This window comes from uncultured Algibacter sp. (assembly GCF_947487575.1).
Lineage (GTDB): Bacteria > Bacteroidota > Bacteroidia > Flavobacteriales > Flavobacteriaceae > Algibacter_B.
In genome coordinates, this window is the sequence record NZ_CANKXG010000011.1 from 57,672 (window position 1) to 115,342 (window position 57,671).

The 57,671-nt window shown below is 34.0% G+C and carries 53 protein-coding genes and 2 riboswitches (2 of these 55 cut by a window edge); of the genes, 44 read left to right on the top strand and 9 right to left on the bottom strand.

Annotation, left to right across the window (positions count from 1 at the left end):
* The 14 genes from Q0870_RS12920 to Q0870_RS12985 form a co-directional block, all read left to right on the top strand.
* Positions 1-968: the 3' portion of an argininosuccinate synthase domain-containing protein gene (locus Q0870_RS12920; RefSeq protein ID WP_298555970.1), read on the top strand. 208 nt of this gene lie to the left of the window's left edge; only the last 968 of its 1,176 coding nucleotides appear in the window; its start codon lies beyond the left edge, outside the window; the stop codon is at positions 966-968.
* Between the two features lie 3 nt (positions 969-971).
* Complete coding sequence (argC, locus tag Q0870_RS12925; protein WP_298555972.1) at positions 972-1,949, top strand: N-acetyl-gamma-glutamyl-phosphate reductase; 978 nt, start codon at positions 972-974, stop codon at positions 1,947-1,949.
* A gap of 297 nt (positions 1,950-2,246) precedes the next feature.
* Positions 2,247-3,041, top strand: a complete 795-nt coding sequence (gene proC, locus Q0870_RS12930) for a pyrroline-5-carboxylate reductase (RefSeq protein WP_298555975.1) — start codon at positions 2,247-2,249, stop codon at positions 3,039-3,041.
* Position 3,042: 1 nt separating this feature from the next.
* Positions 3,043-4,191, top strand: a complete 1,149-nt coding sequence (locus tag Q0870_RS12935; RefSeq protein ID WP_298555977.1) for an aminotransferase class III-fold pyridoxal phosphate-dependent enzyme — start codon at positions 3,043-3,045, stop codon at positions 4,189-4,191.
* Between the two features lies 1 nt (position 4,192).
* Positions 4,193-5,386 carry a glutamate-5-semialdehyde dehydrogenase gene (locus Q0870_RS12940; protein WP_298555979.1) on the top strand — a complete coding sequence of 398 codons (1,194 nt, stop codon included), beginning with the start codon at positions 4,193-4,195 and terminating at the stop codon, positions 5,384-5,386.
* Position 5,387: 1 nt separating this feature from the next.
* Positions 5,388-6,152 (top strand): glutamate 5-kinase, encoded by a 765-nt coding sequence (gene proB, locus Q0870_RS12945; protein WP_298555981.1) that lies wholly within the window; start codon positions 5,388-5,390, stop codon positions 6,150-6,152.
* Positions 6,153-6,596, top strand: a complete 444-nt coding sequence (locus Q0870_RS12950) for a GNAT family N-acetyltransferase (protein ID WP_298555982.1) — start codon at positions 6,153-6,155, stop codon at positions 6,594-6,596.
* Between the two features lie 7 nt (positions 6,597-6,603).
* A complete protein-coding gene (locus tag Q0870_RS12955; protein ID WP_298555984.1) occupies positions 6,604-7,545 on the top strand; it encodes an N-acetylornithine carbamoyltransferase in 942 nt (313 codons plus the stop codon).
* An 89-nt stretch (positions 7,546-7,634) separates the two neighbouring features.
* On the top strand, positions 7,635-8,414 hold the full coding sequence (gene argB, locus Q0870_RS12960) for an acetylglutamate kinase (protein WP_298555986.1): 780 nt from the start codon (positions 7,635-7,637) through the stop codon (positions 8,412-8,414).
* A gap of 1 nt (position 8,415) precedes the next feature.
* On the top strand, positions 8,416-9,483 hold the full coding sequence (locus Q0870_RS12965) for a M20 family metallo-hydrolase (RefSeq protein WP_298555988.1): 1,068 nt from the start codon (positions 8,416-8,418) through the stop codon (positions 9,481-9,483).
* Between the two features lie 36 nt (positions 9,484-9,519).
* The gene (argH, locus tag Q0870_RS12970) at positions 9,520-10,794 is read left to right on the top strand and encodes an argininosuccinate lyase (RefSeq protein ID WP_298555990.1); all 1,275 of its coding nucleotides are present in this window, start codon (positions 9,520-9,522) and stop codon (positions 10,792-10,794) included.
* A gap of 47 nt (positions 10,795-10,841) precedes the next feature.
* Positions 10,842-11,942, top strand: coding sequence for an NAD(P) transhydrogenase subunit alpha (locus Q0870_RS12975; RefSeq protein WP_298555991.1), 1,101 nt, complete (start codon positions 10,842-10,844; stop codon positions 11,940-11,942).
* Between the two features lie 9 nt (positions 11,943-11,951).
* Positions 11,952-12,260: an NAD(P) transhydrogenase subunit alpha gene (locus tag Q0870_RS12980; protein ID WP_298555993.1), complete on the top strand. Its 309-nt coding sequence runs from the start codon at positions 11,952-11,954 to the stop codon at positions 12,258-12,260.
* A complete protein-coding gene (locus tag Q0870_RS12985) occupies positions 12,260-13,648 on the top strand; it encodes an NAD(P)(+) transhydrogenase (Re/Si-specific) subunit beta (protein WP_298555995.1) in 1,389 nt (462 codons plus the stop codon). The genes Q0870_RS12980 and Q0870_RS12985 overlap by 1 nt, the downstream gene beginning before the upstream one ends.
* Positions 13,649-13,919: 271 nt before the next feature.
* On the opposite strand, the gene leuB is transcribed toward Q0870_RS12985, so the two are convergent.
* Entirely contained in the window at positions 13,920-15,038 is a 1,119-nt protein-coding gene (leuB, locus tag Q0870_RS12990) for a 3-isopropylmalate dehydrogenase (protein ID WP_298555997.1), read from the bottom strand.
* 46 nt (positions 15,039-15,084) lie between these two features.
* On the bottom strand, positions 15,085-16,260 hold the full coding sequence (locus Q0870_RS12995) for a 2-isopropylmalate synthase (protein WP_298555998.1): 1,176 nt from the start codon (positions 16,258-16,260) through the stop codon (positions 15,085-15,087).
* Positions 16,261-16,408: 148 nt separating this feature from the next.
* Between Q0870_RS12995 and Q0870_RS13000 the strand changes: the two genes are divergently transcribed.
* The gene (locus tag Q0870_RS13000) at positions 16,409-17,953 is read left to right on the top strand and encodes a hypothetical protein (protein ID WP_298555999.1); all 1,545 of its coding nucleotides are present in this window, start codon (positions 16,409-16,411) and stop codon (positions 17,951-17,953) included.
* 294 nt (positions 17,954-18,247) lie between these two features.
* Here the strand turns inward: Q0870_RS13000 and Q0870_RS13005 are convergent, their stop codons facing one another.
* Both Q0870_RS13005 and Q0870_RS13010 read right to left on the bottom strand, forming a co-directional pair.
* Positions 18,248-19,111 carry a hypothetical protein gene (locus Q0870_RS13005; RefSeq protein ID WP_298556000.1) on the bottom strand — a complete coding sequence of 288 codons (864 nt, stop codon included), beginning with the start codon at positions 19,109-19,111 and terminating at the stop codon, positions 18,248-18,250.
* Between the two features lie 419 nt (positions 19,112-19,530).
* Positions 19,531-20,052 carry a hypothetical protein gene (locus Q0870_RS13010; RefSeq protein ID WP_298556002.1) on the bottom strand — a complete coding sequence of 174 codons (522 nt, stop codon included), beginning with the start codon at positions 20,050-20,052 and terminating at the stop codon, positions 19,531-19,533.
* A 431-nt stretch (positions 20,053-20,483) separates the two neighbouring features.
* Positions 20,484-20,608, top strand: a riboswitch (SAM riboswitch).
* A gap of 158 nt (positions 20,609-20,766) precedes the next feature.
* Here Q0870_RS13010 and Q0870_RS13015 point away from each other — a divergent pair.
* From Q0870_RS13015 to Q0870_RS13035, 5 genes are all read left to right on the top strand, one after another.
* Positions 20,767-22,041 carry an O-acetylhomoserine aminocarboxypropyltransferase/cysteine synthase family protein gene (locus Q0870_RS13015; protein WP_298341932.1) on the top strand — a complete coding sequence of 425 codons (1,275 nt, stop codon included), beginning with the start codon at positions 20,767-20,769 and terminating at the stop codon, positions 22,039-22,041.
* Between the two features lie 177 nt (positions 22,042-22,218).
* Positions 22,219-22,392, top strand: a complete 174-nt coding sequence (locus Q0870_RS13020; RefSeq protein WP_298556003.1) for a hypothetical protein — start codon at positions 22,219-22,221, stop codon at positions 22,390-22,392.
* Positions 22,393-22,440: 48 nt separating this feature from the next.
* Positions 22,441-25,839, top strand: a complete 3,399-nt coding sequence (gene thrA, locus Q0870_RS13025) for a bifunctional aspartate kinase/homoserine dehydrogenase I (RefSeq protein ID WP_298556004.1) — start codon at positions 22,441-22,443, stop codon at positions 25,837-25,839.
* Positions 25,840-25,864: 25 nt separating this feature from the next.
* On the top strand, positions 25,865-26,506 hold the full coding sequence (locus tag Q0870_RS13030) for a hypothetical protein (RefSeq protein ID WP_298556006.1): 642 nt from the start codon (positions 25,865-25,867) through the stop codon (positions 26,504-26,506).
* Positions 26,507-26,645: 139 nt separating this feature from the next.
* The gene (locus Q0870_RS13035) at positions 26,646-27,818 is read left to right on the top strand and encodes an aminotransferase class I/II-fold pyridoxal phosphate-dependent enzyme (RefSeq protein WP_298556092.1); all 1,173 of its coding nucleotides are present in this window, start codon (positions 26,646-26,648) and stop codon (positions 27,816-27,818) included.
* A 3-nt stretch (positions 27,819-27,821) separates the two neighbouring features.
* Here the strand turns inward: Q0870_RS13035 and Q0870_RS13040 are convergent, their stop codons facing one another.
* Entirely contained in the window at positions 27,822-28,712 is an 891-nt protein-coding gene (locus Q0870_RS13040) for a hypothetical protein (RefSeq protein WP_298556008.1), read from the bottom strand.
* Positions 28,713-29,050: 338 nt separating this feature from the next.
* Here Q0870_RS13040 and Q0870_RS13045 point away from each other — a divergent pair, with 338 nt between their 5' ends.
* From Q0870_RS13045 to Q0870_RS13135, 19 genes are all read left to right on the top strand, one after another.
* Entirely contained in the window at positions 29,051-29,464 is a 414-nt protein-coding gene (locus Q0870_RS13045) for an Rrf2 family transcriptional regulator (RefSeq protein WP_298556010.1), read from the top strand.
* 166 nt (positions 29,465-29,630) lie between these two features.
* Positions 29,631-29,888, top strand: coding sequence for a DUF2061 domain-containing protein (locus tag Q0870_RS13050; protein WP_298556012.1), 258 nt, complete (start codon positions 29,631-29,633; stop codon positions 29,886-29,888).
* Between the two features lie 12 nt (positions 29,889-29,900).
* On the top strand, positions 29,901-30,521 hold the full coding sequence (locus Q0870_RS13055) for a phosphoadenosine phosphosulfate reductase family protein (protein WP_298556014.1): 621 nt from the start codon (positions 29,901-29,903) through the stop codon (positions 30,519-30,521).
* 46 nt (positions 30,522-30,567) lie between these two features.
* Entirely contained in the window at positions 30,568-31,473 is a 906-nt protein-coding gene (gene cysD / locus Q0870_RS13060; protein WP_298556016.1) for a sulfate adenylyltransferase subunit CysD, read from the top strand.
* Between the two features lie 153 nt (positions 31,474-31,626).
* On the top strand, positions 31,627-32,874 hold the full coding sequence (locus Q0870_RS13065; protein ID WP_298556018.1) for a GTP-binding protein: 1,248 nt from the start codon (positions 31,627-31,629) through the stop codon (positions 32,872-32,874).
* Positions 32,875-32,925: 51 nt separating this feature from the next.
* On the top strand, positions 32,926-35,031 hold the full coding sequence (locus tag Q0870_RS13070) for a HEPN domain-containing protein (RefSeq protein WP_298556020.1): 2,106 nt from the start codon (positions 32,926-32,928) through the stop codon (positions 35,029-35,031).
* Positions 35,032-35,040: 9 nt separating this feature from the next.
* Positions 35,041-35,802: a uroporphyrinogen-III C-methyltransferase gene (gene cobA / locus Q0870_RS13075; RefSeq protein WP_298556022.1), complete on the top strand. Its 762-nt coding sequence runs from the start codon at positions 35,041-35,043 to the stop codon at positions 35,800-35,802.
* 3 nt (positions 35,803-35,805) lie between these two features.
* Positions 35,806-36,390 (top strand): bifunctional precorrin-2 dehydrogenase/sirohydrochlorin ferrochelatase, encoded by a 585-nt coding sequence (locus Q0870_RS13080; RefSeq protein ID WP_298556024.1) that lies wholly within the window; start codon positions 35,806-35,808, stop codon positions 36,388-36,390.
* A gap of 1 nt (position 36,391) precedes the next feature.
* Positions 36,392-37,447 (top strand): NAD(P)/FAD-dependent oxidoreductase, encoded by a 1,056-nt coding sequence (locus Q0870_RS13085; RefSeq protein WP_298556026.1) that lies wholly within the window; start codon positions 36,392-36,394, stop codon positions 37,445-37,447.
* Positions 37,448-37,580: 133 nt separating this feature from the next.
* Positions 37,581-38,324, top strand: a complete 744-nt coding sequence (epsC, locus tag Q0870_RS13090) for a serine O-acetyltransferase EpsC (protein WP_298556028.1) — start codon at positions 37,581-37,583, stop codon at positions 38,322-38,324.
* Positions 38,308-39,198, top strand: a complete 891-nt coding sequence (gene cysM / locus Q0870_RS13095; RefSeq protein ID WP_298556030.1) for a cysteine synthase CysM — start codon at positions 38,308-38,310, stop codon at positions 39,196-39,198. Before epsC ends, cysM begins: the two co-directional genes overlap by 17 nt.
* A gap of 139 nt (positions 39,199-39,337) precedes the next feature.
* Positions 39,338-39,447: riboswitch (SAM riboswitch) on the top strand.
* Between the two features lie 70 nt (positions 39,448-39,517).
* Positions 39,518-40,534: a homocysteine S-methyltransferase family protein gene (locus Q0870_RS13100; RefSeq protein ID WP_298556032.1), complete on the top strand. Its 1,017-nt coding sequence runs from the start codon at positions 39,518-39,520 to the stop codon at positions 40,532-40,534.
* A 12-nt stretch (positions 40,535-40,546) separates the two neighbouring features.
* Positions 40,547-40,831: an antibiotic biosynthesis monooxygenase gene (locus tag Q0870_RS13105; RefSeq protein ID WP_298556034.1), complete on the top strand. Its 285-nt coding sequence runs from the start codon at positions 40,547-40,549 to the stop codon at positions 40,829-40,831.
* A gap of 159 nt (positions 40,832-40,990) precedes the next feature.
* Positions 40,991-41,347 carry a four helix bundle protein gene (locus Q0870_RS13110; RefSeq protein ID WP_298556036.1) on the top strand — a complete coding sequence of 119 codons (357 nt, stop codon included), beginning with the start codon at positions 40,991-40,993 and terminating at the stop codon, positions 41,345-41,347.
* A 2-nt stretch (positions 41,348-41,349) separates the two neighbouring features.
* Entirely contained in the window at positions 41,350-44,049 is a 2,700-nt protein-coding gene (metH, locus tag Q0870_RS13115; protein WP_298556038.1) for a methionine synthase, read from the top strand.
* A 350-nt stretch (positions 44,050-44,399) separates the two neighbouring features.
* Positions 44,400-45,356, top strand: a complete 957-nt coding sequence (metF, locus tag Q0870_RS13120; RefSeq protein ID WP_298556040.1) for a methylenetetrahydrofolate reductase [NAD(P)H] — start codon at positions 44,400-44,402, stop codon at positions 45,354-45,356.
* 34 nt (positions 45,357-45,390) lie between these two features.
* On the top strand, positions 45,391-46,491 hold the full coding sequence (locus Q0870_RS13125; RefSeq protein ID WP_298556042.1) for an acyloxyacyl hydrolase: 1,101 nt from the start codon (positions 45,391-45,393) through the stop codon (positions 46,489-46,491).
* Positions 46,492-46,501: 10 nt separating this feature from the next.
* Entirely contained in the window at positions 46,502-47,251 is a 750-nt protein-coding gene (locus Q0870_RS13130; protein ID WP_298556044.1) for a head GIN domain-containing protein, read from the top strand.
* 67 nt (positions 47,252-47,318) lie between these two features.
* Positions 47,319-47,777: a hypothetical protein gene (locus tag Q0870_RS13135; RefSeq protein ID WP_298556046.1), complete on the top strand. Its 459-nt coding sequence runs from the start codon at positions 47,319-47,321 to the stop codon at positions 47,775-47,777.
* A gap of 7 nt (positions 47,778-47,784) precedes the next feature.
* Here Q0870_RS13135 and Q0870_RS13140 read toward each other — a convergent pair whose 3' ends face one another.
* From Q0870_RS13140 to gldA, 3 genes are all read right to left on the bottom strand, one after another.
* Complete coding sequence (locus Q0870_RS13140) at positions 47,785-48,972, bottom strand: acetate kinase (RefSeq protein WP_298556048.1); 1,188 nt, start codon at positions 48,970-48,972, stop codon at positions 47,785-47,787.
* Positions 48,973-48,975: 3 nt separating this feature from the next.
* A complete protein-coding gene (pta, locus tag Q0870_RS13145; RefSeq protein ID WP_298556050.1) occupies positions 48,976-51,066 on the bottom strand; it encodes a phosphate acetyltransferase in 2,091 nt (696 codons plus the stop codon).
* Positions 51,067-51,338: 272 nt separating this feature from the next.
* Positions 51,339-52,238, bottom strand: a complete 900-nt coding sequence (gene gldA / locus Q0870_RS13150; RefSeq protein ID WP_298556052.1) for a gliding motility-associated ABC transporter ATP-binding subunit GldA — start codon at positions 52,236-52,238, stop codon at positions 51,339-51,341.
* Between the two features lie 282 nt (positions 52,239-52,520).
* Between gldA and Q0870_RS13155 the strand changes: the two genes are divergently transcribed.
* The 4 genes from Q0870_RS13155 to Q0870_RS13170 all read left to right on the top strand — a co-directional run bounded on the left by Q0870_RS13155 (position 52,521) and on the right by Q0870_RS13170 (position 56,614).
* On the top strand, positions 52,521-53,348 hold the full coding sequence (locus Q0870_RS13155; protein ID WP_298556054.1) for a prephenate dehydratase: 828 nt from the start codon (positions 52,521-52,523) through the stop codon (positions 53,346-53,348).
* Positions 53,345-54,490, top strand: coding sequence for an aminotransferase class I/II-fold pyridoxal phosphate-dependent enzyme (locus Q0870_RS13160; protein WP_298556056.1), 1,146 nt, complete (start codon positions 53,345-53,347; stop codon positions 54,488-54,490). The genes Q0870_RS13155 and Q0870_RS13160 overlap by 4 nt, the downstream gene beginning before the upstream one ends.
* 1 nt (position 54,491) lies before the next feature.
* Positions 54,492-55,343, top strand: a complete 852-nt coding sequence (locus Q0870_RS13165) for a prephenate dehydrogenase (protein ID WP_298556058.1) — start codon at positions 54,492-54,494, stop codon at positions 55,341-55,343.
* A 188-nt stretch (positions 55,344-55,531) separates the two neighbouring features.
* Positions 55,532-56,614, top strand: coding sequence for a bifunctional 3-deoxy-7-phosphoheptulonate synthase/chorismate mutase type II (locus tag Q0870_RS13170; RefSeq protein ID WP_298556060.1), 1,083 nt, complete (start codon positions 55,532-55,534; stop codon positions 56,612-56,614).
* Positions 56,615-56,715: 101 nt separating this feature from the next.
* On the opposite strand, the gene Q0870_RS13175 is transcribed toward Q0870_RS13170, so the two are convergent.
* Positions 56,716-57,162: a hypothetical protein gene (locus Q0870_RS13175; RefSeq protein ID WP_298556062.1), complete on the bottom strand. Its 447-nt coding sequence runs from the start codon at positions 57,160-57,162 to the stop codon at positions 56,716-56,718.
* Positions 57,163-57,369: 207 nt separating this feature from the next.
* Here Q0870_RS13175 and Q0870_RS13180 point away from each other — a divergent pair, with 207 nt between their 5' ends.
* Positions 57,370-57,671, top strand: partial view of a carboxypeptidase-like regulatory domain-containing protein gene (locus tag Q0870_RS13180; protein WP_298556064.1) — the 5' end (the start) only. The gene runs 358 nt beyond the window's last position; the window shows 302 of its 660 coding nt (coding positions 1-302); it begins with the start codon at positions 57,370-57,372; the stop codon falls past the right edge of the window.

Consider the following 57,671-nt stretch of genomic DNA (forward strand, 5'->3'; position numbering starts at 1 on the left):
TAGTGAAGTATTTAATATTTGGAAATGTTTTAAAAAACAGCACATATCCTCTTTCTGTAAGTGCAGAACGTATTATTCAAGCCATTGAAATTATTGAATATGCAAAGAGTATTGATGCAGAATATATTGCTCACGGAAGTACTGGTGCAGGAAATGACCAAGTACGTTTTGATATGATTTTTCAAACATTGGCGCCAAATATTAAAATTATTACACCAATTAGAGACGAGAAATTAACTAGACAAGAAGAAATTGACTATTTAAAATCTGAGGGTATTGATATGCCTTGGGAAAAATCTAAATACTCTGTAAACAAAGGGCTTTGGGGGACAAGTGTTGGTGGTGTTGAAACTTTAGAATCTGAAAAACCTTTACCATGTGAAGCATATCCGTCGCAGTTAGAAAAAGAAGGCGAAGAAAAAGTATCATTGACTTTTAAGAATGGTGAGTTTGTGGCGTTAAATGGAGAAGAAAATACTCCTGAAGTAAATATTGAGAAATTAAACGATATAGCCTCGGCATATGCCATTGGTAGAGATATTCACGTTGGAGATACCATTGTTGGGACAAAAGGACGTGTTGGTTTTGAAGCTGCTGCTGCTTTAATTACAGTAAAAGCACATCATTTATTAGAAAAGCACACACTTACTAAATGGCAATTACAACACAAAGAATATTTGTCTAGTTTCTACGGGATGCATTTACATGAAGGTCAGTATTTAGACCCTGTAATGAGAGATATTGAATCCTTTTTACAAAGTTCTCAAAAGATGGTTTCTGGTAATGTTGTTGTGGCTTTAAAACCGTATCACTTTTCTTTAGATGGTATTGTATCAGACCATGATTTAATGTCGAGTAAGTTTAGTACGTATGGTGAAGAAAACAAAGCTTGGACTGCTGATGATGCAAAAGGATTTATTAAAATTCTAGGAAACCAAAATAAAATATACAGACAAGTAAATTCTTAAGATATGATTAAGGTTGGAATTATAGGAGGTGCAGGATATACAGCAGGCGAATTAATTAGATTGTTAATTAATCATCCTGAAACTGATATTGATTTTGTTTTTAGTACCAGTAATGCTGGAAACAAGATTAGCAAGATTCATCAAGATTTAGTGGGTAGTTTAAATTTGAAATTTACAGATACTGTAAATCCAAATATTGATGTGTTGTTTTTGTGTTTAGGGCATGGGAATTCGGTAAAATTTTTATCTGCAAACACATTTTCTGAAGACACTAAGATTATTGATTTAGGAAATGATTTTAGGCTGGAAGCAGACAAAATTTTTGAAGGTAAAACTTTTGTGTATGGTTTGCCAGAATTAAATAAAGATGCCATTGTAAAAGCAAAATATATTGCAAACCCTGGATGTTTTGCTACGGCGATTCAATTGGGGTTGTTGCCGTTAGCTGATGCTGGTTTAATTAAAAAAGATGTACATGTTAATGCGGTAACTGGTGCTACTGGTGCTGGAACATCATTATCTGCTACAACGCATTATACGTGGCGAGATAATAATTTTTCGTATTACAAACCCTTTACGCACCAGCATTTAGGTGAAATCAATCAGTCTGTGAATCAATTACAATCTGATTTTTCTTCTGAAATTATTTTTATGCCAAATAGGGGTAATTTTTCCAGAGGTATTTTTGCAACAATTTATACTGATTTTGAGGGCGATGTTGAAGATGCTAAAGCGATTTATAAATCGTTTTACAATGATGCGAAGTTTACCTTTGTGTCAGACGACTTTTTACATATGAAACAGGTAGTAAATACCAACAAATGTTTGGTACATCTACATAAGCATAATGGTAAATTATTAATTACAAGTACTATTGATAATTTATTGAAAGGTGCCTCTGGACAAGCAGTACAGAATATGAATTTAATGTTTGGCTTAGATGAAACGACTGGACTAGGATTAAAAGGGACTTACTTTTAGCTCCACTTAACCTCCTCGAAGGGGGAGGAAAAGGATTGACATGCGCGAGGTTTTAAAATCTTGTAGGTCTGAGTAAGAAGATTTGAGTAAGAGTTCTTCTCCTTAGGAAGGGTTAGGGGAGGTTTCCGCGTTAGGGATAGAAGAGGAAAGCCCAAAGCCCGACGAAGGAGGTGTGAGGACTTATAACGGATAGCCCGACCCCTTGTGGGTAGCGCCATAAAAAATAAAATAGATTCCTGCCTGCGCAGGAAAGACAAATAAAAGGAACAAGTTTTCAACTTTGAAAAGACATTAATTATGAAAATAGCGATTATTGGAACTGGTAATTTAGGAAGCTCGATTGCCAAGGGTTTGATTGGGAATAAATCGTTTACAACGCTGTATTTGAGTGATATTAATACAGGGAATGTAGATAAATTTGGCGTTGAAGATGGCGTGACTGTGACGAATGATAATACGTTGGCGGTAGAGGAGTCTGATATTGTAATTTTTGCGCTTCAGCCTAAACATATTGATAAGGTAATGGCTGGTGTTGCTGATAAAATCACTGATAGTCATGTGATAATGTCGGTTGCTGCAGGTGTTGAGATTGAGAGGATTGAAGGTGTGATTGGATATGATAAAACGATTATTCGTGTGATGCCAAATACGGCAATTTCTATTGGGAAATCGATGACCTGTTTAGCGGCAAATGATAAAGGCAAAGCTAAAATGGATTTGGCAAAAGGGATTTTTAACCAGTTAGGGACAACTATGGTAATTCCGGAGGACCAAATACAAGCGGCTACTGTTATTTGTGCGAGCGGTATTGCGTTTTGGATGAGACTGGTTCGTGCTACTACGCAAGGTGCTATTCAGTTAGGTTTTGAGGCTGAAGAGGCGCACGAATTAGCAGTGCAAACCTGCTTTGGGTCTGCAAGTTTATTGATAGAATCCGGTAGACACCCAGAGCAAGAAATTGATAGAGTTACCACGCCAAGTGGATGTACTATTGAAGGTTTAAATGAAATGGAACACCAAGGTTTAAGCTCTGCTTTAATTCAAGGAATTACGGCATCTTTTGAAAAAATTAACCAATTAAAGAAAAACTAACATGCCACTTTTTAATGTTTACCCACTTTATGATGTAACACCAGTTTCAGGGAAAGGTGTTTACGTTTACGATGAAAAAGGAACCGAATATTTAGACCTTTATGGCGGTCATGCTGTGATTTCTATTGGACATGCGCATCCTAAATATGTTGAGGCTGTGACTAATCAAGTTTCTAAGCTTGGATTTTATTCGAATGCGATTCAGAATCCTTTACAGGTTGAATTGGCAGATAAAATAGAAGCACATTCTGGTTGCAAGGATTATGAACTTTTTTTATGTAGTTCTGGTGCAGAAGCTAATGAAAATGCTTTAAAATTAGCCTCTTTTAGAACAGGAAAAGCTAGAGTTTTAGCGTTTAGTAATGGGTTTCATGGGCGTACATCGGCAGCTGTAGCGGCTACTGATAACAAGAATATTATTGCGCCAATTAATGCGCAACAGGCAGTAGCTATTTTGCCTTTAAATGATATTGAAGGTGTTAAAAAAGAGCTTGAAAAAGGCGATGTTTGCGCTGTTATTGTTGAGTTTATTCAGGGTGTTGGTGGATTAGACGAAGGCTCAGCTGAGTTTTTTGAGGCTGTTGATGCTTTATGTAAAGCGAATAACACCATGTTTATTGCCGATGAGGTGCAATCTGGCTACGGACGTTCTGGGAAATTCTTTGCGTTTCAACATTATAATGTAAACCCAGATATTATTTCTATAGCCAAAGGTATGGGGAATGGTTTTCCTATTGGTGGGATTTTGATTCATCCTGATATTGAAGCAAAGTTTGGTATGTTAGGAACTACTTTTGGAGGTAATCATTTGGCATGTGCTGCTGGTTTATCAGTTTTAAATGTTATTGAAGAGCAGAAATTAATAGACAATGTTAATGCAATGTCTATGTACTTTATAAAATTGGCTGAAACGATACCGCAAATAAAAAATATTAAAGGAAGAGGCTTAATGCTTGGTTTAGAATTTGATTTTGAGGTGGGCGATTTAAGAAAAAAATTAATTTACGACCATAATATTTTTACAGGTGGTGCTGCAAATAAAAAATTACTAAGGATTTTACCACCATTAACGGTTAGAAAGGAACATATCAGTATGTTTTTTGAAGCATTAATTGAGGTTTTATCTGAAGTTAAATCAACTGTTGTATAACATGAATACACTATTATCTATAGAAACTAGAAATGCTATTTTGCTTAAAATGGCTGTGCTTTTAGAGCATGAACGAGAAGCTTTAATTGCAATTAATAAAACAGATTTAGACGCTTATAAGGGCGATGATATATCTATGTTTGACCGTTTAAAAGTGGATGATGCTAAAGTTGATGAGATGATAAAATCGGTAACGCATTTAGCATCTCAGGAAGACCCTGTTGGTGTTGAACGTTTTAGTTTTAAGCATGACAATGGGATGCAGATTTACAATAAAACGGCGTCGTTTGGAGCGGTGTTGATTATATACGAATCGCGTCCAGATGTTACAGTTGAAGCTGCTGGAATTGCTTTTAAATCTGGAAACAAAATACTGCTTAAAGGCGGAAAGGAATCATTACGCTCAAATTTAAAAATTGTTGAGTTATGGCATGAGGCTTTAAAAGCTTATGATGCATCAACAAATTGGGTGGAATATTTGCAGTTTAACAGAACTGAAACGCAAGCATTTTTAGAAAAGCCAACTCAAAAAGTTGATTTGATTGTGCCTCGTGGTGGTGAACGTTTAATTGCTTTTGTGAAACAACACGCTACATGCCCTGTGATTATAAGTGGACGAGGAAACAATTTTGTATATGTGCATAAGGAAGCCGATTTAGATATTGCCATTGATGTGATTATGAATGGGAAGTCTAAAATTTCAGCTTGTAATGCAGTTGATAAGGTTTTGATAGATGAAAACCTTCCAAATAAGGATGAGTTTGTTAAAACATTGATTTCAAAGTTAAAAGAATCTAAAATTGAGGTTTTAGGGGATGATATAGTCTCAAAAGATAATGGACTTGAAACTATCAAGTCTGATGATATCTGGTATAAAGAATTTTTAGATTACAAGATTTTAATAGGCGAAATAGCATCAAACCAAGATGCTATTGCCATGATTAATAAGTACTCTGGAGGGCATTCATCATCCATTATTACAAGCAATGATGACGAGGCAAAACTGTTTATGGAAAATGTAGATACAGCAGCAGTATATCATAATGCATCAACGCGATTTACGGATGGAGGGCAGTTAGGATTAGGTGGTGAATTAGCAATTAGTACAGATAAATTACACCAACGCGGACCAATTGGATTACAACATTTAGTAACTAATAAATGGTATGTTCATGGTAATGGACAAATAAGATAAGATGCAGAAAAAGAAACGCATATTACTAAAAATAGGGTCAAATACCTTAACTAAAGAAACCGATAATATTTCTAGAGGTAAGATTGAAGACATTGCAAATCAGATTGCAAAACTTCAAGATACTTGCGAGTTTATTATTGTGAGTTCTGGTGCTATTGCTGTGGCAAAACAATTTGTGAAATTGGAAAGCAAGCAAAAAGAAGTTTTCGTAAAACAAGCATTAGCATCTATTGGTCAGCCACATTTGATAAGGATTTATCAAGAGATTTTTAGAGAATATGGGTTGTTAACCTCGCAATGTTTATTGTCGTATTCTGATTTTGAAAAAGAAGAAAGTCGTATTAATATTACAAACACTATTAAAGTGCTAGTAAATAATAACTACATTCCTATTATAAATGAAAATGATACGGTAGCTACTGACGAAATTAAATTTGGCGATAATGATAAATTAGGTGCTTTAACAGCGTCTCTTTTGGGGGTTGATTTATTCATGATTGCAACAAATACAAATGGGATTTACACTAAAGAATCTATTGAAAATGGTTTACCAGAAACCATAAGTGAAGTTCAAAATTTTGATAAATTGAGAACGCAAGTGGTAAGTTCCAAATCAACACACGGTAGCGGAGGAATGGCATCAAAAATTGAAGCCGCTTCGGTTACTAAAAAGGCGAATATAGAAACATGGATTGTAAACGGGTTAGAAGATAATTTTATAGTGAATGCTATGGAAGATAAAGTGACTTTTACAAAAATAAAGTAGTTGGATGCTTTAGAGTTAAAATATATTAATGTTGAAAGTTCTTTTTATGAGGAAGCCGTAAAATTAAGAGAACATCTGTTTTTTAAAAACATGAAAAATAGACGTAACTTAATTCAAGATGATTTTGAACTAAATGGGAATCATTTAATATGTTTGAGTAATGGAGAGGTTGTTGGAACGGGACGATTGAATATTAAAAATACCATAGCTATAATTTCTCAAATGGCTATTAAAAATGAATACCAGAAAAGAGGAGTTGGGTCTAAAATATTAAAAGCATTAATTATTAAAAGTAAAGAAAACGAAGTGACTAAAATAGAACTTGGGGCTAGAAAAACGGCAATAGTATTCTATGAAAAGTTTAATTTTGTTTCTTTTGGAAGCACATACGCATCAAAGAAAACAGGAATTATTCATCAACAGATGAAACTGATGATTAAATAAAATAACAATGAAACATTACACATCCATACACGATATAGATAACATCAATATTTGGATTGAAGAAGCAAAAGCACTAAAAGCAAATCCTCTTAAATATATTGAATTAGGTAAAAATAAAACCTTAGGTTTATTATTCTTTAATTCAAGTTTGCGTACGCGTTTAAGCACCCAAAAAGCTGCGTTGAATTTAGGGATGAATCCCATTGTAATGAATGTGTCTGGTGATGCTTGGGGAATTGAATTTGGAGATGGCACTGTTATGAATGGAACAACTGCTGAACACATTAAAGAAGCTGCAGCAGTGGTGTCGCAATATTGTGATATTATTGCTGTAAGGGCATTCCCATCATTGATTGATAAAGAAAAAGATGAAAGCGAACACGTTTTAAAATCGTTTGCAAAATATGCCTCTGTTCCAATAGTAAATATGGAAAGTGCAACAGGTCATCCATTACAAGGGTTAACAGATGCTATAACTATTTCAGAACATGCTAAAACTAAGCGTCCGAAAGTGGTTTTAAGTTGGGCACCACATATAAAAGCATTACCGCATGCCGTAGCTAATAGTTTTACGCAGGCCATGCAAAAAATGGATGTCGAATTCGTGATTGCGAATCCGGAAGGCTACGATTTAGATCCAGAAATTACTGGTAATACACCAATCTGTCATAATCAAGAAGACGCGTTTAAAGATGCAGATTTTGTATACACCAAAAATTGGAGTTCTTATGTGGATTATGGAAAAGTAGTAAACACAGACCCAAATTGGATGATTACAAAAGAAAAATTAGGTAACGCAAAATTTATGCATTGTTTACCAGTGCGACGAAATGTAGTTGTTGAAGATGCTGTGTTAGATACTGATAGTTCATTGGTTATCGAGCAGGCGAATAACAGAACCTACGCAGCACAATTGGTGCTTAAAAAGCTATTAGAAAGTTTAAAGTAACACGTAACCTGCGAGGTTTTCAAAACCTTGTAGGTTTAAATTTCATCATGCAGTTTGGTCGAGCGCAGTCGAAACCTAAATTAAGATAAATGAAAGAAAAACTATCCATAGTAAAAATAGGAGGTAATATCATTGAAGATGAAGCGTCTTTAAATGCGTTTTTAAAATTATTTTCTAATTTAGAAGGAAAGAAAATTTTGGTGCATGGTGGTGGAAAACGCGCAACACATATCGCTTCAAAATTAGGTATAGAATCTAAAATGATAAATGGACGTCGCATTACTGATGCAGATACTCTTGAAGTTATAACGATGGTTTACGGTGGTTTGGTAAATAAAAACGTGGTGGCAAAACTACAAGCACTAAATACCGATGCCATTGGTTTAACAGGAGCAGATATAAACAGTATTAAGTCGGATAAACGTCCTGTAAGAGAAATTGATTTTGGATTTGTTGGCGATGTAAAAGAAGTGGCTTATAAATCTATAGATAAATTAATTCAAGCCGATTTTACACCTGTTTTTTGTGCTATTACACACGATGGAAACGGCCAATTATTAAACACAAATGCAGATACGATAACCTCGCAAGTTGCTGTAGGAATGAGTCATTTATACGAAACATCTATTTATTACTGTTTTGAGTTGAAAGGTGTTTTAAGAGATATAAATGATAAAAATTCAGTGGTTAAACATATCGATTCAAAAATTTATCAAGATTTATTGAATCAAGGTATTATTGCAGATGGCATGCTTCCAAAACTCGAAAATTGTTTTGACGCATTACGACATGGCGTTAACACCATAAATATGGGAAATACAGCCATGTTAACTCAAGAGAATGATGATTTTACAACAATAATCTTATAAGATGGCGATACAAGATTTAACAAATGATGCGATATCACTTTTAAAAAAGCTGATAGAAACACAGTCGTTTTCTTCTGAAGAAAATGTTACTGCATCGCATATTGAAGATTGGTTTACACGATATAAAATTGACTATAAGCGTACAAAGAATAACGTTTGGGCAGTTAATAAACATTTTGAAAAAGGCAAGCCAACACTATTGTTAAACTCACATCACGATACGGTTAAGCCAAATTCAGCATATACAAACGACCCGTTTAAGGCATTTGTTGAAGATGGAAAATTATTCGGTTTGGGCAGTAACGACGCTGGCGGTTGTTTGGTGTCTTTAATCGCAACATTTACGCACTATTATAACCACGAAAATTTAAAATATAATTTGGTTATTGTCGCTTCAGCGGAAGAAGAAAGTAGCGGGCCTAATGGATTAAATAGTATGTTGACTATTATTCCTAAGGTTGATGTTGCTATTGTTGGAGAACCTACTTTGATGAATTTGGCAGTAGCTGAAAAAGGTTTGGTGGTATTTGAAGCTATGATTGAAGGAACTCCAAGTCATGCTGCACATCCAAATGATAATAATGCCATTTATAATACGATTGATGCTTTGCAATGGTTTAAAGATTTTAAGTTTAAAAAAGGCTCAAAAGCTTTGGGGGATGTGAAATTAACAGTCACACAAATTAATGCAGGGTCTCAGCATAATGTGGTGCCTGGACATGTAGATTTGGTAATTGATGTTCGTGTGAATGATGCTTACAGTAACGCTGAAATTGCACAAATTTTACAAGAAAAAGCGCCAGTAACTAAAATCACACCACGTAGTTTACGATTAAATTCATCATCAATTCCTGTGGAGCATGATTTGGTAAAAGCAGGCATCGCTATAGGAAGAACAACTTACGGGTCGCCAACATTATCAGACCAAGCCGTATTAAGTTGCCCAAGTTTAAAACTTGGTCCGGGGGATAGCACACGTTCGCATTCGGCAGACGAATTTATTTATGTAAATGAAATAGAAGAAGGCATAAAAATATATGTTGAATTGTTGAATCGGGTAATCGTATAAACAAATCAACGCATAAACAAATAAACATTTTTTAAAATGAAACTCTGGGATAAAGGTATATCAATCGATAAAAAAATAGAACAATTTACCGTTGGAAACGACCGTGAAATTGATATTCATATTGCAAAATACGATGTGATTGCATCAAAGGCGCATGCTAAAATGCTTCAAAAAATAGGTATTATTACTGTTGAAGAATTAGTTGATTTATTACGAGGGCTAAAAACCTTAGAATCTCAAATAGAAGATGGTACCTTTGTTATAGATGAACAGTTTGAAGATGTGCACTCTAAAATAGAGTTTGAATTAACGAAGTCTTTAGGCGAGGTTGGAAAAAAAATCCATACCGCACGTTCAAGAAACGACCAAGTTTTAGTGGCTTGTCATTTATATTACAAAGACAATTTAAACTTAATTAAAGCTAAAACAAAAACACTTTTTGATACCCTTTTGGATTTGTCTGAAAGATACAAAGACAAAGTGTTACCAGGATATACACACTTACAAGTCGCAATGCCATCATCATTTGGGTTATGGTTTTCTGCTTATGCAGAATTGATGATTGATGATGTGTTTTTATTAGATGCAGCTATTAAAACTGTGGATCAAAACCCATTGGGTTCTGCTGCTGGCTATGGTAGTTCGTTTCCAATTGATAGAGAGTTCACTACAAAAGAAATGAATTTTTCAACCTTAAAGTATAATGTGGTTGCAGCACAAATGGGGCGTGGTAAAAACGAACGTACTATTGCGGCTTCTTTAGGTAGTTTGAGCAATACTTTGGCGCGTTTTGCTATGGATACATGCCTGTATATGAGTCAGAATTTTGGGTTTATCTCTTTTCCTGACGAATTAACTACAGGTAGTAGTATTATGCCGCATAAAAAGAATCCTGATGTATTTGAATTGATTCGTGGGAAGTGTAATAAGATTCAAGCCTTACAATCTGAAATGATTTTAATAACAAATAACCTCCCAAGTGGTTATCATAGAGATTATCAATTGTTAAAAGAAAACATGATTGCTGTTTTTGAAGAGTTAAAAGATATTTTGGATATTTTTAATTATTCGATTCAGCAAATTATCGTGAAAGATATTGATATTCATGATGATAAATACAAGTACTTATTTACAGTGGATAATATCAATACATTGGTTGTTGAAGGTCAAAGTTTTAGAGAAGCCTACCAAAAAATAGGTGGACAAGTGCAAGATGGTACGTATGTTCCTGATACGTCTAAAAAACACACTCATGTTGGAAGTATTCATAATTTGAGTTTAGATAAAATTAAGGATAAGTTTCCTAGTTAAAAAGCATACCTATTAAATTAAATATATTAACCAAACAATCTTGATTTATGAACATAGGCATATTAAAAGAAACGCAAAAAGGAGAAAAACGTGTTTCTTTATCTCCATTTATTACTAAGCAGTTAGTAGAAAAAGGATTTGAAGTTATTGTTGAAAAACATGCAGGTACTAGTTCTTCCTACGAAGACTCAGATTATGAGGAATTTGGAGCTTCAATAGCATCACGAGCAGATGTTTTTAAAGATGCCCAAGTACTCATTAAAATAAATCCGTTTGATGAACATGATTTAGAACTAATTCAGAAAAGACACATATTAATGAGTCAATTGTTTCATAAGTCTAGTCCTGAATTGATTAAGGCAATTGCTGAAAAAGGAGCGTCAGCCTTTTCTATGGATGCTATGCCACGTATTTCTAGAGCTCAAGATATGGATGTGTTAAGTTCTCAAAATAATTTAGCAGGTTATAAAGCGGTGATTTTAGGAGCTTATGAAATGACTAAAATTTTTCCATTAATGATGACAGCAGCAGGTACTATTACACCTTCTAGAGTTTTAATATATGGTGTAGGTGTTGCTGGTTTACAGGCTATTGCTACAGCAAAAAGATTAGGTGCTGTTGTTGAGGCAACAGATATTAGAACAGAAACTAAAGAACAAGCTGAATCTTTAGGAGCTAAATTTATTTCTGTAGAAAATAATGCTGAAGTATCTGAAGGAGGCTATGCAAAAGAAGCTTCAAGTGATTATGCTGAAAGGCAAAAAGAAGCAGTGAATAAATCATTGTTTAAAGCCGATTTAGTTATCACTACGGCTAATGTTCCAGGAAGAAAAGCACCATTATTAATTACTGAAGATCAGGTTAACCAGATGAAAAACGGTGCAGTAATCATTGATTTAGCTGCAGCACAAGGCGGAAATTGCGAAGTAAGTAAACTAAAAGAAACAGTTAATGTAAACGGCGTAAAAGTAATTGGTACTACAGTTGCGCCCGAAAGTGTTTCAACAAATGCTAGTGAGTTGTATGCTAAGAATATTTATAATTTTATTATGCATTTAACTGAAGATTTAAATTTCAAATGGGATTTAGAAGAGGAGATTACAGACGAAACACTTATTGTTCAAAATGGAATTCAACGTAAAAACTAAACAAATATTATGAATGAATTATTAGGATTTATTAGTAGTAATTTACAAATTATATACATCGTTATCTTATCGATATTTGTAGGTATAGAAGTAATAAAAAGTATTCCAGCAGTATTACATACACCTTTAATGTCTGGAGCAAATGCTTTAAGTGGGGTGGTTATAGTTGGAGCCATTTTAGTAATGCTACATTCAAATCCAACAGATTATGTGGCATTAACGCTTGGATTTATTGCGGTAGTATTAGGAGTATTAAATGTTGTTGGTGGATTTGCTGTAACCAACAGAATGTTAGACATGTTTAAAAAGAAAAAGTAATGGATATTATTTTAAGTATTGTTTATTTAATCGCAACAGTAACGTTTATTGTTGGATTAAAAAAGTTAGGTCATCCAGATACTGCGAAGTCAGGAAATTTAATAGCAGCAGGAGGTATGGGTTTCGCTATTGTCGGGACTATTTTTATTCATGATTTAGAAGTACCAACACTTATTTATGTTTTAATAGGAGTTGCTATTTTAGTTGGGTCTATTATTGGAGGGCTAATTGCTGTAAAAGTTGAGATGACTAAAATGCCAGAATTAGTATCATTATTTAATGGGTTTGGAGGAGCAAGTGCTGCTCTAATTGGAATTGTTGAATATGGAAATGCTGATATTAAAGGCATAAGTGCAGCAATTATTACTACTATTTTATCGGCAATTATAATTGGAGCTATTACTTTTTCTGGAAGTTTAATAGCATGGGGAAAGTTAAATGGTACGGTTAAGAGTGTTGTGAAAATTCCACAATATAATATTGTAAATAATGTGTTTTTTATAGCAATAGTTGCTTTAGGAACTTATGTGGTAATTGGAAGTATTGATAGTCAAATATTATTGTATGCCTTGTTAGTAGGCGGATTGGTTTATGGTATTTTGTTTGTGTTGCCTATTGGAGGTGCAGATATGCCTGTGGTTATTTCGTTATTAAACTCTTTAACGGGTATTGCTGCAGCTATTACTGGAGTGCTATATGACAATATGGTTATGTTGGTAGGTGGTATTTTAGTAGGTTCGGCAGGAATTATTTTAACTGTAGCTATGTGTAAAGCAATGAATAGAACTCTAGCATCTGTGATTTTCGGGTCGTTTACTGCAAATGCAAGTGTAGAAGGTGTTAATAAAACATTAGGTTCTATTAAGAGTACTACAGCTAGTGATTCTGCTATTATGATGAATTACGCTTCAAATGTTGTTATTGTGCCTGGGTATGGTTTAGCAGTAGCTCAAGCTCAACATGTAATACATGAATTAGAAGAACTCTTAACGCAAAAAGGTGTTAATGTAAAATATGCGATACATCCAGTTGCTGGTCGTATGCCAGGGCATATGAATGTATTATTAGCCGAATCGAATGTTGAGTATAATATGTTAGTTGAAATGGATGATATTAACCCACAGTTTAACAACACTGATGTTGTATTGGTTGTGGGTGCTAATGATGTGGTAAATCCGGCAGCTCATAATGACCCAGCTAGTCCTATTTATGGGATGCCTATTTTAGATGTTGAAAACGCTAAGCATATTATTGTGAATAAACGTAGTATGAAAGCTGGTTATGCTGGAATTGAAAACGAGTTGTTTTATAATTCGAAAACTGCAATGTTGTTTGGAGATGCCAAGGACACTTTGACAGATTTGGTTGCGGAGTTGAAGAATATGTAATTTTCTATAAGTTTGGTTCATGTTATTGAATATAGCTAACCACTAAATATTTTGCAGGTTTTGATGCAAGTTAAGTTTTGCGTTAGGCATTGCAGTGGATAGCCCACAGCCCGACGTAGGAGGTGCGAGTACTTGTAACGGAAAGCCCGACGACCCTTGTGGTAACGTCCAAATATTTAAAATGCCCAAAATAGAGCATTAAAAAAGCGCATTTTCTCAAATGCGCTTTTAAGAATCCCAATATTTTAATTTTGGTGACTAACTCAAATAATTAAATAATTGTGGACTGTCCTAAATGTATGTTTGTGAAGTTTAAGTTTGTTTCTTCTGGGTTTTGTATAAAATCTTCTATAAAATCGCCCACTTTGGTTGTGCTTATATTATCGTATTTAGTATTTAAATCGGGTGTGGTTATGTGCAGTTTTAATGATTTGTCTACACCCTCTCTTACCAGAGCTGCTTCTTCATCAAGCCCAAAATAGTCAAGCAGCATAGCTGCCGATAAAATGGATGCAATTGGGTTGGCAATACCTTTGTTAGCGGCTTTTGCATAAGCCCCATGAATGGGCTCAAACATAGCGTACTTATCTCCAATAGATGCAGATGCTAATAAGCCAATAGACCCAACTATAACGCTAGCTTCTTCAGAAAGGATATCGCCGAACATGTTTTCTGTTAAAATAACATCGAATTGCCTCGGATGGATAATAAGTTCCATGGCGGCATTATCAATATACATGTAGTTAACTTTTACTTTTGGGTATTGTGGCGCAATTTCTTTTACTACACGTCTCCAAAGGCGAGAGCTTTCCAGTACATTTGCTTTGTCTACTAAGGTGAGTTTGTTTTTTCTAGATAGAGCAGCTTTAAAAGCTTCATGCGCAATACGCTCAATTTCGAAACGTTCGTATTTACAAATATCAGATGCAATGCAGCCATCTTCACTTAAATATCGTTCTCCAAAATAAATACCACTTGTTAACTCGCGATAAATAAGAATATTAGTATCTTTTATTTGTTTTATTTTAAGCGAGGATTTGTTTAGTAAATCTTCGTAAGCTATAATTGGGCGGATGTTGGTATACAGACCTAATTCTTTACGGATACCTAAAAGACCTTGTTCAGGACGAATTTTAGCGTCAGGGTCTTCGTCATATTTTGTATCTCCAATGGCTCCAAATAAAACAGCATCTGCTTTTTTACAGATGCTAACGGTTTCTTCTGGTAATGGATTTCCTGTTTTATCTATAGCACAGGAACCGACCAATGCTGTTTGAAATGTAAATATGTGGTTAAATTCCATAGCTATAACTTTCAAAACCTTTACGGCTTGTGCTATAACTTCTGGTCCTATACCATCGCCTGGTAATACGGCAATATTTAATTTCATCAATTAATTTTTTTGGATTCCCGTAAACGCAGGAATGTATTTTTAATTAAGCAGAAGTAATTTCGTTATACACTTTGCTGTTTTCTATAATTTTATGGATATCATTATCATCAACTTCCTTTTTCTTATCGGCAAAATCTAGAAAATTTGTATAGATTTCATCCAATTGAAGTTTAGTTAATTCGTATCCCACCTTTTTTGCTCTGTAAGCTAATGCTGCTCGACCACTTCTTGCCGTTAATACAATAGCAGATTCTGTAACACCAACATCTTTAGGATTCATTATTTCGTAAGTTTCACGATTTTTAATCATTCCATCTTGGTGAATTCCAGAACTGTGAGCAAAAGCGTTTGCACCAACAATAGCTTTGTTTGGTTGTGTGTAGATTCCCATACTATCAGAAACTAATTGGCTCATTCCATAAAGCATTTCTGAATTAATTCTAGTGTCTAAATTAAGATATGGGTGCTGCCTTAAAATCATAACTACTTCTTCCAAAGCAGTGTTTCCTGCACGCTCTCCAATACCATTTATGGTACATTCAATTTGGCGTGCTCCATTAATAACACCTTCAATAGAATTTGCTGTAGCTAAACCTAAATCGTTATGGCAATGACAAGATAAAATAGCTTTATCAATACCTTTTACGTTTTCTTTTAAGTATTTAATTTTTGCACCATATTCACTTGGTAAACAATAACCTGTGGTGTCTGGAATATTTAAAACGGTTGCACCTGCCTTAATTACGGCCTCGCAAACACGAGCTAGATATTCGTTATCTGTTCTACCTGCATCTTCGGCGTAAAACTCAACATCTTCTACAAAAGATTTAGCATAACTAACAGCTTTAACAGCACGCTCAATAATTGCTTCTTGTGTAGACTTAAATTTAAATTTTATATGAGATTCTGAAGTCCCAATACCTGTATGGATTCTTGGTGTTTTAGCATGTTTTAATGCTTCTCCAGCTACTTTTATATCGTTTTCTACAGACCGGGTTAACCCACAAACCGTAGCGTGTTTTACAATTTTAGAAATGGCTTCAACAGATTTGAAATCTCCAGGACTAGATACAGGAAAACCAGCTTCAATAATGTCAACTCCTAATAAATCAAGCTGTTCAGCAATAATTAATTTTTGGTCAGTATTCAATTTACAACCAGGGACTTGTTCGCCGTCTCTTAGCGTTGTATCAAAAATTTGGACTTTATTATCAGACATTTATTAAAATTTATTTTCGTATTGTTACACGAATTTATATTTTGGTTTTCTAAATACAGAACTTTATATTTTATTATTACGATGTTTAACCCTCTGTGTGTCATGATAATTAATTGAAAATCAAATTATTAACATTGTTTTTGTGACTATGACAAAAGAGCAAAAAGATAACTTATTTGTATTGATTAAATCGTTGTCTAAATCTGAAAAAAGACAATTCAAGCTTTACGTGGGTCGATTAGGGGTTAATGAGGAATCAAAATTTTTGAAACTCTTTAATATTCTAGATAAAATAAATGTCTACGATGAAGCTGTTATCTTAAAAAAAGGCATCGTAAAAAAACAGCAACTTTCTAATCTTAAAGCCCATCTTTATAAACAAATTTTAATTAGTTTAAGGTTAAATCCATCGCATCAAGATATTCGCATTCAAATTAGAGAACAGTTAGATTTTGCAACCATTTTATACCATAAAGGACTCTACAAACAAAGTTTAAAAATCTTAGATAAAGCTAAAACATTAGCTGTTAATCATGAGGAGAAAAATGTAGCTTCTGAAATTGTAGAACTAGAAAAAGTTATAGAATCTCAATATATTACAAGAAGTATAAGTAGTAGAGCAGACGAGCTTACCATACAAGCTAAAGAGCTAAGTTTGCAAAACGTTTTAGCTAGTAAACTATCCAATTTATCATTACAACTATACGGTTTGTTTTTAAAAACGGGCTATGTAAAAAATGATGAAGAATATCAGATTATTGACAAATATTATCATGATAGACTACCTAAATACGATATAAATAAATTGGGTTTCAGAGAAAAATTATGGCTTTACAAAGCCAAATTATGGTACAGTTTTTTAACAGTAGATTTCTTAGCATGCTACAAATATGCCACAAAATGGGTGGATCTGTTTTATGAAAACAAAGAGATGATTGGCCTAAATCCTGTCTTTTTTCTCAGGGGTAATCACTATTTGTTAGAATCGCTTTTTTACCTAAGTCAATACGAAAAGTTTAAATTTTCATTATCAAGATTTGAAGCCATAACCAAAGAAAAATGGTTTCCAAAAGATGATAATATAGATGGGTTAACTTTTTTATTTATATACAATAACAAATTTAATTTGCATTTTATAGAAGGTAGTTTTAATAATGGGTTACAATTGGTAGATGAGGTTTTAGAGCGTTTGGAAGGTTACAAAAATCGTATAGACGAGCACCACATTATGGTCTTTTATTACAAAATAGCCAGCATGTATTTTGGAGCAGGAAACAACAAAAAATGCATCTATTATTTAGAAAAAATAATTAGTAATAAATCGCTGCAAATGCGCGAAGATTTACTGTGTTTTTCAAGAATTTTAAACCTTGTAGCGCATTACGAAGCTGGTTTAGATTACAACCTAGATGTTCTAATAAAAAGCACATACAAGTTCCTAATAAAAATGGAAGATTTGTACGAAGTACAAAAAGAATTCATTAAATTTTTACGTGGTTTGGGCGACATCTACCCGCACGAAGTAAAAGGTGAATTCACTAAGTTGCATAAAAAACTAAAAGAATTCGAAAACGACCCTTACCAAAGTCGTGCATTTTTGTATCTAGACATAATTTCATGGCTAGAATCCAAGATAGAAAACAGACCCATTGGCGACATTATTCGCGATAAATTTAAAGCAACAACCGTATAATTTTTTAGGGCGCAACCCACAAGGGGTCGGGCTTTCCGTTAATAGTTTTGGCTCGATGCACGCCTCGCCAAAAGCTGCCACTGCAATCCCTTGCGCGGGGCCTGTTTGCTTGGGTTAGTGCTTTTACTGTTGTAAAGTGGTTGTTTGTGGAGGTTCGTTTAACGGTCTCGGCTATGAGTAGTTGCGTGGGTTAGCACAAAACTTTGCAAGTACACACCAAACTGAAAATCCGCAAGGATTTTCAGAAGTAGGCGAGAACGAGCAATTACTTATAGCCATTGTTCTAAGCAGTTGTTATTCATATGGATATTTTACTTCTCCGTCTAAAACTCTTTGTGCTTCTCTAAGTTCTTGAATACTAATTTTATTCAATTCGATTAATAATTTATTCTTAGACTCCCAAAATGAATATTTATATTTTCTTCGAGGCTTCAATATTTCTTCAAGACTATGTAATGGAATAGGCAATTCTACAGCCAATCTTGATTTCCAATTTTTATTATCATTAAGATACTTTTCAATAACCCAGTTCTCACCAGGTTTACTTCTATGTAAAGTGGCTTCAAAAGAAATATATTTTTCTCCTAGTTCAATTACGCGTTTTGCTTCTCTTAATAAATCTAAGTTTATTTTGGTATCTTTAAATGTTCTGCGAAAATACATGTCTCCTAAACTTTCGATTTTCTCTATATCGTAATCACCATATTTAGTTGTTTCATCAATTAAATCACTAAATAATACTAAATTTTGTTCATTTTTTATTTCGAGACTGTCAGCCAAAAGATTACGCCATTCTTTTTCTTTACCTTGATATTTAGTCAGTAACCAATTTTCCCCTTGTTTGCTGTGATAAATAGAGTCCTTTTCGGGAAAAAATAGGTTTATCATTTTTTGTTCGAATTTTCCTGGTCCTTTTTTGGGTGAAAAAAAACCATAAATTCCTGCTAGAATAGCAAACAATAGAGATACTTTTCCAAAATGTATCATAGCCCCTGCCCAATATTTTTTTATTCCATGTCTTTTTGATTTACTATAACTTTCAAAATCAACCGTCCCTCCCGAAGTTCTATTGTTAAATTCATATTTTTTACAGCTTTCTTTCCAGATATAGCCTATAATAAAAAACCCGATTGATAGTAGAAATAATAAAAATGCCATATAGTATTGGTTTAAATTGCTTAGAATGGATTACCGGATATGCGCCGTTCTTTAATGGCTTATATCCGCCGTTAAACGAAGGTAGCTGAAAATTTTTACAAAATCAAGTGTGTCATTCGCAGTTTTCTATAACTAGCTACTTGCAATTACTAAGAAAACAAAAATAGTATCACCAAAAATTTGCAGATTAACTTTTCTATACGGTATTCGTAATCCCTTGCGCAGGTGTGTTTACTTGGGTTAGTGCTTTTGTGGACTTAGAGTGGTTTATTAGAGGAGTTCGTTTAACGTGTTTGTGTATGGCTCGTTGCGGAAAATCGGCTATGATTTTCCGCCGTAACTGAAATATAGTAAATTGCAATGAATTCCGATAAGGAATTCAGCCGCAATGAGCTATACACGTTGTTGGCAGTAGTATTTTATTCAGTTTCTAATTTATAATCGATAAATGAAATAAAATTCCGTATTCCCTCTGTCGGGAATTGAATAGATTCAATAGTTTTAGTATATCGATTTGTTCTTATTGTTAAATTATATTGTGCTCCATCATGTCCTCCAAATCGATACTTGTCATTGTATTCATCAAATTCTAGAATTTCTAAATATTGTTCTATTTGGTCAAAGGTTGAATCAGATAGAGTTTTGGTTTCTAATTCGCTTTTAACTATATCTCCTTTTCTGTAAGTTATTTTTTTGTCCTTTTTTATATTAAATTCAAGAATACCTGAATAAAGATAGAAAGGTGTAACTTTTAGATGTATCTCTTCTATTTTCAAGTCATTCCTTTTAATTGAATCTAATTTTATTAAGGTCAGATAATCATTTTCTTTGTCTAAATTCTTAAATATTAGCCTTGTATTTTTCTTGTTTTCTAGAACATATTTTTGGATGTCATCATTTCCGTTGTCAAATTCCAATTCAATTCCATTGTTATAGTTCAATTTTCCAATTGGGTCGAAAATCAAATTTTCTCTATAAAGTAGATTTCGTGAAATGATTGAATCCTTGAATGTGAACTCATTGCATAATGAATCAATCCAGACATTATTTTTCAACTCGTTCAGAGTATTTAATTCATTTTGCCTTTCAGTGCAATTTGAGAATACAACATAGATAATTAGAATGAAAAATTTCTTCATGGGTTGGATTTTCGAATATTACTGCCAACGGCGGATATGTGCCGTTGTAATGGCTTATATCCGCCGTTAAACGAAGGTAGTTGAAAATTTTTACAAAATCAAGTGCGTTATTCGCAATTTTCGATAACTAGCTACTTGCAATTACTAAGAAAACAAAAATAGTATCCCAAAAAATTTGCAGATTAACTTTTCTATACGATATTTGCAGTTATAAAGTTCAAACACTTATTGAAATGTTATCAAGAAAGGTGGAGGGATTAGACCCCGTGAAGCCTTAGCAACCCTTTAAACTTATTAAAGAAGGTGCTAAATTCTACTTAAACACCGATTCATTTATCGGCGTTTGGATAGATAACCCCAAAGAAATTACTTTTTGTAATTTTAATAATTCTTTATAACATTTTTCTATTAAGTCAAAAAAGTACTCTGAAATGCTTTTGCATTGAAGTTTCGATTGAATTTGTCATTCTCGCGAACGCGGGAATCTTTAAGTTTAACTAAATAAGATATAGAAAAATGAGCGATCAAAAATTAGCAACAAACGCATTACACGCAGGTCATGATGTAACAGCAAACGGAGGAGCAAGAGCAGTTCCTATTTACCAAACTACATCGTATGTATTTAACAATTCAGACCACGCAGCAAACCTTTTCTCTTTACAAGAATTAGGGTTTATTTACACACGTTTAAACAACCCAACCAACCAAATTTTACAAGAGCGTTTAGCAGCTGTAGAAGGTGGTATTGGTGCCGTAGTTTTTGCTTCAGGAACAGCAGCTATTGCCACAGGGTTATTAACATTATTAAAGGCAGGTGACCATGTTGTGGCATCAAGTAGTTTATACGGTGGTACGTATAATTTATTAAGTGTTACGCTTCCAAGATTGGGTATTACAACAACATTTGTGGATGCTTCAAACCCTGATAATTTCAAAGATGCTGTGCAAGATAATACTAGAGCATTTTTTGTGGAGTCTTTAGGGAATCCAAAACTTGATGTTTTAGATTTAGAAGCTATTGCTGCACATTCTAAAGCGGCAGAAGTGCCTTTTATTGTTGATAATACGGTGGCAACACCAGCATTATTAAATCCAATTAAACACGGGGCAAACATTGTTATACACTCATTAACTAAATATATTGGCGGACAAGGCACATCTTTAGGCGGCGCCATTATTGACGCTGGTACTTTCAATTGGGCAAACGGGAAATTCCCAGAATTTACTGAGCCATCTGCGGGATACCACGGTTTAAAATACCATGAAGTTTTAGGTGCAGCGTCGTACACATTCAAATTAATTTTAGAAGGTTTAAGAGATTTTGGTGGCGCTATGAGTCCAACAAATGCATTCAACATCATTCAAGGTTTAGAAACATTACCAGTTAGAATTAAGCAACATAGTGAAAATGCTTTAGAATTAGCAAAATGGTTAGAAGCACAAGACGAAGTAGCTTGGGTAAACTATCCAGGGTTAGAGAGCAGTAAATACAATGCTTTGGCTAAGAAATATTTACCAAACGGACAAAGTGGTATTGTAACCTTTGGCCATAAAGGTGGATTCGATGCTGCAAAAACCATTGCAGATGAAACTCAAATATTCTCTTTATTAGCCAATATTGGAGATACTAAATCATTGATTATTCACCCGTCAAGTACTACACACCAACAATTGGATGAAGCAGAACAAGCTTCGGCAGGTGTGTCTACAGATTTGATAAGATTGTCTGTTGGTATTGAAGATATTGAAGATTTAAAAGCCGATTTAAAACAAGCATTTGCTAAGATATAAAAAGCAGCCCCACCTAACCTCCCCGAAGGGGAGGAACCTGACTCATGTGGAATGTTACGTTTGAGTAAGCGTAGTTGAAGTATTGGGAAGGCAAGGGTGAGATTTTAAACATAACAGTAAGCATTCCCCTCCTTGGAGGGGCTAGGTGTGGGTAAAAAAGCAAAAGTTAAACGACTTTTGGAAATAAAAAAGACCTTAGCAGATACACCCGCGTTAGGGATTGCAGTGGAAAGCCCACAGCCCGACGAAGAAGGTGCGAGGACTTGGAACGGAAAGCGCGACCCCTTGTGGGTAACGCCCAAAAAAATAAAAATAAAAGTTGATGGATTTTTAATATTCCGTCAATTATAACATAAGAGTAAAAATCCCCCTCTTTGGAGGGGTTAGGGGAGGCTGTTTATGAAACACGAATTGCAACATATTACCATTGCCAATTACATTACTGAAAGTGGTGCGCGTAACCCTGAAATTAAATTAAGCTACCAAGTTTTTGGTAAGGCTTTGGGAAGTGCGCCCATTGTTTTGGTTAATCATGCATTGACAGGAAATAGTGAGGTGGCTGGTGCCAACGGATGGTGGAAAGATTTAATTGGTGATGATAAGGTTATTGATACCAAATTGTATTCGGTGTTGGCGTTTAATATTCCAGGGAACGGTTTTGATGGTTTTGTGATTGATAATTATAAAGATTTTGTGGCACGCGATGTGGCAAAGTTATTTTTACAAGGCTTAAAAGCGCTAGGTACTGGCAAATTATTCGCCACAATTGGCGGCTCTTTAGGCGGTGGTATTGCTTGGGAAATGGCGGTGTTACAACCTGATTTTACAGAGCATTTGGTAGTTGTGGCTACCGATTGGAAATCTACCGATTGGTTGATTGCCAACTGCCAAATACAAGAACAGTTTTTATTAAACTCTAAGCACCCTGTACACGATGCACGTATGCATGCTATGTTGTGTTACCGCACGCCAGAGTCGTTTAAAGAACGTTTTAAGCGTTCTAAAAATGATGATTTAGAGATTTTTAATGTCGAAAGTTGGTTGTTGCATCATGGTAAAAAGTTGCAGGAACGGTTTCAGTTATCAGCTTATAAATTGATGAATCAGTTATTAAAGTCTATTGATGTGACTAAAGGTCGTTCTAGTAACTTTAATGTGCTTGAAAATATAGAAGCCAAAATCCATATTGTAGGAGTAGATTCTGATTTGTTTTTTACTGCTGAAGAAAACCGTGAAACGCATAAACAGTTGGCATTAACACATCCTAATGTAACGTATAACGAAATACATTCGGTGCACGGGCACGATGCATTTTTAATGGAGTATGACCAATTAGAAAAAATTGTAGAAGGCATTTTTGTGCCACATTCTAAAAGAAAACCAATGAAGGTATTAAAATTTGGAGGTAAATCTTTAGCCAACGGAAAAGGCTTAGAAACAGTACTTTCAATTATAAAAAATAAAGTGGAAGCTGGCGATAGAATTTCTGTTGTGGTTTCTGCAAGAGGTTCAGCAACAGATGATTTAGATGCTATTTTGAATAAAGCGCTAAAAGGAGCGTCGTATCAAGAGGATTTAGAAGCGTTTAAAGCATATCAAATTGAGCCTTTAAAAACCATAGATTTTTCTGAAGAATTTTCAGTTTTAGATAAGTTGTTTGAAGGAGTTAGCCTGTTACGAGATTACAGTAAAAAAACCAAGGATAATATATTGGCGCAAGGCGAATTGTTATCTATAAAACTGATTGCAAATTTATTGAATGCGCATGGAGTAAAAGCTCAAGCAACTGATGCGCGAGAACTTATAAAAACGGATGAATCTTTTGGCAATGCACAACCATTATCAAAAATTTCAAAAGAAAATACACAGGCCTATTTTAATGCCAATAAAGGTGTGGTTAATGTAGTGGCTGGTTTTATAGCGTCTAATTTAAAGAATGAAACAACCACTTTAGGACGTAACGGTAGTAATTATACTGCTGCTTTAATCGCAAATTTTTTAGATGCTGAAGAATTACAAAACTATACGCATGTTAGTGGAATTTATACCGCAGACCCTGGGTTGGTTCCTGATGCAAAACAAATTAGAGAATTATCTTTTAGTGAAGCTAATGAACTAGCCAATTTTGGAACGTCTGTGTTACATGCTAAAACCATTATTCCTTTAGTTGAAAAAAATATCAACTTACGTATTTTAAATACGTTTAATGCTGATGACGAGGGGACGCTAATTACTGCAAGACCAAGCACTAAAGAAGTGACGTCGTTATCTATTTTAGATAATGTGGCCTTGTTGAATTTAGAAGGGCGTGGCTTATTAGGAAAAATTGGTGTAGATGCACGAATTTTTGGAGCGTTAAGCAAATACGGTATTAGCGTGAGCATTGTGTCTCAGGGTTCTTCAGAAAGAGGCATCGGATTGATTATTGATGCAGACCAAGCTACCCAAGCAGTTATTGCTTTAGAGCGAGAGTTTGAAAGCGATTTCTATTCGCAAGATGTCAATAAAATTGATGTTATTGATGATGTTGCGGTTATTTCGATTATTGGAATTGAGTTAAGTTCGTTTCATAAACCGTTTAATGCTTTAATTAAAAACCAGATTACACCCTTATTGTTTAATAATACGGTTACGGGCAAGAATGTGAGTTTGGTGGTGAAGAAATCGCAATTACACAAAGCAGTAAACGTAGTTCATGGTGAGGTTTTCGGGATTTCTAAAAAGATAAATATTGCCATTTTTGGTCATGGTGGCGTTGGTGGCGCATTGATTAATCAGATATTAAAATCGAAAGACGATATTGAAAAGCGTAAAGGCATCAATTTGAATGTGTTTGCCATTGCGAATTCCAGAAAATTGGTATTGGATAAAAATGGCGCGAATGCCAATTGGGAAACGGCTATTGCTTCGAGTACGTACAAGAGTTCGATTGAAGATGTTATTACTTATGCAAAAAATCATCATTTAGAGAATTTGATAGCGGTAGATAATACGGCGAGTTCGGAGTTTTATACCAATTATATTCCGTTAGTTGAAGCGGGATTCGATTTGGTGTCATCAAACAAAATAGCGAATACCATTTCGCATGCCTTTTATACCGAATTACGAGTACAATTAGAGAAAAACAACAAACAGTATTTATACGAAACTACAGTTGGTGCGGGTTTACCGTTAATTGATACGATTAAATTATTACACGAATCTGGAGAAAATATCACACGAATTAGAGGCGTGTTTTCAGGAACATTGAGTTATTTATTTAATAATTTTTCTGTGGAAGACAAGCCGTTTAGTGCCATTATTCAAGAAACGGTTGATAAAGGGTTTACAGAACCCGACCCGCGTGAAGATTTCTCTGGAAACGATGTGGCTAGAAAACTATTGATTTTAGCAAGAGAATTAGATTTACAAAATGAGTTTGAAGATGTGGAAGTCTTGAATTTGATTCCTGAAGCCTATAGAGATATTTCGGTGGAGGAATTTTTGAGTCAGTTAGAGGTTTTAGATGCGCAATATCAGAAGTTGAAAGACGAGCAAAAGGAAGGACATGTGCTAAGATATGTTGGTGATTTATCGGGAGATTTATCTCAAGACAAAGGGAATTTGGAAGTGAAGTTAGTGTCTATTCCAGAGGATAGTACGTTGGGGCATGTAAAAGGTAGTGATGCTATTTTTGAAATATTTACCGAGAGTTATGGTGAGCAACCTATTGTGATTCAAGGGGCAGGAGCTGGAGCTGAGGTTACTGCGCGTGGTGTGTTTGGAGATATTTTGAGGTTGAGTAAGCATATTAATTAGTTCGAAGTAAATTGAACAACATCAAATGAAAAAAATTACTTTTTTATCAATATTGATTCTTGTTTTTTCTTGTAAGAAAGAGGAACAACCATATTTTATGTATGGTTTATTAAGCGAAGAGTTTATTCAATCTAGTGAAATAGTTGAAATTCAAGTTTCTGAGAATCTTTACAATAACGAGTTAATTAAAAATAAATCAGCAAGAGTCTATGACAGTTTGACAAAAGAATATCTTAATTATTTGGAAAAAATCTGTACAGACTTAGTTGATAATAAAAAAATAATAGACCCAACTGATTATGAAGGTGAAGTTTCTAAAAAAGAATATTCAAATGACTTCTTTTTTACTAAAGAAACCTACAGTAAAAAAGGAATAGAGTTTATATCTAAGACGGAAAAATATAGAATAGAAATTCTAAAACTGGTTAAAGATAAAAATCTAAAAAAGAGAATTAACGGAGTTTGTGCTACAATGGATTTTCGAACTAGAAATAGAAAAAAAATTCGATATCTAGATTATTTTTACAAAGATACCCCTTTAGTAAGTGTGTTAGCACACATAAGGCACAAACAAAATTCTATCATTAAAATAGAAAATGAATTTTTGAAAAATATATTGATAAATGAGCAAAACTCGATATCAGTAAAAGTAAACCCGAAAGTTTAGGTTTAAAACCAAACCCTAGCAAACAAGTGCATTAGGGATTGCAGAGGAAAGCCCACAGCCCGACGAAGGAGGTGCGAGGACTTGGAACGAAAAGCCCGACCCGATAGGGAAATGCCCAAATAATAAAATAAAAAAAAGAATTAAAGTGAGCCATAAAAAATTTGAAACCGACGCGATAAGAACGCAGAGTGAACGCACTCAGTTTTCGGAACATTCTGTACCCCTGTACTTAACGTCGGGGTTTGTATTTGACGATGCGGAGGAAATGAGAGCTTCTTTCGCGGAGGAAAAACAGCGCGATTTGTACAGCCGTTACAGCAACCCAAACGTAAACGAGTTTGTGGATAAAGTATGCAAAATGGAGGGCGCGGAAGCAGGATTTGCCTTTGCGAGTGGTATGGCTGCGGTGTTTTCTACATTTGCAACTTTGCTGGATGCGGGCGATCATGTGGTGTCTTGCAGCTCGGTATTTGGTGCAACGCATGGATTGTTTACCAAATACTTCCCAAAGTGGAATATTGAATGTTCATATTTTAGTATTAATGATGTTGAAGCGATTGAGGATTTAATACAGCCCAATACCAAGTTTATTTATGCAGAGACGCCAACAAATCCTGGGGTTGATGTTTTAGATATGGAAGCGTTGAGTGCTATTTGTAAAAAGCACGATTTGCTATTGGTGATTGATAATTGTTTTGCGACACCGTATTTACAAAATCCTATAAAATTTGGTGCAGATTTGGTGATACATTCGGCTACGAAATTAATGGATGGCCAAGGGCGTGTTTTAGGCGGTGTTACGGTTGGTAAAGCGGACTTGATTCGCGAGATTTATTTGTTTTCTAGATTAACAGGGCCAGCTATGAGTCCGTTTAACGCATGGGTACTATCTAAATCTTTAGAAACATTAGCTATTCGTGTGGATAAGCATTGTGAGAATGCATTGAAACTGGCAGAGTTTTTAGAAGCGCACCCAAAAGTGAAGTGGGTGAAATATCCGTTTTTAAAATCGCATCCTAAATATGAGATTGCAAAAAAGCAAATGCGCTTAGGTGGTAATATAGTAGCCTTTGAAGTGGAAGGTGGTTTAGATGGCGGTAGAGCGTTTTTAAATAGTATAAAGATGTGTTCTCTGTCTGCAAACTTAGGAGATACACGAACTATTGTAACGCATCCTGCAAGTACCACACATGCTAAGGTGGAAGAGGATGTGAAAATAGCAGCTGGTATTACAGATGGCATGGTGCGCTGTTCTCTTGGTTTGGAACATATTGATGATATTATTGCTGATTTGGAGCAAGCTTTAGGTTAATTTTTAGAATCCGTAAGTGTATTTAATTTCATAATTAGGCTTGCCATTAGTAAATCGTTTTGTATAGGTAATTGGAAAGTCGTATTCGTTGTAAGTATATTCACAATTACATTCTTCAGGTTTATTAATCTTTTCTATTTCTACTGGTTGTAAGTTGTTTCCAGAGCCAAACTGGCGATATCCTAATAAGTATTTAGGATATACTAAATCGTATGGGTTGTTTTTGTCATCGAAAAAGGTACCAGGACCAATATATGATAAAAAGTCACCATTCTCATCTAATAAATAATCACCTTTTTTCCATGAAGCACTATCAGTAGTTAAGATAGGGTTAAAAATTATTTTCCTATCGTTACTCCAATCTAGGCTAAAAGCCCTGATTACATATGAAGGTCTAATTCTTTTATGAACGTAAGTCTTTAATTTACCATCATCAAAGTAGGTGAATTCAATAATGGCGGGGATTCTAGCTTTGTTGTTCACTTGCGTGCTAAATCGATCTATATGACTTATTCTGTTCTGGTCATAGTGAAAATCATATTTGTTTGTATGTACCCGAGTATTATTTACTGTTGGGCCTATAGTGCCGTCATCAAAATCATATTCTTCGTGTTTGCTGTACTCAAAATATTCTTTAATTGTGTTATCTCCATTATATTCGAAAGTAATCGTTTTTGCGCGTTTTATTATAATATCGCTAGTTGTTGGTGCATTACTACTAAGATGTCCCGGAAAATAATAGCTCGTTTCTTCTATTTTTAAAATTTTATAGCCTGGGACAATAGGTGCTCTAGAATCTCTTGCGGTTTTTTCTTCTTCAATTTCTGTTGCTTCAGGTTTAGAACAAGAGGATAGCAGTATTAAAGAAAAAAATATAATGTTAAAGTATTTCATGAGATTTTAGTTTAGGGGAATATGTTTTTTAAACATCAAATATAGGTATTTAATAAAAACTGCTTGGATTACGATGTTAAATTAGATGTTTAAAGTGTTCGAAAATGACAGGTGAAAGAAAATAATGATATTGTAACCTACTTGTGTTATTAATAGGATTATATTCTGTTTTAGGAGTAGGTATTTCATAAATATATTTTTAATGCAGTATTGCGCTTTGATTTAGGTATTAATTTAACAGGAAATGGAGGTAATGGATTTGTATTTGGGATTGGGCAGTATTTTTAAATGTTTCTGTAGTTTTAGTGTGCAAAAACTAAATTATCTATATTAGCATAATGCTATCTAAAAAAACCAAATACGGACTAAAAGCCTTGACCTTCATCGCAAGAAGTGAAAGCGATATGCCTGTTCAGGTTAGTGTTATAGCAAAAAGTGAGCAAATTCCGCAGAAGTTTTTAGAAGGTATTCTTTTAACTTTAAGGAAGTCTGGGATTTTGGGCTCCAAAAAAGGAAAACATGGTGGCTACTATCTAAGAAGTTTGCCTTCTGAAATAAAAATGACTGATGTCATGCGAGTTCTTGAAGGTCCTATCGCCATGGTTCCCTGTGTAAGTTTAAATTATTACGAAAAGTGTGACGATTGCCCTGACGAACATAAATGTAGTGTGCATAAACTCATGATTGAGGTGAGAGATAACACACTAAAAGTCTTTAGAAATACAACATTAGCAGATCTTTCTGGTGTCTAATGATTAAAAATTCACAGTTTACACGAAAACCCTGTAAGTTTTCTTCAATTTATCGTCAAAATACTTCATTATTCAAAAAAATAAGTTTGATAGTTTGTAGAGTGGAAAAAAGTATTACTTTTGTAATCCCTACTAAATTGATAGGATTAATATAAAATAACAACAAATGATAGCGCAAATGTTATTAAAGAGTAAACAAAAGTCTACTTACAAGGAAGATAGTGTTGGAGAAAAACCAATACGGAGTGTTGCTAAGGCTTTAAGTTGGAGAGTAGTAGGTACTTTAGATACTCTGGTAGTTTCTTATGTGTTAACTGGCGAAATTTCAGTTGCAGCATCCATTGCATCAGTAGATTTTTTAACAAAATTAGTATTGTACTTTTTCCATGAGCGTATTTGGAATGCTATAAAATGGGGAAGATAAATAGATAAGGTTATGTTTACAGACAATCAAATAGAAGCATTAAACAAAGACTTTGAAAAAGCTACACCTTCTGAAATTATTCAGAAGGCTTTTGAACTTAATAATAATGCTGTAGTTACAACTAACTTTAGACCTTATGAAGCTGCAATTCTTCATGCGGTAAGTAAAGTAGAATCAAACATTCCTGTAGTTTGGTGTGATACGGGTTACAATACACCCCAAACATACAAGCACGCAGAACAAGTGATTAAAGATTTGAGTTTAAATGTACATTTGTATGTTCCAAAACAAACGTCTTCTCACAGAGATGTGGTTATGGGAATTCCTAGTATTGATGCGCCAGAACACGCTTTGTTTACTGAGCAAGTAAAGTTAGAGCCTTTTAAAAGAGCTATGGAAGAGCATAAACCAAACGTGTGGTTCACAAATTTACGTCAAGGACAAACAGCTTTTAGAAACAGTATCGGTATCTTTAGCTTAAGTAAAGATGGCGTTTTAAAAGTGAGTCCGTTTTACTATTGGTCTGATGAAAAATTAGATACGTATTTAGAAGACAATAATTTGCCAAACGAATTCAAATATTTCGATCCAACAAAAGCATTAGAAAATAGAGAGTGTGGCTTACACGCTTAAATTTCCTGCAAGGTTTTAAAAACCTTGTAGGTGTAAAATAATAAAAATGAAGAAAGATACATCACATATCAATTCGCTCGAAAATGAAGCGATTTACATCATGAGAGAAGTAGCTGCACAGTTTGAAAAACCTGTATTGTTATTCTCAGGAGGGAAAGATTCAATTACTTTGGTAAGATTAGCGGTTAAAGCATTCTATCCTGCAAAAATTCCTTTTCCATTAATGCATATTGATACAGGGCACAACTTCCCTGAAACTATCGAATTTAGAGACCGTTTGTGTAAAGAATTAGGTTTAGAATTAATTGTTAGAAATGTTCAAGATTCAATTGATGAAGGTAAAGTAAAAGAAGAATCTGGACGTTACGCAAGTAGAAATATGTTGCAAACAACCACGCTTCTTGATGCTTTAGAAGAATTTAAATTTGATGCAGCTATTGGTGGTGCGCGTCGTGATGAAGAAAAAGCAAGAGCAAAAGAGCGTATTTTTTCTGTACGTGATGATTTTGGGCAATGGGATGAGAAAAACCAACGTCCAGAATTATTTGATATGTTGAATGGTGAAATTGATCATGGTCAAAATGTACGTGTATTTCCAATTTCAAACTGGACAGAGCTAGACGTTTGGTCTTATATAGAAAAAGAAAATATTGAAATTCCATCAATATATTTTGCTCATAAACGTAACGTGTTTTTACGAGACGGTATGATTTGGTCTGCTGAAGATGATGTAGTTTACAGAGATGAAAATGAAGAGGTTGTTGAAAAAATGGTGCGTTTTAGAACCGTTGGAGATATGAGTTGTACAGCAGCCGTATTGTCTGATGCGGTTTCTATTTCTAAAGTGGTAGAAGAAATTAGAGACTCTACAATTTCAGAACGTGGTGCTCGTATTGACGATAAGCGTTCAGAAGCAGCGATGGAAAAACGTAAACAACAAGGATATTTCTAGAAATGGTTAATAGTTTTTGGTTATTAGTTAATGGTAGCCAATCAAAACTTAAAATCTCAAAAAAATATTAAAAAATAAGTTACTGAAGTTTTATTGGGGTTTAGGATAATCGAATAACTAATAACCAGTAACTAGTAACCAATAACAACAAAAATGGAAGTATTAAAAATAGCAACAGCAGGAAGTGTAGATGACGGAAAAAGTACGTTGATAGGACGTATTCTTTACGATACGAAATCCTTAACTACAGATAAGTTAGAAGCCATTGAAAAAACAAGTAAACAACGTGGTTATGATTACTTAGATTTTTCATTAGCTACGGATGGTTTAGTTGCCGAAAGAGAGCAAGGTATCACAATTGATGTCGCACATATTTACTTTTCAACTAAAAAGAAAAGCTACATTATTGCAGATACTCCTGGTCATGTTGAATATACACGTAACATGGTAACGGGAGCTTCAACATCACAAGCGTCTATCATCTTAATTGATGCTAGAAAAGGTGTTATTGAGCAAACTAATCGTCATTTTTTCATCAATAATTTATTGAGAATTAAAGATGTAGTTGTTGCGATTAACAAAATGGATTTAGTTGATTATTCAGAAGATGTTTATAATAAAATTAAAGCTGATTTTTCTGAATTGATGAGCAAAAGAGACTATCAAGACCAGAAAATCACTTTCATTCCTGTAAGTGCTTTAAAAGGTGATAATGTTGTAAACAAAACTGAGGCTATGCCTTGGTATAAAGGCGAAGCGTTGTTAGAGCATTTAGAGACTTTAGATAAAGCTGATATTTTTAACGTAGGAACACCACGTTTTCCAGTGCAATATGTAATTCGTCCAAAAACGGAAGATTTCCATGATTATAGAGGGTATGCTGGAAAAGTATACGGAGGCGATTTAAGTGTTGGAGATGATATTATTGTATTACCTTCAAAAACTAGGTCTAAAATCAAAGATATTTATTTTTATGATGAAAAGTATGAAACGGCATCAAGACGTTCTTCAGTGACTATCACATTAGAAAATGATATCAATGTAAGTCGTGGTGATATGATTGTTAAAGAAAACGATTTACCAACTATAGATAAACAATTTACTGCCAATGTATGTTGGATGGATACAGATCAATTAACTCCAGGAGGAAAATATATTGTTCAGCATGGTGTCAATAAAGTATTAGCGAAAGTTGATAGAATCAATCATAAAATTAATCCAGATTATTCCGGTTTTGAAAAGGATGTAACAGGTTTATCAATAAATGATATTGCTTCGGTAACATTTAAATTAAACAAACCAATTTTTTACGACCAATTTAAAAACCATAGAACAAATGGTTCTTTTATTTTAATTGACCCGCAATCAAATAGTACGGTTGGAGCTGGTTTTATTCAGTAGAAATATAAATTAAAAAATGCTTTTCAAAAAAAAGGAAAAGTCAGGTATAGCATGAAAAGTTTCGAAACAGAAATAGAAAATCCGATAGTCCAAAAGGATATTATAGAATTAGCTAATAAAATTGAGCTTTTTCATAACGGTAAAATTGACGAGGAAAAATTTAGAAGTCTACGTTTAGCTCGTGGTGTATACGGTCAGCGTCAAGAAGGCGTTCAAATGATTCGTATTAAGGTGCCTTACGGAAAGCTAAAAAGTAATCAGTTACGCAGAATTGCAGCGGTTTCTGATGAATATTCAAGAGGACGATTACACATTACAACACGTCAAGATATTCAAATTCATTATGTGGATTTGAATAGAACTCCTGAACTTTGGGCTGAACTTGAAAAAGATGAAGTTACCGTTCGTGAAGCTTGTGGAAATGTTGTAAGAAACGTAACAGCTTCTGAAACTGCAGGTATTGATATTGATGAGCCATTCGATGTATCGCCTTATGCAGATGCTTTATATAAATTCTTTTTGCGTAATGCTATTTGTCAGGAAATGGGGCGTAAATTCAAAGTATCTTTTTCTTCAACAGATGAAGATACGGGTTTGTCGTACTTACATGATATAGGATACATTGCCAAAGTAAAAGACGGTGTTCGTGGTTTCAAAGTCATGGTGGGCGGAGGCTTAGGTTCTCAACCACGTCATGCTGATGTATTGTTTGATTTTGTAGAGACAGATAAAATTATTCCAATCATGGAAGGTGTTTTAAGAGTTTTTGACCGTTTTGGAGAGCGCAAAAGTCGTGCTAAAGCAAGAATGAAATTCTTATTAAAAGATATCGGATTAGAAGCGTTTAGAGATTTAATAGCTGAAGAGCAAAAAGCGATTGAATTTAAAAGTGTTGCCATTGATGCTGATGCTTATGTGGCATCAACACCAGTTGAGATTACTGAAATTCCAACGGTTGAAATTAAAGACCAACAAGCTTTTGAAACTTGGAAATCTACTAACTTAATACCTCAAAAACAAGAGGGTTATTTAGGTATCGGGATTAAGGTTTTATTAGGGGATTTTTATACAGATAAAGCACGCTTATTAGCTGATTTAGTTGATAAATATGGAGCTGGAGAAGTACGTTTAACATTGCGTCAAAATATAGTAATCCCTTTTGTTAAGGAAGATTTAGTGCCATTTTTCTATCAAGAGTTAGAGAAATTAGGATTTGTTGAAGCGGGTTATAATAAAGCGGTTGATATTACAGCATGCCCAGGAACTGACACTTGTAACTTAGGTATTGCGAGTAGTACCGGTATTGCAGAAGAATTAGAGCGTGTTATAAAAGCAGAATACCCGCAATATTTAAAAAACGAAGATTTAGTTATTAAAATTAGTGGTTGTATGAATGCATGTGGACAACACAATATGGCAAATATTGGTTTCCAAGGTATGACCGTGCGTACGCCAGATAAATTAGTAGCGCCAGCATTACAAGTATTGCTTGGTGGTGGTAACCAAGGTGACGGTAACGCAACATTTGCAGATAAAGTAGTAAAAGTACCAAGTAAAAGAGGGCCAGAAGCATTACGTAGAATATTAAATGATTATGAAGCACATGCCAACGGTAAACAGTTTGTGGAGTACTACCAAGAAAAAGGCGAAAAGTATTTCTACGATTTCTTAAACGATTTACAAGATGCTACTAATTTAACTCAAGCTGATTTTATCGATTGGGGAGAAGAAGAGAAGTATGTAAAAGAGATTGGAATTGGAGAATGTGCAGGTGTAGTTATCGATTTAATAGCAACCTTATTCTTTGAAAGTGAAGAGAAAATTGAAAATGCTAATGAATCTTTTGGTAACGGTGTGTACTCTGGAGCTATTTATTTAGCATACCAATCTTTAGTGAATTCTGCAAAAGCGTTATTATTAGCTGAAAACAAAAAGACAAATACGCATGCAGGGATTATTTCTCAGTTTGATGAATTATTTGTCGCAAGCGGAAGAATCGATTTAGGTACTTCTTTTTCAGAATTGATATATCAAATTAATAAATTTGCACCCACTAAAGATTTTGCATCAAAATATATTGAAAATGCAAATCAGTTTTTAGCTAAAGTTAGAGCATTTAGAGAAGCTCAAACTGAACTAGAAAAGAAAGCGGTTTAAGAAAAAGAAATGAACATTAATACCCCAAAATTAACTGTTGTAGGTGCTGGTCCTGGAGACGAGGAATTAATCACTTTAAAAGCGATTAAAGCTATTGAGTCGGCGGATGTCATATTATATGATGCGCTTATCAACGAATCGTTGCTTAAATATGCATCGGAAGATACCGAACGTATTTTTGTGGGGAAACGTAGAGGTTGTTATGTGTTTCAGCAGGAGCAAATCAATGAGTTAATTGTTACTAAAGCCAAAGAGAAAGGGCATGTGGTACGATTAAAAGGTGGCGACCCATTTATTTTTGGTCGCGGTGCAGAAGAGATTGATTATGTAAGAGGTTTTGGTTTAGAAACTTATGTGGTTCCGGGTATTTCATCAGCTTTGGCTGTTCCTGCTTATCAAGGAATTCCATTAACAAAACGAGGGGCTTCAGAAAGTTTCTGGGTAGTTACAGCTACTACAAAAGACCATGCGTTGTCGGCAGATGTTGAATTAGCAGCAAAATCGACAGCAACCATTGTTATTTTAATGGGCATGCATAAGTTGAGTGATATTGTTAAGGTTTTTTATGCTGAAAATAAACGTAACACGCCTGTTGCTATCATCCAAAATGGAACTCGAGGCAATGAAAATGTTGGGTTTGGAACCATACGAAATATTCAACAAGTTGTAAAGGAGAAACAATTAGCAGCTCCAGCAATTATAGTTATTGGAGATGTTGTTAAAGAACGAGCAGTTTTAGACTCAATTTCAAGAGAATTTGTTCAGAAATAAATTATGGAAAGAAATAATTTATATCCTATTTTTTTGAAAGCAAAAAGTCTCAATGTGTTGATTGTTGGAGGAGGAAATGTTGCTGAAGAAAAATTAACATTTTTATTAAAATCGAGTCCAGATGCATATGTTACTATGGTGTCGCCTATGTTTAGAGCAGGTACTATAGAACTGGCAAAAAAAGGTTGTGTAACATTGGTTGAAGATGTTTACAAAAAAAAGTATTTAATTGGCAAGCATATGGTTGTTGCAACGACAGACATACCTGAAGTTAATGTTCAGGTTTGGAAAGATTGCAGAGCAGAAGCCAAATTAGTTAACGTTGCCGATAACCCACCATATTGCGATTTTTATATGGGTGGTATCGTAACAAAAGGCAATGTAAAAGTGGCTATTAGTACCAACGGAAAATCGCCAACAACAGCTAAACGTTTGCGTCAGTTTTTTGAGGATGTGATTCCTGAAAATGTTGATGATTTAGTGAAGAATTTAAACGAGTACAGAAAAACAATAAAAGGTGATTTTGAAGAAAAGGTGGAAACCCTAAACGAATTCACAAAAGGATTAATAGAAAAAAAAGAATCATAAAATGATTAAGACTGATATACTTATCATAGGTGCCGGGCCAACAGGATTATTTACTGTTTTTGAAGCAGGATTATTAAAATTGAAATGTCATTTAATTGATGCATTACCTCAACCAGGTGGGCAATGTTCAGAACTGTATCCTAAAAAACCTATTTATGATATCCCTGGATTTCCTGAAATTTTAGCAGGCGATTTAACAGATAATTTATTAGAGCAAGGAAAACAGTTTGAACCTGGATTTACGTTAGGTGAACGCGCTGAGACTATTGAAAAACAAGAGGATGGCTCGTTTATAGTAACTACAAATAAAGGTACACAGCACCAAGCACCTGTTATAGCGATTGCTAGTGGTTTAGGAAGTTTTGAACCTAGAAAACCACAACTTGAGAATCTTGTTAAATATGAAGATAAAGGGGTTGAATACATGATTAAAGAACCTGAATTTTACCGCGATAAAAATGTTGTGATTGCTGGTGGTGGTGATTCGGCATTAGATTGGAGTATATTTTTAGCTGACGTAGCAAAAAGTGTAACATTAATACACAGACGTAACGAGTTTAGAGGGCACTTAGATTCTGTTGAAAAAGTTCAGGAATTGAAAAATGAAGGTAAAATCACCTTAATTACACCTGCTGAGGTTACTGATATTCTAGGTGACGGCAAAGTTGAAGCTATTGAAATTACCAAAAAGGACGAGGAGCCTATTAGATTAGAAACTGATCATTTTATTCCGTTATTTGGGTTATCTCCTAAATTAGGACCTATTGCAAACTGGGGTTTAGAGATAGAGAAAAATGCCATTAAAGTTAATAATGCCTTAGATTATCAAACTAATATCCCTGGGATATTTGCTATTGGAGATGGTAATTTTTATCCTGGAAAATTAAAATTAATACTTTGTGGTTTTCATGAAGCCACTATAATGTGTCAAGCGGCATATAAAATTATTAATCCAGGTAAAAAATTTGTGTTGAAGTACACTACAGTTTCTGGTGTAAATGGTTTTGACGGTACACGTAAAGAAGCACCAAAAGCGGTTGTTCAAGCTATAAATTAAAATTTAACTTTTTATTATAAAAACTATCCCGCGATTTTTCTTTTAAAACCGCGGGATTTAATATTTAATAATATAAGATTATTCAAGTAGAAACTTTATTTTTATCAACTCAAACAACAAAAAAAGATAACTAATGAAAAGTTATAATGTTTGTCTAAAAGATACTGCTAAAACATTTACGAAACGTTTGTTTTATTCTTTGTTCGATTGTGAGCAAGAAGTGACTCATGAGGAGTATTTATGCAAGACCTTTTCAAAGATTCTATCTAAATTAGAGATTGAAAATGCAGAGATAATCTGGAATACTTTTAAAACTGAACTTTCTGAAATTCGAAGAAAACTAGATTTAGATGCGGTTGCTTTTGAAAAAAACGACCCTGCTTCTCATTCTTTAGCTGAGATTTATATGGCGTATCCAGGCTTTTATGCCATTTCAATATATAGATTAAGCCATGCACTTTACAAACACGGTGTTTATATCTTGCCAAGAATGATGAGTGAGTATATTCATGGTATTACAGGTGTTGATATTCATCCTGGGGCAACTATTGGAGAGTCGTTTTATATTGATCATGGTACTGGGATTGTCATAGGAGAAACGGCTATCATTGGTAAGAATGTGAAGATTTATCAAGGCGTTACTTTGGGAGGTATTTCTGTGTCTAAGGATATGGCTTCTACCAAAAGACATCCTACCATTGAGGATAATGTATGCATTTATGCTAACGCAACTATTTTAGGTGGCGATATAGTAATTGGTTCGGGAAGCACGATTGGAGCTAATGTTTGGATTACGGAATCTGTTCCTGAAAACTCATTAGTAACATATCAAACAGAAATAAAAATAAGACCTAAGAAAAATGGGATTCGAAAATAGTATTATTGGTCAGATTGGGAATACTCCTCTAGTTGAAGCAACTCATCTTTTGAATAAAAAAGGTGTGCGTTTGTTTTTGAAATTAGAAGGAAACAACCCTGGTGGAAGTGTAAAAGACCGTCCTGCTTTTAATATGATTAATGAAGCTTTGAAACGTGGCGACATTAAAAAAGGAGGAACTTTAGTTGAAGCGACAAGCGGAAATACAGGTATTGCATTAGCGTTTATTGCGAAGTTATTAGAGTTGAAAATGGTGTTGATTATGCCTGAAAATTCTACTGAAGAACGTGTAAAAACCATGCGTGCTTATGGCGCTGAGGTAATTTTAACACCTGCCGATGTTGGTATTGAAGGGTCTCGTGATGTGGCTTTTAAACTTCGTGATGAGAAAGGATATACGCTTTTGAATCAGTTTGAAAATCATGATAACTGGAAAGCACATTATAAAACTACTGGTCCTGAAATTTGGGAAGCAACCAAAGGAAAAATAACTCATTTCGTGTCTGCAATGGGAACTACGGGAACCATTACTGGAACATCAACATATTTGAAAGAGCAAAATAAAGATGTGACAATTGTTGGTGCGCAACCTGCAGATGGTGCAAGAATTCCTGGAATTAGAAAATGGTCACCAGAGTATGTGCCAAAGTTTTTTGACCCTAAAAAAGTGGATATTGTAGTAGATGTTACAGCTGAAGATGCGAAAGAAACAACAAAACGTTTAGCTAAAGAAGAAGGGGTTTTCGCCGGTATGAGTAGTGGCGGTTCTGTGTTTTGTGCTTTAACGATTGCAGAGCAGATTGAAGAAGGTGTTATTGTAGCGATTATTTGTGATAGAGGAGATAGGTATTTATCATCTACTTTATTTGAGTAAGAAAAAAAATACTCTTACTAGGTTTTCAAAACCTTGTAGATTTAAAATATAAATACATACAAGATTAAAAAAGACCTCGCAGGATAAGGATAACAAAAATATAGTCCTTATTTTTGCGTTATAGTTCATTAACGTACTAGTGTTATCAAGAAAGGTAGAGGGATTAGACCCGTTGAAGCCTTGGCAACCCTTTAACTTTTAAAGAAGGTGCTAAATTCTACTAATACGAAAGTATTGGAAAGATAACGAAAAGTGAATACTAACTTTTCTTGATGACATTTGAATAATAAACCTGACAGGTTTGGAAACATAAAAGAAAATGTCGAGTATACAACAAGCATTAAAAGAACGAATTTTAGTTTTAGATGGCGCCATGGGTACTATGCTACAAGCTTATAAATTCACAGAAGAAGATTTTAGAGCCGAACGCTTTAAAGATTACCCAACACCATTGCAAGGTAACAACGATTTATTGTCTATTACCCAACCGGAAGCTATAAAAACCATTCACGGAAAATATTTTGAGGTAGGCGCAGATATTGTTGAAACCAATACCTTTTCTGGAACTACCATTGCTATGGCAGATTACCAAATGGAAAATTTGGTGTATGAACTAAATTATGAGTCGGCTAAAATAGCCAAAGAAGTTGCTGATGAATTTACAGCTAAAGAACCTCATAAGCCACGTTTTGTTGCAGGTTCTATAGGACCAACAAACCGTACAGCGAGTATGTCGCCAGATGTGAATGATCCAGGATATAGAGCTGTAACTTTTGATGAATTACGTATTGCATACAAACAACAAGTTGAAGCTTTAGTAGATGGAGGAGTAGATTTATTATTAGTTGAAACGGTGTTTGATACTTTGAATGCAAAAGCGGCTTTATTTGCTATTGAGCAAGTAAAGGAAGAACGCAATATTGATATGCCAATTATGTTAAGCGGGACCATTACAGATGCATCAGGGAGAACTTTATCAGGACAAACAGCAGAAGCCTTTTTAATTTCAGTATCGCATATTCCATTATTGTCTGTTGGATTTAATTGTGCCTTAGGTGCTAATTTATTACAACCACATTTAGAGGCAATTGCTAATAAAACAGATTTTGCGATTTCAGCACACCCTAATGCAGGTTTGCCAAATGCGTTTGGAGAATATGATGAAACGCCTGAAGAAATGGGCGAGCAAATTGAAGAGTATTTAAAGAAGAATTTAATCAATATTATAGGTGGTTGTTGTGGTACAAGTCCTGATCATATTCGAGTGATTGCAGATATAGCTTCGAAATATAAACCCCGTGAAGTTGTCACTCTGAGCGCAGTCGAAGAGTCTTAGGATAAATAAATTATGATTCTAGAAGTAGCAGCCACATTAATTATAAAGAAAGGACAGTCTAAAGCTTTTGAAAACAATTTCAAAAAAGCAGAAACGATTATTTCTTCAATGAAAGGTTACATCTCGCATGAATTGAAAAAGTGCATTGAGCAAGACGATAAATATATATTATTAGTAAACTGGGAAACGCTTGAAAACCATGAAATTGGTTTTAGACAATCAGATGAATATCAAGAATGGAAAGCATTATTACATCATTTTTACGAACCATTTCCAACAGTAGAGCATTATGTTTAGTTAATTGTTATTTGTTGTTGGTTAATAGTTGGTAGCAATAACAATATGGAAAAGTGATTTAAAGAATTAGAAAACAAGTTTTGTGTTATAAAATAGTTTGAGTGAAACCAATAATTAATAACAAACAAAAAATAACCAGTTTTTTGTAAAAGAAAAAAAATGAAGTCTTATATAGAATTAGATGTTTGGATTGAAGCTAGGAAACTAGTCAGTCAAGTCTATGTCATAACTAATGATTTTCCGAAAGAGGAGGTTTACGGAATTACAAATCAAATTAGAAGATGTTCAGTTTCCGTCCCATCTAATATAGCTGAAGGATGTGGAAGGCAAACTCCAAAGGATATCATTCGTTTTTTATATATTTCAAGAGGTTCTTTGTATGAATTAGAAACTCAGTTATATCTATCAAACGATTTGGAGTTTATTTCAGAAGAAAATTTAAATAATATTTTATCTCAAATAGAAACTTGTAAAAAGTTGCTTAATGGATTTATCAACTATTACAAGAAATTATAACTATGAGTGATTCTAATAACCAAAAAAGAGTAACCATTAACCAAAGTCGTTACATGAAATTATCTGGTTTAGAACCTTTGATTCTAAACGAAAACAGTAATTTCATAAATGTAGGAGAGCGAACAAACGTTGCTGGTTCAAGAAAGTTTTTACGATTAATCAAGGAAGAAAAATTTGATGAAGCGCTAGATATTGCACGTCACCAAGTAGATGGTGGCGCGCAGATAGTAGACATTAATATGGACGATGGACTTCTTGATGGAAAAGAGTCCATGGTGCGTTTTTTAAACTTAATAGCTGCAGAACCTGATATTTGTCGTGTGCCTATGATGATTGATTCTTCCAAATGGGAAATCATTGAAGCAGGATTGCAAGTGGTTCAAGGTAAATGCGTGGTAAATTCTATTTCGCTTAAAGAAGGTGAAGAAAAATTTATTTGGGAAGCAAAACAAATAAAAAAATATGGTGCTGCTGTAATTGTTATGGCTTTTGATGAAGTTGGGCAAGCCGATAATTATGAAAGACGTATTGAAATAGCACAGCGGTCGTATGATGTTTTAGTCAATAAAGTTGGTTTCCCATCAGAAGATATCATTTTCGATTTAAATATATTTCCTGTCGCAACAGGAATGGATGAGCATAAAAGAAATGCTATTGACTTTATTGAAGCTACAAAATGGGTTCGAGAAAATCTTGAAAATGTTAGTGTGAGTGGTGGTGTGAGCAATGTGTCGTTTTCGTTTAGAGGAAACAATACGGTACGTGAAGCTATGCACTCGGTGTTTTTATATTACGCTATTCAGAATGGTATGAATATGGGGATTGTAAACCCTGCTATGTTGGAGGTTTATGATGATATTCCAAAGGATTTATTAGAGCATGTTGAAGATGTTATTCTTGATAGACGTGATGATGCTACTGAGCGTTTATTGGATTTTGCTGAAACAGTAAAAGGTTCTAAAAAAGAAAAAACGGCAGATTTGTCATGGCGAGAAAATCCGTTACAAGATAGAATTACTCATGCTTTAGTAAAAGGTTTAGATGCTTTTATTATTGAAGATATTGAAGAAGCACGATTAGCTGCTAATAAACCTATTGAAGTTATTGAAGGGAATTTAATGACGGGTATGAATGTGGTTGGTGATTTATTTGGAGCAGGAAAAATGTTCTTACCACAGGTTGTGAAATCGGCACGTGTAATGAAAAAAGCGGTTGGATATTTAAACCCGTTTATTGAAGCTGAAAAATCAGATAAGTCTGAGCCTGTTGGTAAAATATTAATGGCAACCGTAAAAGGCGATGTTCATGATATTGGTAAAAATATTGTGAGTGTTGTATTAGCCTGTAACAATTACGAAATAGTTGATTTAGGTGTTATGGTACCACCTGAAAAGATTATAGAAACCGCCATTGCTGAGCGTGTTGATGCTATTGGATTATCAGGGTTAATTACGCCATCTTTAGATGAAATGGTATATTTGGCTAAGGAAATGCAAAACAAAAACTTTGAAGTGCCTTTATTAATTGGAGGGGCTACAACATCTAAAGCACATACCGCTGTTAAAATTGATACGCAGTACACAAATGCCGTGGTGCATGTAAATGATGCATCGAGAGCAGTAACTGTTGTTGGTGATTTATTGAATAAGAAAACATCAAACGAATACGTTGCTAAATTGAAAGCAGATTATGATGAATTTCGTACTAAGTTTTTAAAACGAGGTAAGGAGAAATCATATATTTCAATTGAAGAGGCACGAAAAAGAAAATATAAGATTGATTGGGAAACGTCTGAAATTTTTAAACCTAAGGAATTAGGTGTGCAGATTTTGAAGCAATTGAGCTTAAAAGAATTATTACCATTTATAGATTGGAGTCCGTTTTTTAGAAGTTGGGATTTACATGGTAAATATCCAGATATTTTAACAGATAATGTTGTTGGAGAACAAGCCACACAATTGTTTGAAGATGCTCAAGAAATGGTTCAGCAGATTATTTCAAAGCAATCTTTAAAACCAAAAGCAGTTTTTGGATTGTTTGAAGCAAATTCTATCAATGAAGATGATATTTCTGTCCAGAAAAAAGGCGAAGAAATTGCTGTTTTTAGAACGTTGCGTCAGCAATTGAAAAAACGAGAAGGTATTCCAAATCATGCTTTAGCAGATTTTGTTGCTCCAAAAGAATCTGGTAAAACAGATTACATGGGTGCGTTTTGCGTTGCTATATTTGGAGCGCAAGAATTGGCTGATAGTTATAAAGCAAAAGATGATGATTATAATGCGATTATGGCGCAAGCTATAGCTGATAGGTTTGCTGAGGCGTTTGCAGAATATTTACATAAGCAAATACGAACCAAGCATTGGGGATATGCTGCCAATGAAGATTTAACAAACCAAGATTTAATAAAAGAGAGTTATAAAGGAATTCGTCCTGCACCAGGGTATCCTGCATGTCCTGACCATTTGGAAAAGGAAATGATTTGGGAATTGTTGGGGGTTGAAAAATTGATTGGGGTAACCTTAACCGAAAGTTTAGCCATGTGGCCAGCTGCAGCAGTTTCGGGTTATTATTTTGGAAATCCAGAATCTAAATACTTTGGTTTGGGCAAAATTACTGACGACCAATTAACTGACTATGCAACTAGAAAAGGAATTGACAAGAGTAAAGCTAGAAAGTGGTTGCACCCAACACTCGCAGAGTAAAAAGCCCCTCATAACCTCCCTCGAAGGGGAGGAATAGATTACGGAGGTTTGTGTGATTAAATGATTAGACCTTTTAAGTTTTTAAAATTTGACAGGTCTGAAAAAAATATAAGAGTAAGCATTCCCATCCTTTGAAGGGGTTAGGGGAGGCACTTCTCGCGTTAGGGATTGCAGAGGAAAGTCCACAGCCCGACGCAGGAGGTGCGAGGACTTGTAACGAAACATTTATGTTCATGAATTCAAAAATTTAAAATAGAAATGCATGAATAAAAGCCCGACCCTTGTGGTAACGCCAAAAAAATAAATATTGATAAGGTTTCCGCTATGGCGAGAATAACAAAAAAGAATAGATGAAAGTAACAGAACATATTGAAAAAGCGAACGGAAAAACGTTGTTTTCGTTTGAGATTATACCGCCGCAAAAGGGTAGAAATATTCAGGAATTGTATAATAACATAGATCCGTTGATGGAGTTTAATCCGCCGTTTATTGATGTAACAACATCGCGAGAAGAATATATTTATATTGATAAAGGTGAAGGGCTTTTGGACCGTAAAATAACGCGTATGCGACCTGGAACAGTTGGTATTTGTGCTTCAATTCAGCATAAATATGATGTTGATGCGATTCCACATGTTTTGTGTGGAGGTTTTACAAAAGAGGAAACGGAGTATGTATTGGTAGATTGTCATTATCTTGGAATTCAAAATGTTATGGCGTTACGTGGTGATGCTATGAGTCATGAAAAATATTTTAAAGCTTGTGATGGAGGACATAAGTTTGCTACCGAATTGGTATCGCAAATTCAAAACTTAAATACGGGAAAATATTTGCATGATGTTATTGAGACTGAGCATAAATCTGACTTTTGTATAGGTGTTGCTGGATATCCGGAGAAGCATATGGAAGCACCGTCTTTACAAACGGATTTGCGACGCTTAAAGGAGAAAGTAGATGCCGGTGCGGATTACGTAGTAACGCAGATGTTTTTTGATAATCAGAAATATTTTGAATTTGTTGATGCTGCAAAAGCTGCGGGTATTAATGTGCCGATTATACCTGGTATTAAACCTATTGCGGTGAAGCGCCATTTACAATTATTGCCTCAAGTTTTTAAAATTGATATCCCTGAAGAATTGATTAACGAAGTTGATAAATGTAAAGATAATAAAGCGGTTAGGCAAGTGGGTATTGAGTTTGCAATTAAGCAATCTGAAGAATTGAAAAAAGCTGGTGTACCCGTGTTGCATTACTATTCTATGGGGAAAAGTGATAATATAAAGGCTATTGCATCGGCATTGTTTTAATAATTAAGTTACTTTTACCACACAAAACCTATTTATGCGCCAAACACTTTTATGCGTTTTTTGTTTAGTTTTTAGCTTTTCTTTTGCTCAAGATAAGACACATACATCGTATATTGATGTAAATTATTTTCGAGGGAATATAGCCCTTCACAATGATGAAATTCTACATTTAATTAAAGGACATCCTGAAGGCGTAATTTTAGGTTGGAATAAAAAAACATATGGTTTTGAAGATTGGGAACAACGATATAATTTTCCAGATTATGGTGTTTCGTTTGCGTATCAAAACATGAAGAATCCTGTTTTAGGGAATAATTATGCACTTTATGCACATTATAATTTTTACTTTTTAAACCGTAATTTAATGTTTCGTATAGGGCAGGGAATGGTTTATAATACTAACCCTTATGATAGAGAAACTAACTTTAAGAATGTAGCATTTGGTTCAACCTTTGGGAGTAGCACATATGTGATGCTAAACTATAAAAAGGAACGTGTTTTTGATAGATTTGGTTTACAAGGCGGTTTTTCTTTAATTCATTATTCAAACGCCAATGTAAAATCACCTAATAATGGTACTAATTCTATAACGTTTAATATTGGTTTAACTTACAATTTAGACGACCAAGTTTTAGAATATCAACACACTATTAATAAAAAGCAAGACCAGGCTTTTTCTGAACCTATTAAATATAACGTAGTTTTTAGAACAGGAATTAATGAGAGTGATATTGTTGGAAGTGGCCAATATGCGATGTATGTGGTTTCTGCTTATGCTGATAAACGGATTAATAAAAAAAGCGCATTTCAATTGGGTACAGATGTATTTTTTTCAAACTTTTTAAAGGAACTTATTTATTATAAAAGTATTGCCTTTCCTGACTCAGGTCTTTCTGGAGATGAAGACCATAAACGTATTGGAGTTTTTGCTGGACATGAATTGTTTGTTAATAGAACATCATTAATTACGCAATTAGGCTATTATGTATATTACCCTTTTGATTTTGAAGGAAGAGTTTATACTAGGCTTGGTTTGAAACGTTATTTCGCAAAAAAATGGTTTGGTGCTTTAACATTAAAATCTCATGGTGCTAAAGCTGAAGGTGTTGAATTAGGAATTGGTGTAAGATTGTAGAACTATAAGTATGAAATTTTTAAAATACATCCTTTTACTTTTTTTAATTATTGCTTGCGATAGTGAAGATGCTAGTGACTGTTTTCAAAAAGCAGGAAGCATAGTACAGCAAGAAGTTACTCTTTCTGTTTTTGACAAAATTTTAGTAAATAGAGATATTGAGTTGATTATTAAAGAAGGTGTTACGCAAACTGTAACTATTGAAACAGGAAAGAACTTATTGAATGATGTTGTTGCCGAAGTTGTTGATAGCAGATTGACTTTAACCGATAATAACACCTGTAATTACGTTAGGGATTATGGAATTACTAAAGTGTATGTTACGTCTCCAAATATTACCGAAATACGAAGTTCAACTCAATATGATATTAGCTCTGATGGGGTTTTGTCTTACCCAAGTTTAACTATCTTATCTGAAGATTTTAACGCTCCGGGTAGTTTTAATGTGGGCGATTTTAGATTACAAATCGATAATGTTAGTTTTATAACAGTATTCAATAATCTATCCGTAGCTTATGTTTCTGGAGAAACTGATAATTTGAGAGTAACTTTTGCAACTGGTAATTCTCGTTTTGAAGGGCGTAATTTAATTGCACAAAATGTTACTGTTTCTAATAGAGGTTCAAATGATATGATTGTAAACCCACAACAAGAAATTACAGGAAAAATTTCTGGTATTGGAAATGTAGTTGGAGTTAATAAACCCCCTATTGTCGATGTTGAAGAGGTTTATAGAGGACGCTTAATTTTTAAAAATTAGATTATGATACTATTGTTACAAATATAAACCAAAAGGAGGTTTATATTTGTAGTGTTAAATGATTTTTATGAAAAAATTGCCCACTGTTTTAGCTGTAATATTCTTTTTAAGTACACTGTTTTTAATCTATTTTTTCATTTTTAGAGGTTCTGTTATTGAAACTGAAGACCACCGTGTAGCAATTCAACTTTCTAAAAATAATACCGATTTTGCTCTTGCTGAAATGCGTACTTTTTTAGAAAGTATAGAGCAAATTAATGAAGGCATATTAAATAAAGACGCAGATTTGATTTTTGAAGGTGGAAGACAATCTGGAGCAAAGATTGTTGAAGAAACACCAAAAGGAATGATGGGAAGTTTACCTATTGGATTTAAAAAACTAGGGTTGAGCACGCATGCAAAATTTGATGCTATAGCAGATAGTATTCGTGCTAATAATAATTTCGTGCAGGCACACAGAGAATTAAATAGCTTACTTAATCTTTGTGTTACTTGCCACAGGACTTATAAAATAGTAGCAGAATAAATAGCAGTTATTTCTCGAATAAACGCACAGATTGTTTGGCTATTTCTAACTCTTCATTAGTCGGTATTACTAGTACTTTTACTTTTGAACTTTCAGGACTAATAACAGTTAGTTTGTCTGGTCTTACATTGTTTTTGTCTAAATCGATATTAATTCCTAGATAATCTAGATTAGTACAAACAAGTTCTCTCATTAATGGTGAGTTTTCACCAATTCCTGCGGTAAACACAATAGCGTCCAATCCGTTTAAAATAGCCGTATAACTACCAATGTATTTTTTTATACGATAGGCATTCATTTGTAAAGCAAGCTGGCAAGATTTATTTCCTTTTTCAGCTTCAGCTTGAATATCTCTTAAATCACTAAACCCCGTTAAACCTAACATGCCACTTTTCTTTTGGAGTAGTGTGTTAATTTCCTTTAAGCTATAACCAAATTTGTCAGCTAGATGAAATATTATAGATTGGTCTATATCTCCAGAACGCGTTCCCATAATTAATCCATTCACTGGAGAAAATCCTAGAGAATGATCAATACTTTTTCCATCTTTAATGGCGGTCATACTACAGCCATTTCCTAAGTGAATGGTAATAATATTAGAGTGTTCTTTACCTAAATATTCAATAGTTTTTTCAGAAACATATTTATGACTGGTACCATGAAACCCGTATAAACGAATACTATGTTCGTCTAGAAACTCATTCGCAATAGCATATTTATAAGCATGTTCCGGAATAGATTGATGGAATGCTGTGTCAAAAACAGCAACTTGTTTTGCGTTTGGAAAAATGGCTTCGGCAACTTCAATACCTTCTAAATTGGCAGGATTGTGTAAAGGTGCTAACGACGATAAAGCTCTAATCTTATCTTTTACTGTTGGGGTAACCTCAGTAGTATCTGTAAAATGTTTACCGCCATGTACCACACGATGCCCTACAATATTAATAGCATCTGTAGATTTGATTATGCCGGTTTCTTTATCTAATAGTTGTTTTGATAATAACTCTAACCCAACTTTATGGTTTGGGATGTTGTCAATAATTTCAATAGAATCTTTATCTGTTTTGAATGTAAATATAGCGTCATTTAATCCAATACGCTCAATTAACCCAGAACAAAGAATGGTTTTCTCTGGCATTGAAATCAATTGAAATTTTAAAGAAGAACTTCCTGAATTTAAAACTAATACTTGCATATATTAAATATCTTGAGCTTGAATTGCGGTTATAATTACTGTACTGTAAATATCATCGGCAGTACAACCTCTACTTAAATCGTTAACGGGTTTGTTGAGTCCTTGTAACATAGGACCAATAGCTAAAGCTCCAGTTTCACGTTGTACCGCTTTATAAGTGTTATTTCCGGTATTTAAATCAGGAAAAATTAAAACACTAGCTTGTCCTGCAACTTCAGAGTCTGGCAATTTACTTTGTCCAATCCGCATATCTACAGCTGCATCATATTGAATAGGACCTTCAATTTTAATATGTGGTGCTTGCTCTTTAACAATTTCAGTAGCTTTTCTAACACGTTCAACATCTTCTCCTTTTCCAGAAGCTCCTGATGAATAGGATAACATGGCTACTTTAGCCTCAACACCAAAATCTTCAGCAGATTTAGCCGAAGATATGGCAATTTCAGCCAATTGTTCTGCATTTGGGTTTGGATTAATAGCGCAATCTCCAAAAATAGAAACACGATCTTCTAAGCACATAAAGAAAACAGAAGACACAATATTAACTCCAGGTTTGGTTTTTATAAATTGAAGAGCAGGACGTAAGGTGTGTGCTGTAGTGTGTGCTGCGCCTGATACCATACCATCTGCGTGTCCTTTATAAATCATCATGGTTGCAAAATATGATACGTCAGACATAGTGTCCCTAGCCATATCAATAGTTACATTTTTATGCTTTCTCAGTTCGTAAAAAGTATTAGCATAATCTTCAAAGTTTGGAGATTTAAGAGGGGAAGTAATTGTAATATCAGATGTATTTAAAGGAATATCTAATTTGGCTATAGTTTCTTTAATTACAGTTTCATCACCAATAAGTGTTAAATCTACAACGTGAGCATCTATTAGTCTAGCAGCTGCTTTAAGTACGCGTTCATCAGATCCTTCTGGTAAAACAATATGTTTTTTGTTTTTTAAAGCACGTTGCAATAAATTATATTGAAACATACGAGGCGTGAAAATATCAGATTCAAATGTTATTAAATCGTTCGCCAATTTATCGGTATTTACATACTTCTCAAAAGTAGCTATAGAGGTTTCTATTTTTTCAATATTTTCGGCATAAATTCTAGATTTAATTTTACCAATTTCATTAGCTACTTCAAACGTACCTTTATTTACACTTATAATTGGTACAACACTAGATAATCCTTCAACTAATTTTAAGACCGTATCTTCTGGAATAAGACCACCAGTTAAAATAACACCAGATATTTTAGGGTAATTCTTTGAAACATTTGCTTGTAAAACCCCCAATATAATATCAGCTCTATCTCCAGCTGTAATTACTAAACAATCATCTTTTAGTCTGCTTAAGTAATTACGCAATTGCATGGTGGCAACATTAAAATTATCAACTTGACTATTTAGCATATTGTTACCAAGAAGCACATTGCCATTTAGAGATTTTACAATTTCTTTTAATGTAGGGCTAGATAAACTTTTTATTTTTGGAATAACGGTAATATCTGTACCAGATGTAATTCTAGTTTGTAGTAATGATTTTAATTCAGATACCTCTTCAATATTAACTTTGTTAGTCATTATAGAAAGTACATCTACCTCTTCTTTAAATGTATCATGAGCAAGTTGAACATTATCAGCAATTTCAGCCAACTCTATACCATCCCCTTTAGATACAATAATAACTGGAAGTCCAAGATTTTTAGAAATAAGCATGTTAATATCTAATTCTAAACTAGAGTTTTCATGCGAAAAATCAGTACCCTCAACTAAAACAATATCAAAGCGTTCTTCTAGATTTTTATACTTTTTAATAATATGATCTATAACATCTCCAGACTTCCCTTGGTTATATAATTCCAAAACTTCACTTCGCTTATAGGCAAATGTTTTTTTGTAATTAATATCTAATTCAAAATAAGATACCACAGTATTTATATGATTGTCAAACTCCCCTTCCTTGGTGTCCTCTATAATTGGTCTAAAGTATCCCACCTTAGCCGTTTTACCTAACAACATACGCATTAAACCTAGTACAACAACAGATTTTCCGCTATTAGGTTCAATGGTTGCAACATAAATTCCTTTACTCATTTTAGTGTTTTTTTTTGAAGAATTACAAATATAGTTTATTGACTACTTTCATATTAGAAATCGTACTCCTTTATCATTTACAGGGCAAAATTAGTAAGGTAAATATTTTATAAAGATGACATTTGTTAGTAATAAAATAAAAAAAGTTTTGGGCGTTACCCTAAAGGGTCGGGCTTTTCGTTGCAAGTCCTCGGTCGTGCCTCCCTGTGGGCTTTTCACTGCAATCCCTAACGCACTCATTAGCAAACAATAAGCATAATCAGAATTAAAAACTAACCCGCCGAAGTCAATTCCCTAAACAAACTCTCCAAACTCGTGTTTTTCTGATTCAATTGTAAAATTTTTAATTGATTATCATGCGCAAAATCAAACACATAAGAGCGCATGTCTTCAGAGGTTTTAAACGTAATCTCATAAACAAAATCGTAAGTGTTTACTACTTTCGATACTTTTGGGAGTTTCAATAAAAAAGCATCTTCCACACGATAATCAAACTCTACAATCACCACTTGTTCCTTTTCGTCACGAAGGTCTTTTAATTTTTTATCAGCAACAATTTCACCTTTACTAATAATAATAACGCGGTCGCACATGGCCTCAACCTCTTGCATAATATGTGTAGACAGAAATACGGTTTTAGTTTTCCCAACCGATTTAATTAAGTTTCTTATATCAATAAGTTGGTTTGGGTCAAGCCCTGTGGTTGGTTCATCTAAAATTAAAACTTCAGGGTCGTGCAACAACGCATTTGCTAAACCCACACGCTGGCGATACCCTTTTGAAAGTTGTCCAATTTTTTTATGAGCCTCAGGTGTTAGCCCCGTTAGTTCAATAACCTCGTCAATACGTTGTTTGCTAACACCATAAATATTAGCATTAAACGCTAAATACTCTTTTACATATTGCTCTAGGTATAATGGGTTGTGTTCTGGCAGATAGCCAACACTTTTCTGTACATCATTTTTATCATTTTTAACATTAAAGCCATTTACTTTGGCTTCACCAGAATTAGCATTTAAATAGGTCGTTAAAATTTTCATCATGGTTGATTTACCAGCACCGTTTGGTCCTAAAAACCCAACAATTTCAGGTTTATCAACTTTAAAAGACACCTTGTTTAAGGCTTTTTGAGTGCCGTAAATTTTTGATATGGTTTTAACTTCAATAGACATATTTAAATAATTTGTTCAAAAATAAATGATTAACTAACGTAAAGGTAGTTTTACTATAAAATCTTTAAAACTTTTCAGAAAAATAAAAAAAAGGTTTTATTGTATTTTGATTTCTCAAAATAATAATTACTTTAGCCAACGTAATTATGAGAACAACAGCTTTTTATACATATTTTAACTTTTTTTATTTCTTTTTTAGCAAAGAAATCGAGACGTTGTGTGTATAAATTATAACAATATATTTTAAATGCAAGTCTCGATGAAAATCGAGACTTTTTTTATATGATTAAAACGGTAGCCATACAAGGAGCACAAGGGTCTTTTCACCACATAGTATCTCAGGAGTTTTTTAATAACCCTGTAGATGTTATTGAGTGTATGACTTTTGATCGTGTTGTAGATGCTTTAATCACAAAAGAATGCGATGCTGCTATTATGGCTTTAGAGAATTCCATTGCAGGTTCTATAATTCCTAATTATGCATTAATTGATAAGTACGATTTGCATATTGTTGGTGAGCATTATTTGGATATCCAGCACAATTTAATGGCATTGCCAAATCAAAATATTAGTGATATTAAGGAAGTGTATTCTCATCCTATGGCGTTGTTGCAATGTAAGGAGTTTTTTAAATTACATCCGCATATCAAGTTAGTTGAAGATAAAGATACCGCTGAAGTGGCACAACGTATACAAGAAAAACATCTTAAAGGTATTGGTGCTATAGCAAGTGTAACTGCAGCTGAAATTTTTGAGTTAGATATCTTAGCACATAGCATCCAGACTATAAAACATAATGAAACGCGTTTTGTAATTGTTAAACGAACCAATTCTGAAGTCCCAGAACTAGAAATTAATAAAGCGTCAATAAAATTTGAGGCTAACCACAAGCGTGGAAGTTTGGCTACGATATTAAATGTAATGAGCGATTGTAAATTAAATTTAACTAAAATTCAGTCATTACCAATTGTTGAAACACCATGGAAGTATGCTTTTTTTGTGGATGTTACGTTTGAAACTTATGACAGTTTTAAGAAGGCTAAATCTGTTATAGATATTATGGGCGAAGAATTTAAAGTTTTAGGAGAATATAAAAATGCGAAGTTATGATTGAGGTTGCAAATAGATTGCAAACGGTTGAAGAATATTACTTTTCTAAAAAATTAAGAGAGGTTAATTTGCTGATTGCAAATGGTAAGCCTATCATTAATTTAGGTATAGGTAGTCCAGATTTACAGCCACCAAAAAAGGTGCTATCTGCAATTTCTGCGAGTTTTGAGAATCCTATTGCGCACAAATATCAAAGTTATCAAGGGCTTCCTGAGCTTAGAGATGCAATTTCTAGATTTTATAAAGAACATTTTTCGGTAAACTTAAGTTCGGGTACAGAAATTTTGCCTTTAATGGGGAGTAAGGAAGGTATTATGCATATTTCTATGACCTATTTAAATGCGGGTGATGAGGTGCTAATTCCTAACCCTGGATATCCAACATACCAATCAGTTACCAAATTGGTTGAAGCAAAAGGAGTTTTATATGAATTGGATGAGGCAAATAATTGGATGCCAGATTTTAAAGCTCTAGAAAATTTAGATTTAAGTAAAGTGAAATTGATGTGGGTAAACTACCCGCATATGCCAACTGGAGCAAAACCAAGTAAAACAGTTTTTGAAGAGCTAGTAGCCTTTGGAAAGCGGAATAATATTTTAATAGTAAATGATAATCCATACAGTTTTATATTAAATGATAACCCAACAAGTATTTTAAGTATTGAGGGCGCCAAAGAGGTGTGTTTAGAATTAAATTCTTTAAGCAAAACTTTTAATATGGCGGGTTGGCGTGTAGGTATGGTTATGGGAGCAAGCGAGCATATTAGTAATATTTTGAAGGTAAAGAGCAATATGGATTCTGGTATGTTTTATGGCATACAAAAGGGTGCTATAGAGGCTTTAAAATGCTCGAATATGTGGTTTGCAACTTTAAATAATGTATACAAACAACGTAGGGATTTAGTATGGAAATTAGCTGATGCGCTTAATTGTACTTATGATAAAGAAGCGTCTGGACTTTTTGTTTGGGCAAAGTTACCTGCTTATTTAAAGTCTGAAGAGTTTATAGATTTAGTATTGAAGGAGAATCATATCTTTATTACACCAGGAACCATTTTTGGTACTAAAGGTGAAGGTTATATTAGGTTTTCTTTGTGTGCATCAACTGAAGTTTTAGAAGAAGCCTTAGCAAGAGTAAAATAGTATGAAAAATATATATGCCATAGGAGTCGGTTTAATTGGAGGGAGTCTTGCTATTGATATCAAGAAGCAAAACCCAGATGTGGTTATTCATGGTATAAGTAGAAAAGATACTACGCTAAATACCGCTTTAGAATTAGGATTAATTGATAAAAAGGCAACTTTGGAGGATATTAAAGACGCTGATTTAGTAATTGTGTCTATCCCTGTTGATGCTACAGTGAAATTGTTGCCAACTATTTTAGATAAAATATCAGATACTGGTTTGGTAGTTGATGCAGGTTCTACAAAAGAAGCGATTTGTAAGGTTGTTGAGAATCATCCGAAGCGAAGAAACTTTTTAGCGATGCACCCCATTGCAGGTACTGAACATTCTGGGCCAACAGCAGCTATTGAAGGTTTGTTTAAAGGGAAAACGAATATTGTTTGTGAGGTTGAAAAAACAACTTTTAAGTTGCAAGAAAAGGCTTTAAAGATTTTTACAGATATTGGAATGCGTATACGATATATGAATCCTGTGGAGCATGATAGACATATTGCATATGTATCACACTTATCTCATATCAGTTCATTTATGTTGGGGAAAACAGTAATTGATAAAGAGAAAAATGAACGTGATATTTTTGATATGGCGGGTAGTGGATTTGCATCTACAGTACGTTTGGCTAAAAGTTCGCCAGAAATGTGGACGCCTATTTTTAAACAGAATAAAAGTAATGTTATAGAAACCTTAGAGGAATATATTAATAACCTTACGCATTTTAAAGAGTTAATGGCTGCTGATAATTTTGAAGCCATTTTTGAGGAGATGAAAAGTACCAATCATATAAAAGATATTTTGAATGGTATAATTTAGAAAGGTTTGAAAGCAGGCCTTAGCAAGTAAACCCGCGTTAGGGATTGCAGAGGAAAGCCCACAGCGAGGTACGAGCGAGGACTTGTAGCGTAAAGCCCGACCCTTGTGGTAACGCCAAAAAAAAGAGAATAAAGAGTAAAAAATAAATAGTAAACGGAATAGCTTAAGCGGCTAAATATTAAGTAAAAATGGAAAACACAAAAAAAATGAGAACCTGGTTAGATGATTTAAATTTAGATCATCCGTTAGTAATTGCAGGTCCATGTAGCGCAGAAACTGAAGAGCAAGTATTGAAAATTGCTCACGAATTGAAAGATACAGATGTAAGCTATTTTAGAGCAGGCATTTGGAAACCAAGAACACGTCCGGGTATGTTTGAAGGTGTTGGAGCTTTAGGGTTAAAATGGTTGCAAAAAGTAAAGGCAGAAACAGGAATGAAAGTGTGTACAGAAGTTGCTAATGCGGCTCATGTAAAATTAGCTTTGGAACATGATATAGATTTATTATGGATTGGTGCACGTTCTACAGTATCTCCGTTTATTATGCAAGAGATTGCAGATGCTTTGCAGGGTACTGATAAGCCAGTTTTAATTAAAAATCCTGTGAATCCAGATTTAGCATTATGGTTAGGTGGTATTGAGCGTATTTATACGTCTGGTGTTAAAAATATTGGAGCTATTCATAGAGGGTTTTCAACGTATGCAAAAACGAAATATAGAAATACTCCAGAATGGCAATTGGCTATTGAGTTTCAAAATAAATATCCTGATATTCCTTTAATTAACGACCCGTCGCATATTACTGGTAAGAGAGATATGATTCAGGAAGTGTCTCAAGAGGCTTTAGATTTGAATTTCGATGGGTTGATGATTGAAACGCATTATGATCCTGAAAATGCTTGGAGTGATGCTGCACAACAGGTTACACCTGCTACTTTGGTACAAATTATGAAAGATTTAAAAATTAAAAAAGAAGGTAGTAACGAAGAGGATTACAATAAAACGTTAAATAATTTAAGAGCACAGATTGATGTGGTTGATAATCAAATCTTAGATCTATTAGGGAAGCGTATGCAAGCTGCTGATGGAATTGGAGCCCTTAAGAAGACTAAGAATGTAGCTGTTTTACAATCTAAACGCTGGAACGAGATTTTAGGAAAAATGGTTTTAGAAGGAGAACAACATGGTTTAAGTGAAGAGTTTATCTTAAGAATGTTTAAAGCTGTTCACCAAGAATCTATTAATCATCAAGAGAAAATCATTAATGGATAATTCATATCCAATTATTTGAATTCCATAAAAAAATGCCTCACTTAAATGAGGCATTTTTTTATTACAATTAAGAGTTATGCTGAAGTAATTTCAACAGCTTATTACTTATTTCTTTTAAACAGATATCTAGTAATAAAAATACCTTGATTATCTCCTTTGCCAGCACTCTCAACAGCACTAGTTACAAATGCAAGTTCCCAACCCTGTTCAATCATTGTATTTATTTTAGATTCTATTATAGCATCGTTAGCGGCGATATTTTGAAAACGAATACCTCCTATATTAAAAAAGTTTAAAAGTTTAGTTTCGTCATAGCCCTTAACTCTAATTTCGTCACGTTTTGATTTATTACGAGTGTTGTCTTCTTTGGTTTGTGTAGTAGTAAATTCTTTGTAGTCTTTTGTGTCGTTTGCACTAATAATTCTAGAACGTCCTAATCCATTAGGTACTATAGATTCTACACTTGTTACTACTTTAAACTCTACTTGCGCGCCAGTTTCAATAAAACTAAAAACGGCAATTGCTAATACTAATACTATTTTTTTCATGTTGTTAAATTTTTTCATGTTAAGATTAAAGAGCTAATATAAAAACTCTCAGATTAAAATATTACTTTAATTCAGTTGTTTTAAAAGTTTATACTTTCTTATATATATATATATAGTTCACTTGTTCAAAGGTTGCATACACCCATTCGTGTTTTTTATAATTTTAGGTATTAATTAGGTTTGAAGTGTAAACCAAAATATAAAACCATGAAACTACCAACTACACTATTTTTATTTACGATGTCTTTTGTCGCATTTTCTCAAACCACAATTAAAGGAACTGTTTCTGATGAAATTGCATTACTTTCTGGAACTAATATTTTTATTAAAAATTCAAAGGTAGGAGTGGTGTCGAACACTGAAGGCTATTTTGAGATTCAGGCAAAAATAGATGATACTTTATTGGTTTCGTATTTAGGGTACAACACTAAAGAGATTGTTATTGACAATGAAAAACAAATACATTTAAAGTTAGAAGGGAGCATTGCCCTAAATGAGGTAGAAATTGT

Coding starts and splice junctions, on each gene's coding strand:
- argC (WP_298555972.1), top strand. CDS start 972: ATGATTAAGGTTGGAATTATAGGAGGTGCAGGATATACAGCAGGCGAA.
- proC (WP_298555975.1), top strand. CDS start 2,247: ATGAAAATAGCGATTATTGGAACTGGTAATTTAGGAAGCTCGATTGCC.
- Q0870_RS12935 (WP_298555977.1), top strand. CDS start 3,043: ATGCCACTTTTTAATGTTTACCCACTTTATGATGTAACACCAGTTTCA.
- Q0870_RS12940 (WP_298555979.1), top strand. CDS start 4,193: ATGAATACACTATTATCTATAGAAACTAGAAATGCTATTTTGCTTAAA.
- proB (WP_298555981.1), top strand. CDS start 5,388: ATGCAGAAAAAGAAACGCATATTACTAAAAATAGGGTCAAATACCTTA.
- Q0870_RS12955 (WP_298555984.1), top strand. CDS start 6,604: ATGAAACATTACACATCCATACACGATATAGATAACATCAATATTTGG.
- argB (WP_298555986.1), top strand. CDS start 7,635: ATGAAAGAAAAACTATCCATAGTAAAAATAGGAGGTAATATCATTGAA.
- Q0870_RS12965 (WP_298555988.1), top strand. CDS start 8,416: ATGGCGATACAAGATTTAACAAATGATGCGATATCACTTTTAAAAAAG.
- argH (WP_298555990.1), top strand. CDS start 9,520: ATGAAACTCTGGGATAAAGGTATATCAATCGATAAAAAAATAGAACAA.
- Q0870_RS12975 (WP_298555991.1), top strand. CDS start 10,842: ATGAACATAGGCATATTAAAAGAAACGCAAAAAGGAGAAAAACGTGTT.
- Q0870_RS12980 (WP_298555993.1), top strand. CDS start 11,952: ATGAATGAATTATTAGGATTTATTAGTAGTAATTTACAAATTATATAC.
- Q0870_RS12985 (WP_298555995.1), top strand. CDS start 12,260: ATGGATATTATTTTAAGTATTGTTTATTTAATCGCAACAGTAACGTTT.
- leuB (WP_298555997.1), bottom strand. CDS start 15,038: ATGAAATTAAATATTGCCGTATTACCAGGCGATGGTATAGGACCAGAA.
- Q0870_RS12995 (WP_298555998.1), bottom strand. CDS start 16,260: ATGTCTGATAATAAAGTCCAAATTTTTGATACAACGCTAAGAGACGGC.
- Q0870_RS13000 (WP_298555999.1), top strand. CDS start 16,409: ATGACAAAAGAGCAAAAAGATAACTTATTTGTATTGATTAAATCGTTG.
- Q0870_RS13005 (WP_298556000.1), bottom strand. CDS start 19,111: ATGGCATTTTTATTATTTCTACTATCAATCGGGTTTTTTATTATAGGC.
- Q0870_RS13015 (WP_298341932.1), top strand. CDS start 20,767: ATGAGCGATCAAAAATTAGCAACAAACGCATTACACGCAGGTCATGAT.
- thrA (WP_298556004.1), top strand. CDS start 22,441: ATGAAACACGAATTGCAACATATTACCATTGCCAATTACATTACTGAA.
- Q0870_RS13030 (WP_298556006.1), top strand. CDS start 25,865: ATGAAAAAAATTACTTTTTTATCAATATTGATTCTTGTTTTTTCTTGT.
- Q0870_RS13040 (WP_298556008.1), bottom strand. CDS start 28,712: ATGAAATACTTTAACATTATATTTTTTTCTTTAATACTGCTATCCTCT.
- Q0870_RS13045 (WP_298556010.1), top strand. CDS start 29,051: ATGCTATCTAAAAAAACCAAATACGGACTAAAAGCCTTGACCTTCATC.
- Q0870_RS13050 (WP_298556012.1), top strand. CDS start 29,631: ATGATAGCGCAAATGTTATTAAAGAGTAAACAAAAGTCTACTTACAAG.
- Q0870_RS13055 (WP_298556014.1), top strand. CDS start 29,901: ATGTTTACAGACAATCAAATAGAAGCATTAAACAAAGACTTTGAAAAA.
- cysD (WP_298556016.1), top strand. CDS start 30,568: ATGAAGAAAGATACATCACATATCAATTCGCTCGAAAATGAAGCGATT.
- Q0870_RS13065 (WP_298556018.1), top strand. CDS start 31,627: ATGGAAGTATTAAAAATAGCAACAGCAGGAAGTGTAGATGACGGAAAA.
- Q0870_RS13070 (WP_298556020.1), top strand. CDS start 32,926: ATGAAAAGTTTCGAAACAGAAATAGAAAATCCGATAGTCCAAAAGGAT.
- cobA (WP_298556022.1), top strand. CDS start 35,041: ATGAACATTAATACCCCAAAATTAACTGTTGTAGGTGCTGGTCCTGGA.
- Q0870_RS13080 (WP_298556024.1), top strand. CDS start 35,806: ATGGAAAGAAATAATTTATATCCTATTTTTTTGAAAGCAAAAAGTCTC.
- Q0870_RS13085 (WP_298556026.1), top strand. CDS start 36,392: ATGATTAAGACTGATATACTTATCATAGGTGCCGGGCCAACAGGATTA.
- epsC (WP_298556028.1), top strand. CDS start 37,581: ATGAAAAGTTATAATGTTTGTCTAAAAGATACTGCTAAAACATTTACG.
- cysM (WP_298556030.1), top strand. CDS start 38,308: ATGGGATTCGAAAATAGTATTATTGGTCAGATTGGGAATACTCCTCTA.
- Q0870_RS13100 (WP_298556032.1), top strand. CDS start 39,518: ATGTCGAGTATACAACAAGCATTAAAAGAACGAATTTTAGTTTTAGAT.
- Q0870_RS13105 (WP_298556034.1), top strand. CDS start 40,547: ATGATTCTAGAAGTAGCAGCCACATTAATTATAAAGAAAGGACAGTCT.
- Q0870_RS13110 (WP_298556036.1), top strand. CDS start 40,991: ATGAAGTCTTATATAGAATTAGATGTTTGGATTGAAGCTAGGAAACTA.
- metH (WP_298556038.1), top strand. CDS start 41,350: ATGAGTGATTCTAATAACCAAAAAAGAGTAACCATTAACCAAAGTCGT.
- metF (WP_298556040.1), top strand. CDS start 44,400: ATGAAAGTAACAGAACATATTGAAAAAGCGAACGGAAAAACGTTGTTT.
- Q0870_RS13125 (WP_298556042.1), top strand. CDS start 45,391: ATGCGCCAAACACTTTTATGCGTTTTTTGTTTAGTTTTTAGCTTTTCT.
- Q0870_RS13130 (WP_298556044.1), top strand. CDS start 46,502: ATGAAATTTTTAAAATACATCCTTTTACTTTTTTTAATTATTGCTTGC.
- Q0870_RS13135 (WP_298556046.1), top strand. CDS start 47,319: ATGAAAAAATTGCCCACTGTTTTAGCTGTAATATTCTTTTTAAGTACA.
- Q0870_RS13140 (WP_298556048.1), bottom strand. CDS start 48,972: ATGCAAGTATTAGTTTTAAATTCAGGAAGTTCTTCTTTAAAATTTCAA.
- pta (WP_298556050.1), bottom strand. CDS start 51,066: ATGAGTAAAGGAATTTATGTTGCAACCATTGAACCTAATAGCGGAAAA.
- gldA (WP_298556052.1), bottom strand. CDS start 52,238: ATGTCTATTGAAGTTAAAACCATATCAAAAATTTACGGCACTCAAAAA.
- Q0870_RS13155 (WP_298556054.1), top strand. CDS start 52,521: ATGATTAAAACGGTAGCCATACAAGGAGCACAAGGGTCTTTTCACCAC.
- Q0870_RS13160 (WP_298556056.1), top strand. CDS start 53,345: ATGATTGAGGTTGCAAATAGATTGCAAACGGTTGAAGAATATTACTTT.
- Q0870_RS13165 (WP_298556058.1), top strand. CDS start 54,492: ATGAAAAATATATATGCCATAGGAGTCGGTTTAATTGGAGGGAGTCTT.
- Q0870_RS13170 (WP_298556060.1), top strand. CDS start 55,532: ATGGAAAACACAAAAAAAATGAGAACCTGGTTAGATGATTTAAATTTA.
- Q0870_RS13175 (WP_298556062.1), bottom strand. CDS start 57,162: ATGAAAAAAATAGTATTAGTATTAGCAATTGCCGTTTTTAGTTTTATT.